This is a genomic window from Acidaminococcus sp., from assembly GCF_057597765.1.
Genome location: NZ_DBMBXK010000003.1, coordinates 55,965 through 113,635 on the forward strand (window position 1 = coordinate 55,965; position 57,671 = coordinate 113,635).

Here is a 57,671-nt window from a genome sequence, read left to right on the forward strand (position 1 = left end):
GCCGCCTCGTTCATGTAGGCGGTGCATACAATGACGCTGAGGTTTTCTTCCCGGACCATCTGCTTAATGATGATCCACAACTCGTCACGGCTGAGAGGGTCCACCCCTACGGTAGGTTCGTCCAGGATCAGCAGATCCGGAGAACGTACCAGGGTGCAGGCCAGTCCCAGTTTCTGCTTCATGCCCCCGGACAGCTTCCCGGCCAGCCGTCCGGTAAAGGGAGCCAGTCCGGTCATATCCAGCAGTTTGGCAAAACGGTCCTTCCGGGTATCCTGGGGGATCCCGTGAAGGTCCGCATACAGATCCAGGTTCTCCTGGATGGTCAGGTCTTCATAAAGGCCGAATTTCTGGGGCATGTAGCTGATCCGGGACTGGATTTCCTCCGCCCCGGCCACTGAATCCAGCCCCAGCACCTTCAGGCTCCCGCCGGTGGGGTCCATGAGCCCGCAGATCAGCCGCATGGTGGTGGTCTTCCCGGCCCCGTCCGGACCGATGAGGGCGGTCATTTTCCCTTTTTCCGCCCGGAAGTCGATGCCTTGGAGAGCATGGGTCTTTCCCTGCTTGTCATCAAAGAGTTTGTCCAGCTTTTCAGCCTGGACCACCCATTCAGTCATGGCTCTGCTCCGTGTCGATCTGCACCGTGGCGGGCATTCCCATCCGCAGCACATTGTCAGGATCGGTTACATAGACCCGGACTTCGTACAGCAGGGAGGTACGCAGTTCCGTGGTCTGGACCGTTTTGGGGGTGAATTCTGCCGTAGAGGAAATATAGCCAATCTGGCCTTCGATGGGATCCTTGGGATGGCTGTCCGTATAAATCTTCGCCTTCATCCCTTCATAGATCCGGCCCAGATCCTTTTCGCTTACATAGACCCGGACCCATTTCTTTTCATTGAGGGACAGCTTGAACACCGGTTTCTGAGGAGAAGCCATATCCCCCACTTCCAGCAGCCGGGACCGGATGACCCCGTCTGCCGGTGCCTTGAGTTCCGCCTGGCTCAGCAGGTAGTCCACGTGTTTGGCGTCTTCCTGGAGGGCTTTCAGCTGGGCTTCCCCGCTGGCCACATCTTCATCCCGGGGGCCAGCCTGGGCTTTTTCATATTCCTGCCGGGCCGCTTCCGCCTGGGCCGCCGTTACATCCACCTTGGTCCGGGCCGCATCCCGGTCCTGTTTGCTGACGGATTTTCCATTGGAAGAGGCAAAGGCGTTCTCCACCCGGGCCAGATCCTGCCGGGCCTGGTCCGCCTGGGCTGCCGCCTCATCGGCTTTGGCCCGGGCCGCTTCCAGATCTTCCGCCCGGGTGCCGTTGTGGAGTTTGTCCACCACGCTCTGCTGGGCAGCGATCTGGGCCTGGAGCTTGCTCTTCTTGATTTTCAGTTCATCGGTATCCAACCGGGCCAGTACCTGGCCCTTGGTGACCTTGTCTCCTTCTTCCACCATTTCTTCCGCGATCCGGTCGCTTTCCCGGAAGGCCACGGATACTTCCCGCACATCCACGTTCCCGTAGAGGGTCAGCTGCCGGGCCGCCTTCTGCACCTGATACCGGTGGTAGCCGTAGGAGCCCCCGCCGATGAGCAGGGCTGCCGCTGCCACCAGGGCCGCCAGTTTCTTTTTGTCCTGTAAAAGGTTTTCCCAAAATGCCATCATTTATCCTTCCCTTCTGCCCTGCTGATTTCCGCCTGTTCCGCATCAGAAAGAGGCTGCCAGCCGCCGCCCAGTGCCTTGTACAGGTGGATCAGGTCCGCCAGTTCCTGGCCCCGGCTGCGGTTTTCCTGCCGTTTCATGGTAAGCAGGGTCCGTTCGCTGTCCAATACCGGCTGATAATCGCTGAGTCCCGCCTGGAAACGGTTTTCCGCCAGGTCGAAAGCCCCCTGGGCATTGTCCACCCCGGCGGTGAGCTTGTCTTTCCGTTCCTTTTCCTGGACGATACCGGTCATGGCATCCTGGACTTCCCCGGCCGCCTTCAGCACCGTGTTTTCATACTGGGCCTGGTATTCTTTGGCCCGGGCATCCTGCAGCTTCACATTCTGCCGCAGCTGTCCCCCATGGAACAGGGGGAAGGTGAAGGAAGGCGCAATGGCAAAGGAGTGGGCGCCGGAACCGAACAGATTCCCGCCCCCCAGGGTGATGAGCCCCAGGAACCCGTCCAGGGTGAACCGGGGCTTCAGTTCCGCCCGTGCCTCTTTGGTCCGGGCGATCTGGGCTTCCAGCCGCTCTTCCGCCGCCCGGATATCCGGCCGCTGGCGCATCAGGTTGGCGGGAATGGCATGATACAGTTCCGGATCGATTTCCGGCAGATCTTCCGGTTCCAACAGGTCATTGAGCTGGCCCGGTTCCGTCCCGGTAAGGATGGACAGCCGGGTAAGGGTCTCCTGGATGGACTGCCGGGTCCGGGGGATCTCCGCCCGGGTATTCTGTTCCTGGGTCCGCATGGCTTCCAGAGGATAGCCGCTGATCAGCCCCGCATTGTAATTGGTCTGGAGCAGATCTGCTTTTTCCCCTTCCAGGGCTGCATGCCGTTCCAACAGGTCCAGATCCTGCTGGAGGGTCCGGAGAGATACATAGTTGAGGGCTGTTTCCGCACTGAGGGTCACCCAGGTGCTGTACAGGGCTGCATGCTGGGCTGCCAGGTTGTGGGCGGCGCTCTGCTTCTTGGCTTTCAGCCGGCCGAAGAAGTCCGGTTCCCAGGAAGCATCGATGCCCAGCCCGGCTACGGAAGAATTCCGGTTGGGCGGGTTGATCATCCCCGGATAGGGACTCATATCGCTGATTTTGTCGTTGACCCCCTGAGGGGCTTCATACCGTCCGTAGGTGCCTCCCACATTCAGCCAGGGCAGAGCTTCTCCCTTGCTGATCCCCAACTGGGCCCGTGCTTCTTCCACCCGGGCCTGGGCCGCCTGGAGATCCCGGTTGTTTTTCAGAGAAAGTTCGATCAGGGCGTCCAGTTTGGGGTCCTGGAAGGTCTTCCACCAGTCCGCCAGCTGTTCCTCACTGAGCCTGGCCTCCGGCGTGGCCTTGTCATAAGCTGCCGGTTGCTTCTGGGCCAGTTCTGTCCAGGAGGGCATCTTCACCGCCTTGGGCTGGGGATCCTTCTTCCCGGCCAGGGCCGGCTGCATCATCCCCGGTGCCAGGGTCAGGGACAGCCCCACCACCACAGGTTTCCACCATTTCATGGTCATCGCTCCCATCTGTACCAGTAAAATAATTATTCGTTTGATTAATTATACCCTCATTATAGCCCAAAACCGGTCCGGTGGCAAGATGGAGAAAAAAAATGGTTGCACAAAACAGAGGGATTTGTTATACTTCGTTTAGTTAGTAATTGCTAACTATTTTGGCTGGTATTTTTCGAAGTACAGCCATTTTTCTTTGGTTATTAATTAGTCATAGCTAACTTATTCAAGGAGGCTCCACTATGACCATCACCCTGGAAACAGAACTGGTGCGCCAGTGCGCGCCCACCCTGGCCGGTCTCAAAGCCGCCAGTCTGTTCCGCTTCGTTTTCCGTCCCGGAGACAGCCCTTTCGCCCAGATCGGGGAAATCCAGCGCAGCCTGGAACCCAAACAAACCCGTCTGGAAGTCCTGAGCTATGACTGCATCCGGAAAAGTGCCCTCCTGTATGTGTACCGCCCCCACCGGCTCAGCATCCTTCTCCAGGATCCGGAAAGCAGTTCCTTCCTGAAACGCCAGGGCTATGAGGGCTCCACCTGTCAGGAGATCCTGGACCAGATGGCCCTGCGCCTGGCACGGCGGGACCCCTTCCCTCATGAAATCGGCATCCTGCTGGACTATCCTCTGGAAGATGTGAAAGCCTACATGGCCTCCCCCCGGGACAAAGGCGTTTGTTCCGGGTGCTGGAAGGCCTACGGAAACCGGGAACGGGCCGCCTGTTATTTTGCCAAATGCCAGAAATGCACCCGGATCTACTGGCGCTGCTACTGCGCCGGCACTCCCCTCAGCAGGCTGGCGGTGGCTTAAATAAAATGTTTGTCAGCCGGCGTGGCCGGCGGAAAGGATGGATTACAATGAGCAAAATCGCAGTGGTATTCTGGAGCGGGACCGGCAACACAGAAACCATGGCCAAGGCCGTGGAGGACGGTGCCAAAGGCAAAGGAGCTGAAGTGGTGGAATACAATGCTTCCGCCTTTTCCGCCGGGGAAGTGGCCAATTTCGACGCCATCGCCTTCGGCTGCCCGGCCATGGGAGCGGAAGTCCTGGAAGAAGGGGAATTCCAGCCCATGTGGGATGAAGTGAAAGGCAGCCTGAAAGGCAAGAAAATCGCCCTGTTCGGCTCCTACGGCTGGGGCACCGGAGAATGGATGGACAGCTGGAAAGCCGACGCGGAAGCCGAAGGCGCCGTGCTGGCCGCTGATCCGGTAATCGCCAACAACGCCCCGGATGACGATGCCCTGAATCAGTGCAAAGGACTGGGCGATGCACTGGCGTAAAAAGAGGTGGTGCTGCACATTGCGTGCAACACCACCCTTAGCTGTAGAGCCGCATAGCGGCTCAAGTCTGGAGTCGGAAGTCTGGAGCCGAAGGTTAAATTTGTAGGCAAATTTTTTGAATGTGTAGAACCTTTGGACGAAATGATCTCTCAAATTGATTGCGATTCTGTTTCTACAGAATCAAAAGGATCCGTCCAGCTAGACGGATCCTGTCCTGAGGCTTCCGACTGCAGACTCCCGACTTCCGACTAAGGGGCTGTTGCGCATGCAACAGCCCCTTTCAATGAAACACCATTCCCAACACTTTCATTACACAGTACAAAATCCCGCTGGCGATCATGGGACCTACGGGGACGCCTTTGAAGAGGATGACGCCGATGATGGTGCCGATCAGCATGGCGGCCACCACCTGAGGATCCGCCCCCATCAGTTCCACCCCCCAGCGGCCCAATAAGGCCACCAGGGCACCGATGACCAGAGAGGCCATGCCCAGAGGTGTCTTGAACACTCCCAGGGTTTCCGCCAGACCGATTTTCCCGGTAGCGATGGGCACCATCAGCGCTGCCATCAGCAGCATGACCCCCCAGTTCACCCCGTGGCCGCCGAAATAGAGCAGTTTCTCCTCCGGCAGGAACAGCTTCAGCAAGACCAGGAGGCCGGCGGCATAAGATACCGTCAGATTATGGGCCAGATAGCCCAGGACAATCAGAAAGCCAAGGATCAGATAAGGCTGCATATACCTACTTCCCTTCCGTAATCAACAAATAAGAGGCTGGGCAGAACGCCACAGTCTCTTTATTTTACCCTACTTATCCTATTTCTTCAATTCCTCCTCCCACTCCAATACATACTGGACAAAATATTCCACACCCAGTCCCAGGGCTTTTTCGTCGATGTCGAAGTAGGGGCTGTGCTGAGGATACCGGCGGTCTTCTTCCGGGAAGCCGCCGCCCAACAGCAGCAGGCATTTGGGATTGTAGTACTTGGCGAAGTCTTCGCCTCCCATCTGGAGTTCCCAGTCCACCAGCTTGTCCGGGTCGAAGACTTTGGCGCAGGCCCTCCGGCCCGTATCCACACAGGCCTTGTCGTTGATCATGGGCGGAGGCCCGAAATGATACACCGTCCGCAGGGTGGCCCGGGTGGCAGTGCCCACGCCCTGGGCCACCCGTTCCAGGATCCCGGGATAGGCTTCCCGGAGTTCCTTGCTGAAGGTCCGGGCAGTGCCGGAGAGCTGGACTTCTCCCGGGATCACATTGCTGGTGGTGCCCCCCTGGAACCGGGTGACACTGAGTACCGCCGGTTCCAGAGGATTCACTTCCCGGCTCACCACGGACTGGAGGGCGGTAACGAATTCCGCTCCGGCCACAATGGGATCGATGGTCTGATGAGGCAGGGCCCCGTGGCCTCCCTTCCCTTCCACTGTTACATCAAAGGTATCCGCGGCACTCATGACAGGCCCATACCGGAGGGAAGCCCAGCCCGCAGGGATCTTGCTCCAGATATGGAGGGCGATCAGCCGGTCGCATTCCTTCACCAGAGGTTCTTCCTTCATGTAGGCGGCCCCGCTGTTGGCGATTTCTTCTTCTGCCGGCTGGAACAGGAACCGGACGGTCACCGTCAGCTGGTCCTTCAGGGCCGCCAGGATCCTGGCCGTCCCCAGCAGGATGGTAATGTGGGTATCATGGCCGCAGGCATGCATGGTCCCCGGGTTCCGGGATTTGTATTCCGCTTCTCTCAGTTCCGTAATGGGCAGGGCATCGATGTCCGCCCGGATCCCGATAATCCGGTCCGAAGCATGGGGCCCCTTCAAAGTAGCGATCACCCCGGAATGGCAGGATTCCACATAGGGGATCCCCAGTTCATCCAGATAGGCTTCAATGGCTTTCTGGGTCTGGAATTCCTTCCAGGACCGTTCCGGATTTTCGTGGAAATGGCGGCGCAGCCGGACCAGTTCCGGCTGGAGGGCTGCCACCTGTTCTTTTACATCCATGGCAAAGTCTCCTTTTCAGCAGGAAACCCCATCAGCCTGGGCCTCCGGGGTTTGTCTGCACCTGTTTATTTCTTGGCATTGGGGTCGAACCACAGACCCTTGTTGTTTTTCTTCATGTATTCCTGGAATTCCGCGGACTTGTAAGCGTCGGCAATATCCTTGGCCCACTGGGCGTCCTTGTTCTTGTCCTGGACAACCAGCTGGAGCAGCAGGTGCGGCAGGATATCTTCCTTCATCAGAGCGGTGGAAGGATCGATCTTGGCGTTGTAGATGATGGCACCGGTGATCACAATGTAGGAGAAGTCATTCCGGACAGCCGGGATGTTCAGAGATTTCATTTCGGTGAATTTCAGGTGATGGGGATTTTCAATGATATCCTGCTGGGTCACCGTGGACAGATCCTTCTTGGGATCCAGTTTGATCCAGCCGGCCTTCTGGAGCAGGGCATAGGCCCGGGAGGTGTTGGAGGCATCGTTGGGGACGGCCACCGTATCCCCGTCAGCCACCTGATCCAGGCTGCTCTTGGATCCGGCGAAGATTCCGGCCGGAACCGTGGGGATGGGGGTGATGGCCGCCAGATGGCCGTTCTGTTTCTTGTTGAAGTTTTCCATATAAGCGGTGTGCTGTTCCACGTTGAAGTCCACTTCCCCTTCGTTCAGGGCGATGTCCGCCTGGAGCAGGTCGGACATGTCCTTGCCCACAAACTTGTAGCCTTTCTTTTCCAGGATGGGCTTTACCCCTTTTTCAAACAGATCGGAATAAGGACCCTGGGATTTGCTGTACTTCAGTTCCTTTTTGGTGGAAGCCCCTTTGTCGGCGCTTTTGCCGGAATCGCTGCCGCAGCCTGCCACCAGGGCGGTGGTCATCACCGCTGCCAATCCGATTACCAGCCATTTTTTCAGTTTGCTTGTGTTCATGATGTTACCCCCTCAAAATTTGTTATCCATGATTTCTGGTTTTATACGCAAAGTGGTTGCCCACGGTCTGGATGATCTGGACGAAGACAATCAGTACCACCACCGTAAACAGCATCAGCGGCGTGTTCATCCGTTCATACCCGTAGGTCAGGGCCAGGTCCCCTACGCCCCCGGCCCCGATGGCACCGGCCATGGCCGTGGCGCCGATCAGCCCGATGGTGCCGGTGGTAATGGACAGGATCAAAGATCCCTTGGCCTCCGGCAGCAGGAAGTACCAGACGATTTCAAAATAGGAGGCCCCCATGGACTGGGCGGCTTCCACAATGCCCCGGTTCACATCCAGGATGGAGTTCTCGAACAGCCGGGTGAGATAGGGCGTGATGAAGACGATCAGCGGAATCAGCGCCGCGGTGGTGCCGATCCGGGTCCCCACAATGGCCTTGGTCAGGGGCATGATGAAAACCATCAGGATAATGAAAGGAACGCTCCGGATGATGTTGATGATGGTGTTCAGCACCAGATAAATGGGCCGGTTCTTCAGGATCCCGTTGTCGTTGGTCAGCACCAGGATCATGGCCAGGATAATGGCCAGTATGGAGCCCACCAGAAGGGAAACGAACACCATGTACAATGTCTGTTCCGCGCTCAGGATCAGCTGGGACGCGGGAACACCCAATTGGTCGATCATGACAGGCTCACCTCCTTCCACAGAATGCCCTGCTGGGTCAGGTATGCCTCACTCCGGGCAATTTTGTCTCCTTCATCCATGCACTGGAGGATGAACAGGCCCAGGGCGGTTTGCTGGAGTTCTGTCACCGTAGCGAAAACGATGTTGGTTTTCAGACCGAACCGGTCATTAAGTACGGAGATGTCTCCTTCCGAGGCCTGGCGGCCCAGGAAACGGAGTTTCAGCAGCTTGAAGGGACGGGGATCCTTTTTCAGATCTGCCTGGATGCTTTCCGGGATGGTGTCCGGGATGACCGTCCGGACGAACTTCCGGGTAATCTCCTGCTGGGGATTGCTGAATACTTCCAGCACGGACCCCTGTTCCACCACCCGGCCGTGTTCCATGACAGCCACCTTGTTGCACAGCTGCTGGATCACCTGGATCTGATGGGTGACGAACAGGATGGTGATCTTCAGTTCCTTGTTGATCCGCCGGAGCAACTGGAGGATCTGTTCCGTGGTTTCCGGATCCAGGGCGCTGGTGGCTTCATCGCAAAGGAGGATGCTGGGGTTGGTGGCCAGAGCCCGGGCAATGCCCACCCGCTGTTTCTGTCCCCCGGACAGCTGGATGGGATAGGACCCGGCCTTGTCTTCCAGTCCCACGAACTGGAGCAGGGTCTTTACCGTCCGGTCCAGCTGCACCGGCTCCGTGTGGTTCAGCCGCAGGGGAATGGCCACATTTTCGTAGACGGTCCGGGAATCCAGCAGATTGAACTGCTGGAAGATCATGCCGATCTTTTTCCGTACCTTCCGCAGCTCATTGTGGGACAACTGGTCTATGACCTGTCCTTCGATCTCCACATGGCCTTCCGTGGGAGTCTCCAGGGCATTCACCATCCGCAGCAGGGTGGATTTTCCTGCCCCGCTGAAACCGATGACTCCGAAGATATCTCCCTTTTCCACTTCCAGGTTCACATGCTGGAGAGCCTGTACAGCCCCGCTGCCGATCTTGAAAGTTTTGCTGATATCCTGAAACTTGATCAAATCCAACACCTCTTGGTCTGTGTAAACAAAAAGGGCCATCGTCTCAACAGAGACGATGGCCCGTGGTTCCACTCTGATTCACCGGCATCCAAAGGCCGGCCTTTGCAGCAGGGATAACGGCTGCTGACCCGGGGCGCTCTACTGGAAATTCGAGGCCCAGCTCACGGAGGCATTCCCCAAGGTTCCCGCCGCCCGGCTCTCAGCTGCCGCCGGACTCTCTGTGGGCCTTCCCCAAAGGTACTGGTTCCGCTCATTGCTTTTTTCAATATGATAATATCCTACTATGCAGGGGGTATTTTGTCAAGAGGAAATGTAATCTTTTTTCGAACAGTAAAAAAGGACTGCCCCAGAGGGACAGTCCTTTTGAAATACCAGCAGAAATTATTTCAGTTCTACGGTAGCGCCAGCTTCTTCCAGTTTGGCTTTCATGGCTTCAGCGTCAGCTTTGGCAACATGTTCTTTGATGGCGTTGGGAGCAGCATCAACGGCAGCTTTGGCTTCTTTCAGGCCCAGGCCGGTCAGTTCCCGAACAACTTTGATTACGTTGATCTTGCTGGCACCAGCATCTTTCAGAACAACGTCGAATTCGGTCTTTTCAGCAGCGGCAGCGCCGGCAGCAGGAGCAGCAGCTACGGCAACAGGAGCAGCAGCGCTAACACCGAACTTGTCTTCCATGGCTTTAACCAGGTCGGCCAGTTCCAGAACAGTCATATTTTCAATGGCTTCCATGATTTGATCTTTATCCATTTTTCATACCTCCAAAATTTTTAATGAAATGGGTAATGGTTTTCATCAGGCTGCAGAATCAGCCTGTTTTCCGATTAAGCAGATTCCTGCTCTTTCTTTTGCCGTACGGCTTCCAGGGTATACACAAAGTTGCGAATGGTCCCCTGCAGTACGTTGACCAGCCCGGAAATGGGGGCCTGCATGCTGCCAACCAGTTTGGCCAGCAGTTCGTCTCTGGAAGGCAGTTCTGCCAGAGCCTTGACTTCGTCCAGGGCGATTACTTTACCGTCCAGGATACCGGCTTTGATTTCCAGAGCTTTGTGGTCCTTGCTGAAATCGTTCAGGATCTTGGCAGGAGCCACAGGGTCTTCAGCGGAGAAGGCCACGGCGGTATTGTGTTCCAGATAGGAATCCAGTCCTTCAACACCAGCTTCTTTGGCGGCAATGCGGATAAAGGTGTTCTTGGCAACCATGTACTTCACACCGGCTTCACGCATTTTGCTTCTCAGTTCGGTATCTTCAGCCACGGTGAGACCGCAGTAGTCAACCAGAACAGCACCTTTGGAACTGGACAGCAGATCTTTCAGTTCTGCCACTTTACCAGCTTTTTCAGGTCTAATGTCATGCATCAGTAGTACACCTCCTTGCGTCAGTTTTTTATTAATCAATGAAAAGACCTCTCGGCGGGTCAGCCGGAGGTCATGTTTATCAACACTCCGACCTAGGCAGGTGGAAATCCGTTAGGCTTGCGCGCCTGCTGTCTTGGGTCCGATGGTCATTTTCTATTTGATTATTTGTTGCTGTCAGCTTTCAGTACGTCAACAGGAACGCCAGGGCCCATGGTGGTGCTCAGGGTTACGCTCTTGATGTACTGGCCTTTTGCGCCGGAGGGTTTTACTTTGATCAGGGTGGTGATCAGAGTCAGATAGTTTTCCAGCAGCTTGTCAGCGTCAAAGGAAACCTTGCCGATGGCAGTCTGTACGTTACCGGCTTTGTCGGTACGGTACTCGATTTTACCAGCTTTGATTTCGTTGACGGCACGGGTGACATCCATGGTCACAGTACCCACTTTGGGGTTAGGCATCAAGCCTTTGGGGCCCAGGATTTTACCCAGACGGCCTACAGTACCCATCATGTCAGGAGTGGCTACGCAGACGTCGAAGTCGGTCCAGCCGCCTTTGATCTTTTCCACGTATTCATCAGTGCCAACAAAGTCTGCGCCGGCAGCTTCGGCTTCTTTGGCCTTAGCGCCTCTGGCGAATACCAGCACAGTCTTGGATTTGCCGGTGCCGTTGGGGAGAACCAGAGCGCCGCGGACCTGCTGGTCAGCGTACTTGGGATCAACGCCCAGGCGGACGGAAACTTCCACCGTGCTGTCGAATTTGGTCACAGAAGTCTTTTTAACCAGATCAACTGCTTCCTTGGGGGAATATGCCTTGCCAGCTTCGATGAGCTTTGCGGCGTCGGTATATTTCTTACCAGCTTTACTCATTGTTTGTTCCTCCTTGTGGTCAAGCGGCTTTTGCCTCCCACAGTTTTTCAGACATTAGTCTTCTACAGTAATACCCATGCTCCGGGCAGTACCTTCGACCATGCGCATGGCAGCTTCAACAGAGCCAGCGTTTAGGTCTTTCATTTTGCTTTCAGCGATTTCCCGAACTTTGTCACGTTTAATGGTGGCAACTTTGTTCTTGTTGGGTTCACCAGAAGCCTTTTCGATGCCGCAGGCTTTCTTCAGCAGTACAGCTGCCGGAGGAGTCTTGGTAACGAAAGTAAAAGAACGATCTTCGAAAACGGTGATTTCAACAGGAATGATCAGGCCAACCTGTTTGGCAGTCCGTTCGTTGAAGTCTTTTACGAAGGCCATGATGTTGATACCAGCCTGGCCCAGTGCCGGACCTACGGGAGGTGCCGGAGTTGCCTTACCAGCAGGGACCTGCAGTTTGACCATCTTAACGACTTTCTTAGGCATAATTTACACCTCCTTACTTATTCAATAGCTTCCACTTGGGTGAATTTAACCTCAATGGGAGTCTCACGTCCGAACATTTCGACCATCACTTTGATCTTCTGCTGTTCGTCGTTGATCTCCGCTACCGTCCCTACCATATCGGTAAAGCCAGGGGCTTTGATGCGGACGGTATCATTCAAACCTACAGGGCATTCCATCCGGATTACAGGTTCTTCCACAGTCTTGCCGACTGCAGCAGTCTGTTCTCCTTCTTTGGGCATGGCCCCCAGGATGCGTTCTACTTCACGGTCAGATAAAGGAATGGGTTTTGTGCCGGTACCAACGAAGCCAGTTACACCAGGGGTGTTCCGCACAGCATACCAAGTCCGGTCGTCCACGATCATTTCGATCAGTACATAGCCTGGAAACACTTTCCGCGCCACGACCTTCTGCTTGTCATCCTTTGCGTCTACTTCATTCTGCATGGGAACCAGCACCTGGAAGATCTGCTCTTCCATACCCAGGGAATGGATTTTGCTTTCCAGATTCATCTTTACCTTATTCTCGTAACCAGAATAAGTATGAATGACATACCAGTGCTTTTGATTTTCCATGCTTACTGCACTCCCATCACTAAGCGAAACAGTACGGACAAGACAGCATCAATAGCCCAGATCAGGAAAGCTGCAAAGAGAGAGGAGAGGATCACCGTAATGGTGTACCCGATCAGTTCCCTCTTGGTGGGCCATGTTACCTTTTTCATTTCGGTTTTCACTTCTCGGAGAAAACCACCCACACCAGAGGTGCTCTTTACTTCCGGGGTGAATTGAGTTCCTGCCATAGTATCGCTCCACCTTATTTCGTTTCTTTATGCAACGTATGCTTTTTGCAGAACTTGCAATACTTTTTGATTTCGATACGTTCGGTATCGTTCTTTTTATTCTTCGTAGTCTGGTAGTTACGCTGTTTGCATTCGGTGCAAGCCAGGGTAATACCCACACGGTTTCCAGCTGCCATTCCTTAACACCTCACTTACATTCAAAACTCTTGATTCCCAAAAGCCGCCTATAAAGGTTATCATAGAACCGCCAGGATGTCAACAAAAAAGTGAGGCCGATGGATAGGTCGGCCTCAGTTTTACATCCGGTGATTCGATTAGCCTTCGATTTCAGTAACCACACCGGCACCAACGGTATGGCCGCCTTCGCGGATAGCGAAACGCAGACCTTGTTCGATGGCGATCGGGGTGATCAGTTCAACATCCATCACCACGTTGTCCCCAGGCATAACCATTTCGGTGCCTTCAGGCAGGTGAGCAACACCGGTAACGTCGGTGGTACGGAAGTAGAACTGCGGACGGTAGCCGTTGAAGAACGGAGTATGACGGCCGCCTTCTTCTTTGGTCAGTACGTAAACCTGGCCTTTGAATTTGGTATGAGGATGGATGGTGCCCGGTTTGGCCAGTACCTGACCTCTTTCGATTTCGGTACGGTCGATACCACGCAGCAGGCAGCCGATGTTGTCGCCGGCTTCAGCCTGATCCAGGGTCTTCCGGAACATTTCCAGACCGGTGGCTACGGACTGTTTCTTTTCGTCGGACAGACCAACGATTTCAACAGTGTCCCCAACTTTGATCACGCCACGTTCCACACGGCCGGTAGCTACGGTACCACGGCCAGTGATGGTGAACACGTCTTCGATAGGCATCAGGAACGGTTTGGCCAGGTCATGGACAGGAGTAGGAATGTATTCGTCAACAGCCTTCATCAGTTTCCGGATGTTGTCTTCCTGTTCTTTGTCCCCTTCCAGGGCTTTCAGAGCGGAACCCACAACGATGGGCACTTCGTCTCCAGGATAGCCGTACTGGCTCAGCAGGTCACGGACTTCCATTTCAACCAGTTCGATCAGTTCAGGATCGTCAACTTGGTCGGATTTGTTCAGGAACACTACGATGGCAGGTACGCCAACCTGGCGGGCCAGCAGGATGTGTTCACGGGTCTGAGGCATGGGGCCGTCAGCAGCGGAAACAACCAGGATGGCGCCGTCCATCTGAGCAGCACCGGTGATCATGTTCTTTACATAGTCAGCGTGCCCCGGGCAGTCAACGTGTGCATAGTGTCTGGTTTCGGTTTCATATTCAACGTGGGCGGTATTAATGGTAATACCACGTTCTCTTTCTTCCGGAGCCTTATCGATATCAGCATAGGCTTCGAAAGTGGCCTTGCAGCCCGGAGTTTCGGACAGCACCTTGGTGATGGCCGCAGTCAGGGTCGTCTTGCCGTGGTCAACGTGACCGATGGTCCCAATGTTCACATGGGGTTTGGTTCTTTCAAATTTCTCTTTAGCCATTAGAATACCTCCCAACGCTTTCTGAATATTTTTTTGGATTTTAAAATAGCCCCTTTACGGGGCTGTGTTGGTAATGGTAGCGGCGCACGGATTTGAACCGCGGACAGGCCGGGTATGAACCGACTGCTCTAGCCAACTGAGCTACGCCGCCATAATTGGAGCTGATGACCAGAATCGAACTGGTGACCTTATCCTTACCAAGGATACGCTCTACCATCTGAGCTACATCAGCATGTGGTTGCGGGGGCTGGACTTGAACCAACGACCTTCGGGTTATGAGCCCGACGAGCTACCAACTGCTCCACCCCGCGATGTTTGGTGGAGAGAGAAGGATTCGAACCTTCGAAGCCAGAGGCGGCAGATTTACAGTCTGCTCCCTTTAACCACTCGGGAATCTCTCCACATTTGTCTGTCACGAATATTTGGAGCTGGCAAAAGGAATTGAACCCTCAACCTACTGATTACAAGTCAGTTGCTCTACCTATTGAGCTATGCCAGCGCTTTTCGTTCGTAACAAGGATAAGTATAAAGGAACATGGGGTTTTTGTCAACAGGTTTTTCAAAAAAAGTGTAAGGAATTTTATAAACCGAAAAAAAGGGGGCTGCTGCACCGGCAGCCGCCCCTTTTCTCACAGATAAAAATACCAGACCGTCACCAGGGCCAGAAGGATCCGGTAGATCCCGAAGGCGGTAAGGGTGGACCGCTGGAGGAATTTCATGAACCAGACAATGGACAGGTACCCTACCACGAAGGCAGTGACGAACCCAATGGCCAGCACCGTCAGGTCTCCGGCGCTGAGACCGGCCAGATTCTTCAGCAGTTCAAACAGGCAGGCCGCCACCATAATGGGCAGGGCCATGATGAAGGTAAAGTCCGCCCCGGCCTTCCGGTTCACCCCCACCAGCAGGGCTCCTCCCATGGTGGAGCCGCTCCGGGAGAACCCGGGCCACAGGGACAGGAACTGGAAGAAGCCGATGTACAGGGCCTGCCGGATGCTGATGTGATCCACATCCTGGACCAGTTCCTTTTCATGGCCCTTGATCCGATGTTCCGCATAGATCATCAGCAAAGCCCCCAGCACCAGGCCGATGGCCACCGTAGCCGGAGAGAACAGGTATTTCTTGATGAAGGAGTGGACCAGGAAGGCGAAAGCCATGGTGGGCACGCAGCCGGCGGCAATATGCCAGCCGGTGAGCCCGTTTCCCAGCTGCCAGCCCTCTTTGGTCAGGAACTGGGCGAACCGTTCCTTGTAGAGCACCAGCACCGCCAGGATGGCCCCCAGCTGGATCACTACATCAAAGATCTTGGCCAGGTTCCCTTCGAAGCCGATCATATGGCCCACAATGATCATATGGCCGGTGGAAGATACGGGGATGAATTCCGTCAGGCCTTCCACAATGCCCAACAGCACCGCAATCAGATTTTCACTCACAATGCACACTCCTTCTTCTCTTCTTCGTCTGAGATTCCATTTCGTTTTAAGAACTTGTTCATTATATGGCATCCGGAGCAAAAAAAAAAGAGAAGACACGGATTTTTCCCCTGAGTTTAAGAAAAATTGTGCTTCTCTTTTTTGGTTGTTCAGAAAGTCATTCTTCCGGCTTTTCGTCCCCGAAAGAAATCCCCACTTCCCGGCCGGTCCGGACAATGTCCGAATCCACCGGCACCTGATGCGGTTTGGAGGCCGCCTGGGCAATGGGTACCCGGACGATCTGATTGGCCTGGAGGGAAACCATCACATTGTATTCCTCATCCAGACAGGCTTCCACAGCCGCTGCCCCGTACCGGGTGGAAAGCACCCGGTCGTAGGCGGTGGGAGAGCCTCCCCGCTGGAGGTAGCCCAGAACCGTGCACCGGGATTCGATGCCGGTTTTCTCTTCGATTTCCCGGGCCAGTTTTTCCCCGATGCCACCCAGCCGGATAGGTTCGAAACTTTCCTTCACCATCCGGGCAATGGTCAGCTGGCCCCCGATGGGTTTGGCCCCTTCCGCCACAGTGATGATGCTGAATTTCTTCCCATTCTGCTGGCGCCGGCGGATTTTCCGGATCACCGCATCCAGGTCATAGGGGATTTCCGGGATCAGGATCACATCCGCTCCCCCGGCTATCCCGGAATGGAGGGCGATCCAGCCTGCATACCGGCCCATGACTTCCAGCACCATCACCCGGTGATGGGATTCCGCCGTGGTATGGAGACGGTCCAGGGCTTCCGTGGCCATGGCCATGGCCGTATCGAAGCCGAAGGTCCGTTCCGTGCAGGGCAGATCGTTGTCGATGGTCTTGGGGACCCCCACTACGTTTACCCCGCAGAACCGGTGGAGATCATAGGCGATCTTCAGGCTGCCGTCCCCGCCGATGACGATGAGACAGCCGATGCCGTGGTCCTTCAGGTTCCGGACCACATCTTCCCGCCGGTCTTCATAGATCACATTGCCTTTTTCATCTTCTCCGGCGGCATAATGGAAGGGATTGTCCCGGTTGGTGGTTCCCAGGATGGTCCCGCCCCGGGGCAGGATCCCGGAAACATCCTCCAGGCCCATCAGCTTCATGTCGTTGCAGATCAGCCCGTGGAAGCCATTGGAAATGCCGTAGATCTCAAATCCATGATGGATGGCCGTCTTTACCACGGCCCGGATCACGGCGTTCAGGCCCGGGCAGTCACCTCCGCCGGTAAGGACCGCCAGGGTTCCCCTTTTCTTTTCCTGCATTGGACTTCACCCTTTCCTGGCTGTTATTCCACTTCCCACACCGTATAGTCCGCGGCGGAGATCCGGATGGATTCCGTGCCGTCGAACTTGTCATAGCACAGCAGCCCGTCGTTTACATAACCGGGCCAGGCCAGCACTACCGTATAGGCTTTCCCCAGGGCATCGATGACGCTCTTGGGATCAATGTGGAACACGGGAACGAACAGCGTCTGCACCCGGTCCAGCAGGATCACATCTCCCCGGTGGCCGGACAGTTCTTCCGTCAGCATTTCCGGAGCTTTTTCCTTCCGTTCACTGGGCAGCAGCTTCAGGAACTCTTCGGTGATCAAAAGCCGGGTATCCACATAATCCCAGCCTTTGGCTTCCGCCGCTTCCCGGAGCAGTTTGCTTTTGCCGCTGCCGGGTTTCCCGGTAACGACCAGGACCTTTTCATCCTTTGCCTGTACGGCTTCCACCTGTTTCAGAAATTCTTCCATTTGACTCATGTGTATCGCCCTCCCTTAGATGCATGGATTTTCCGCTGTTTATACCATGTTATTCGCCGTGAGAAAAGAGAATTCCTGCAAAAGAGTTTTTTTCTTCTTTTCACCGGCCAGCGAATTGTCAGATTGTTTCAATTCTATCAGTCTTGTTATGGCTGGTCCGGAGATGTTCCTTGGCTGCCATAATCAAAAGTCCCTTGTTCAGTGTCATCAGGTCCAGTTCATGGTTCCGGCTGGCCAGATATTTTTCCAGTTTCCGTTTTACCCGCTGAAGAGCGTTGTCAATGGATTTGGTGCTCCGCTGGAGTTCCCGGGCAATCTCCTGGTAGCTTTTGCTTTCCAGGTATTTGCATAGGGCCTGCCATTCCAGACTGCTGAGCATGGCACTGACGTTCCGCTCAATGTCATTGAAGGCTTCCTGGTCCACCAGCAGATTTTCCGGATCCACCCCGTGGCTTCCCCCCAGCATGTCCAACAGGGTCCGTTCCTTGCCTTCCTCAAACACCGGCTTGTCCAGGGACACATAACAGTTGAGAGGCCGGTGTTTCTGCCGGGTGGCGCTTTTGATGGCAGAAATGATCTGCCGGTTCACGCAGACTTCCGCAAAGACCTTGAAGGAAGCCTGCTTTCCCGGCCGGTAATCCCGTATGGCCTTGAAAAGGCCGATCATCCCTTCCTGGATGATGTCCTCCTTTTCCGCCCCCACCAGAAAATACCGGCTGGCCCGGATCCGGATGAATTCCTTGTACTTGTCCAGCAGATACTCCTGAGCCTGCCGGTCATCCCGGTCCTGGATCAGCTGGATCAGCTCTTCGTCGGACAGGGTGTCATAGACTTTCCGCAGTTCTTCCTGCAACAGTTCCCGCCCCCTCTGGTGTGTTTTGTGCTCCTTCCGAGGTTGAGACCGAGGGGCTGCATGCCGCCTGCCTCAGCCTCTGTGCTCTTTACTCTGCACCCTTCACGGCTTCTTCCGCCCTTCCAGGATCCGCTGCCGGACAATGTCATAGAGCAGGATCCCGCCTGCCACAGAGGCATTCAGGCTGGACACCTGCCCCAGCATGGGGATGCGGACGATGAAGTCACAGTTTTCTTTCACCAGACGGCCCAGGCCCTTGCCTTCCGCCCCCACCACCAGCACCATGGGGCCAGTAAGGTTGGCGTCGAAATACTGGGATTCCCCGTCCATATCCGCCCCGGCGATCCAGAAGCCCCGCTTTTTCAGCTGCTTCATGGTCTGGGCAATATTGCCGATCTGGATCACCGGCACATATTCAATGGCACCGGCAGAAATCTTGGCCACCACTCCGTTGAGAGGGCAGCTCCGGCGCTGGGGCAGCAGCACCCCGTGGACCCCGGCCGCATTGGCGGTCCGGATCAGGGCTCCCACATTCTGGGGATCCTGGAGTTCATCCAGGAGCAGCAGCAGGGGCACTTCTCCCCGGCTTTCCACCCGGGCCAGCACCGTATCCAGATCCTGGAAGGCCACCGGCGCCCCCTGGGCCGCCACCCCCTGGTGACGGACCCCGTCAGAAATCCGGTCCAGGGCTTCCCGGGTCACCTTTTCCACCGGGATTTTCCGTTCCTGAGCCAGTTCCAGGATCTCGCTGAGACTGCCCCCGTGGCTGCCTTCCTGGATCAGCACTTTGTTGAAGGGCCGGCCGCTGCGCAGGGCTTCCCGCACCGCATTCCGTCCCACAATGAAATCTTCCATGGTTCCTCCTGATACAAGGGAAGGGCTGCCGCAGCTGCGACAACCCCTTTCCCGTTGTCCCGGTCAGCGCCTTCCGCCTTTTGGCATCCGGTCCGCTGGTTCCGGCAGATTTTATTCTCCCTTGCTGACTTTTTCCGCAAAGTCGTAGCCGTACTGTTCTGCCGCTTCCAGTTCAGCAGGCAGCGGACGCCATTTCACATTGTACCCGGGCAGCAGTTCCATGCCGGACTCCTTGATCATGGCTTCCATATCCTTTTCCGCACCGCCGGCCCAGCCGTAGGTCCCGAAGGCAGCGGCCTTCTTGCCAGTGGGTTTCAGGCCCTTCAGGTAAGTAAGGAATCCGCCGATGGTGGGCATCATGCCGGAATTCTGGGTGGGAGAACCGATCAGGATCCCTTTGGCGGTGAGCAGGTCGCTGACGATATCCGCCTTCAGGCTGCTTTCATACCGGTACAGCTTCACCCGCATTCCCTGCTTTTCGATACCTTTGATCATGGCCCGGGCCATGGCGGCAGTGCCGCCCCACATGGTGTCGAATACCACCAGTACCCGGTCCACGGTTTCACCCTTGCCCCAGGATTCGTACCGGCTCAGAATGTCGTCGATGTGGGAACGCCAGATGCAGCCGTGGCAGCTGCAGATCATCTTGAGAGGCAGGCTCCGGACCAGTTTCACCGTATTGGGTACCAGTTTCCGGTAGGGCATCAGGATGTTGGCGAAGTATTTCTGGGCTTCGAAGAACATGTTTTCCACTTCGGTTTCGTCATCGAACAGCTTGCTGCAGCAGTAGTGCTGCCCGAAGGCATCGCTGGAGAACAGGATCTGTTCTTCCGGGCAGTAGGTGACCATGGAATCCGGCCAGTGGAGCATGGGAATGGGCTGGAAGGCCAGGGTCCGTTTGCCCAGGCTTACGGTATCCCCTTTTTTCACGATCTGGGTCTTGAAGATATCCCCGTAATGTTCCTTCAGTTCATTGGCCCCCTGGACCGTGATCAGGAAGGTGGCATTGGGGCAGGCCTGGGCCAGAGCCGGCAGGCTTCCGGAATGGTCCGGTTCCACATGGTTCACTACAATGTAGTCGATTTTTTCCGGATCCACAATGGTCCGGATGTTGCTCAGCTGTTCCCCGGCGAAGGGAGCCTTCACCCCGTCGATCAGGCAGATTTTTTCATCCATGATCAGGAAGGAGTTGTAGGTGACCCCCCGTGGAGTGGCAAAGCCGTGGAAATCATGGAGGGTCCAGTCCCGGATCCCCACTTCGTATATATCATTGACAATAGTACGAGCTTTCATGTTGAATCTCCTTTCAAAAATAACAGTTCCTTTTTCGCCCTATCATTATACTATTTTCTTCTTTCCATGACAATTTGAAAAGCGGAAGTCCCAGAGAGACTTCCGTTTTGTCAATGGTCAATGGTTCTGCTGCTCAGGCAGCAGAACCATTCTTCTTTTCCTCTTTCACATGCTCCATATACTTCCGGGTCTCGGACACCACCACACCGGACAGGCCCAGAAGGGCGATCAGGTTGGGGATGGCCATAAGGCCGTTTACGATATCTGCCAGGATCCAGATGGATTCCAGTTTCAGGAAGGCCCCGCAGCCCACCAGCAGGATGAAGCCCACCCGGTAGGGCATGATCCCTTTGACCCCCACCAGGTATTCCATGCACCGTTCTCCGTAGTAGTTCCAGCCCAGGATGGTGGTGAAGGCAAAGAGCACCAGCCCCACCATGAGCATGTAGCCCCCGAAGTGGGGATAAGCCTGGAGGAAGGCCGCATTGGTCAGTGCGGCTCCGTTCAGATCCGTTTTCCATAGACCGCTGATCACCACTACCAGACCGGTCATGGTGCAGATGATGATGGTGTCGATAAAGGTACCGGTCATGGAAACCATTCCCTGTTCCGCCGGCCATTTGGTCTTGGCAGCAGCGGCCACAATGGGAGCGCTCCCCAGGCCGGATTCGTTGGAGAATACCCCACGGGCCACCCCGTTCCGCATGGCGAACAGCACGCTGGCTCCCAGGAAGCCCCCTACTGCCGCCGTGGGATGGAAGGCATCATAGAACACTTCCGCAATGGCCCCCGGCACTTTGTCCGCAAAGATCACCAGGAAGCCCAGGGTAGAAGCCATGTAGATTACAGCCATGGCCGGCACCACCTTGGATGCGGTCTTGGCAATGCTCTGAAGGCCTCCCAGAGTAATGGCCGCCACCAGGATGGTGAGCACCACGGCGGTGTATTCCACCGGGATCCCGGCATTCAGCTGGGTGATCTGGACAATGGAGTTCACCTGGGCAAAGGTCCCGATGCCGAAATAGGCCACCAGTACCCCGAAGAAGGCGAAAGCAATGGCCAGAGGCCGGTAGGCCCGGCCCAGCCCGTTTTCAATGTAGTACATGGGGCCCCCGGAAATCTGTCCCTTGTCATCCACGGTCCGGTATTTCACTGCCAGGCAGCCTTCCGCATATTTGGTGGCCATGCCGAAGAAGGCGGCGATCCACATCCACAGGATGGCCCCCGGCCCCCCGGCTTTGATGGCCGTAGCCACCCCTACAATGTTCCCGGTGCCCACAGTGGCAGCCAGGGCGGTGCACAGGGCCTTGAAGGAATCGATGTCCCCTTCTCCCTGGTTTTCCGCGGAAAAGATCAGCTTCAGGGAACGGGGCAGACGGAAAATCTGCAGGAAACCCAGCCGGAAGCTGAGGAAAATCCCGGTCCCCACCAACAGGACCAGCAAGGGCGGTCCCCAGACAAAGCTGTCGATCTGATTCAGCAACGCAATACTCATAAACAAACTTCCCCCTTTTTCATTGAGCCCGCAGGCGCTCTTCCCACTTCTCCGCACTTTCCAGAGAAGCTGTATGTGTTTCTTTATCCAAAGCCAGCACCCGCTGGTGATAGCGGAGCAGCGTGCTTCTGTGTCCAACGCTGACCAGGGTGGTCCCAGGCAGCTTTTCTCCCAGGGTCCGGTACAGGGCCCCTTCCGTTTCCTCATCCAGGGCGGAAGTGGATTCATCCAGGAACAGCCACCGGGGCTGATAAAGCAGGGCCCGGGCAAAGGCCAGCCGCTGCTGTTCCCCGATGGAGAACACATGGGACCAGTCCCCTTCTTCCTGAAGATGGACTGCCAGATACCCGATCCGGCACTGTTCCAGGGCCTCCTTCAGGGTTTCGTCGGAAAATTCCCGGGTGCCGGGATACAGCACCGCATCCCGGAGAGTCCCCAAGGGCAGATAGGGCCGCTGGGGAATGAACATCAGCTGATCCTGGGGCGGCAGGGCTACCTTTCCCCGGGCAAAGGGCCAGATCCCCGCCAGGGCCCGGAGCAGAGTGCTTTTCCCGCTGCCGCTGATGCCCTTGATCAGCACATTGGTGCCCGGCTCCAGGGTCAGGTCCAGAGGTTTCAGGATGGGCTGTCCGTTGGGCAGGTCCACTTCCAGAGGCTCCAGACGGACAGCGCCGCCGGTGCTTTCCACCCGTTCCACATGGCTCTGGCTGCCGGCTTCCTGGACCCGGACCATGTCTTCCTCAAACCCCGTGAGCCGGTCCACCACCGCCTGCCATTCCGCCAGGGAAGCGTACATGTCCACAAAGTAGGACAGGGAATCCTGGACCCGGCCAAAGGCCGTGGCCACCTGCATCAGGCCCCCCAGGGTCAGTTCCCGGCGCAGGAACCGGGGAATGGCCACTACAAAAGGAAAGATGATGGCAATCTGGGAATAGCCGGAATTCAGCCACACCAGCTGTTTCTGCTTCAGGACGATTTTCCAGAAGTTGTCCAGCAGCAGGGCGAAGCGTTTCTTGAACACTTTCCCTTCCAGCTGTTCTCCCTGATAGAATGCCACGCTTTCCGCATTTTCCCGCATACGCATCATGCTGAACCGGAAATCCGCCTCCCGGCGTTGCTGGAAGAAGTTCAGGGCCACCAGCTTGTGGCCCACCCGGTGGGTGAGCCAGGTTCCTACAGAGGCGTAAGCCACCGCCACCCAGACCATATACCCGGCAATGTGCCAGGTACGGCCCAAAAAGGCGAAGGAAAAGGGACCGGACAGCTGCCACAGGATCACCACAAAGGAAACCAGAGTGCACAGGGCCTTCACGATCCCCACAAAGAACCCAAGGGTCTTGGTAACGAACAGATTCACGTCCTCACTGATCCGCTGGTCCGGGTTGTCCATTTCCTTCCCGAACATTTCCAACCGGTAATAGGTCCGGTGCTGGAGCCACCGGTCGATGTACCGGTTGGTGAGCCAGCGCCGCCAGTTCAGCACCAGCACCTGCTGGAGGTAGTAGGCGTAAACGGCCAGGATGATATAGATAAAAGCCAGCACAGTGAACCGCTTCAGCTGATGGAAGATTTCATCTGTCTGGTAGTTCTGGAGCGCTGTATAGAAGGCATTGTTCCACTGGTTCAGCAGCACCAGCATGGCCACCACCGCCAGGGTCAGCACCAGTATGGCCAGCAGTAAGGCGTAGGCTTTTTTCTTTTCTTCACTTTTCCAATAGCTGCGGGTCAGGTGCCAGACCTGACTGAGCAGTTTTTTCGTACCATTTGTTTGTTTCACGTGTCCTTCACCTTACACAATCAAGAATAAAAACTATTATATCCGTTCCAATGAAAAAAAGCAAAGATTTTTGGAGAAAAAAGGGGCTGCTGCATACGCAACAGCCCCTTTTCAATTGTCGATTGACTATTGACAGTAAAGGACTGCTGCAATGCAGCAGTCCTTTACCACGTTATTTCTTTTCTTCCGGAATCGGATCATCCACGGAACCTACAGGCACCTTGGGATGGAAGACCTTTTCGATGGTGAGGAACAGGACCGGCACCAGGAACAGGCTCAGGAAGGTGGAAGCCATCATGCCGCCGATGATGGCGGTACCGATGGAGGTACGGCTGCCGGCACCGGCGCCGCTGGCCCAGGCCAGAGGCACAGCCCCGATGACCGTGGAGAAGGCGGTCATCAGGATAGGACGGAGACGGACCGTAACCGTATCCACCAGAGCGGGCATGACAGCCCAGCCGTCGTCCACTCTCATCTTGGCGTATTCCACGATCAGGATGGCGTTCTTGGCGGACAGCCCGATCAGCACGATCAGCCCGATCTGCATGTAGATATCACTGGTGAGCCCCCGGAGGAACTGGAAGCCTACAGCGCCCATAACGGCGGAAGGCACCGCGAAGATGATGCCCAGAGGCAGGGTCCAGCTTTCATACAGGGCGGACAGACACAGGTACACGAACACCAGGGAGATCCCGAACATCATAAAGGAAGAGTTCCCGGCGGCTTTTTCGTCCCGGCTCTGGTCCGTCCACTGGTAGGTATACCCACTGGGCAGTTCGCTGTTCAGCACGCTTTCGATGGCGGCAATGGCCTGACCGGTGGACACGTTGGTGGCGGGAGACCCGGCGATCTTGGCCCCACGGGCCCCGTTGAACCGGGTGATAACTGGGGCAGCCGGAATTTCCTTGCTGGTTACCAAAGCGCTCAGAGGCACCAGGGACCCGGTGGTGCTGGCCACATACAGGTTGGAGAAGCTCTTTACATCCCCTCTGTATTTGGGATCAGCCTGGATGACCACTTTCCAGGTCTTGCCCAGCAGGTTGAAGTCGTTGACTTCGCTGCCGCCCAGGTTGGCCTGGAGGGCGGTGAATACGCTGGATACCGGCACGTTCAGGCTTTCCGCCTTGGCCCGGTCCACATCGAACTGGAGGGCCGGAGTATTATCGGTAAAGGTGGTGTAGATGGTGGCCAGTTCCGGACGCTGCCGAAGCTTGCCCAGGATGGTCTGCACATCTTTGGCCATGGTGTTGGTGTCATGGCCGGTGGTATCCATGATGTACAGGCTCAGGCTCCCGGTGTTGGACAGACCGGGGAGTACGGCCTGGTTGAAGGCCATGGAAGTGGCCGCCGGGTTCTGGGCCCCCATCATGTTCAGCTTTTTCAGGACGCTGAATACACTCGTATCCTCCGTGGTCCGGTTCTGGATATCATCCAGTTTTACCGGTATGATGGCCGCATTGGGCTTTCTGCCCATGGACAGTACATCGATGCCCACGATTTGCAGTACATGTTTCACCCCGGGGATCTTCCGGATCTCTTCCACCATTTCATTGGTGACTTTGGTGGTCCGGTTGGTGGAAGCCGCTTCCGGCAAAGAAGCCGTCATCATGGCAAAGCTCTGGTCTTCATCAGGCAGGTAGGAGGAAGGGATCAGCTTGAAGAACATGCCGATCAGCACAAAGACGATGGCCAGTCCCACCAGCCCCAGTTTGAAATGCCGGAGCAGCCGTTTCACGTTCTTTACGTATTTGCCGGTGGTCCGTTCCAACCACCGGTTGAAATAGCCGAACATTTTGCCCAGGAATCCTTTGCTGCCGTTGGGATCCTTGGGTTTGATCACCATGGCGCACACGGCAGGGCTCAAAGACATGGCCACTACCGCGGAGATACTCAGAGCCACCACGATACTCAGGGCGAACTGTTTGTACAGTACCCCGGTGATCCCGCTCAGGAAGGCTACGGGCAGGAACACGGCCAGCAGTACGAAGGCAGTGGCCACAATGGCTCCGGATACTTCCCGCATGGCGTTGTAGGTGGCTTCCTTGGGATCCATCCCCAGGGCATCCACATTGTGTTCCACGGCTTCCACCACTACGATGGCGTCGTCCACCACGATCCCGATGGCCAGCACCAGAGCGAACAGTGTCAGTGTATTGATGGTAAAGTCAAAAATAATGAAGGATCCGAAAGTCCCCAACAGAGAAACCGGGATGGCCAGGGTAGGAACCAGGGTGGCCCGCCAGCTTTGCAGGAACACCCAGGTGATCAGCACCACCAGTACCAGGGTTTCCACCAGGGTGACCACCACTTCCTTCAGGGATTCCCGTACATATTCGGTGTTGTCCTGTACGATGGTCAGTTTCAGATCCGGCGGGAAATTCTTTTCCGCCTCCGCCAGCACCTTCTTCACTTCCGCCACGGATTCCAGGGCGTTAGCGTCGGTGTTCAGGCTGATGGCGTAGTTCATGGCGTTCTTTCCGTCCAGTTTGGAGGTAACGCTGTCGTCACGGGGACCGAATTCCACCCGGGCCACATCTTTTACCCGGAGCAGATTCCCGCTGCTGTTCTTGATGATGATGTTGCCGAATTCATCCGCAGTGGAGAGACGGCCTTTCACACGGGCGGAATACTGGAATTCCTGATCTGCCTCATTGGGCCGGGCCCCGATGCTCCCAGCAGGTGCCTGGACGTTCTGGCTGGCAATGGCATTCTTTACATCTGCCGCCGTCACGCCCAGCTGGGCCATTTTCATGGGATCCAGCCATACCCGCATGGACAGTTCCGGTCCATATTCGCTGACTTCAGATACCCCTTTCACACGCTTCAGGGCATCCACGAACTGGGTGGCCCCATAGGTTTTCATGAACAGGGTGTCATAGGTGCCGTTGGGGGAAGTCAGGGCGAAATACATGATGGTTTCCGCCGATTCCTTCTTGGTGGTGACCCCGTAGGTGCTTACTTCACTGGGCAGAGAAGCAGAAGCCTGGGCTACCCGGTTCTGCACCTTGACGGAGTCCATATCCGGATCCGTCCCCAGTTCGAACTTTACGTCCAGGGTGTAGTTGCCCTGGTTGTCACTGGTGGAGTTCATATCCACCATGCTGTCCACCCCGTTGACCTGCTTTTCAATGGCCTGGGCCACAGACTGTTCCACAACCTCCGCACTGGCCCCCACATAGTTGGTCTGCACACTGATCCGGGGATTGGAGATCTGGGGATACTGGGCAATAGGCAGGTTGTAGGCGGAAATGATTCCCACCAGGGTGATGATGATGGCTATGACGCAGGCAAATACAGGGTGATCAATGAAATACTTTGCCACTCTACTTTACCTCCTTACTTCCCGCTGGTCTGGGTCGTGTCGGTGGTATCCAGATCCGCTTCCGTCATGGGGGAAGCGTTGACTTTGGCGCCTTCCTTCAGCTTCTGGACCCCTTCCACCACAACGGTTTCCGTACCGTCCAGACCGCTCTTCACCAGCCACAGTTTCCCGATCCGGGCACCCAGCTGTACTTCCTTCATGCTGACGGTGTTGTCACTATTGATCACATAGACGAAATGTTTGTACATTACGTCGGTGACAGCCCGCTGAGGAACCAGGATGGCATTGGGCACCAGGGACCCCACTACGGAAATGTTGGCGAACATACCGGGCAGCAACACCCCGTTGGGGTTCTGGAATTCTGCCTTCAGAGTCAGGGTACCGGTGGTATCGCTGACACCCCGGTCCACCTGGGTCACGGATCCTTTTTCCGGATAGGTGGTGCCGTCACTGAGCTTCATGGTCACGTTCTGGAGCTTGGTGCCGTTGTTGGTGTTCCCTTTCATGATATCCAGGTAATCCGCCTGGGATACAGAGAACCGCACCCGCATGGGATCACTGCCGGAAATGGTGGTGAGCACCGTGGAGTTGGCCGTTACGAAAGACCCTTCCGCCAGAGGATTGGTATCGATCTTCCCGGAGAAGGGAGCCACGATCTGGGTATCGCTTACATCCACCTGGGAAGAAGCCAGGATGGCAGACTGGGCATCCACGGCAGCCTGGGCCTGAGCCAGCTGAGTGTTGTACTGGTCCGCGGTCTGTTTGCTTACAGCCCCCTGTTCATACAGAGTCTGGTACCGGGCGGCATCCCGCTGGGCATTGGCCAGAGTGGCCTGGGCATTGGCCAAATTGGCCTGGGCATTCAGCACGGAGTTCTGATAGTTCCGGGGGTCAATTACATAGAGCAGCTGACCGGCTTCCACATAATCCCCGCCGTTCACCAGTTTCTGGACAATGGTACCGGTGACCTTGCTCTTGATCTGCACGTCATTGGCCGCTTCCACGAAGCCGGTGTAATCATAGGTAATGGGGGTATCCCGCTTGATGACCTTCATGGACTTTACAGCCACGTCTCCCGCCGCCGGTGTGGTCTTGCTGCCGCAGCCGGCAACGCCTACCAGCAGAAGGAGAGCCATCCCGATGGATATCGCTTTTTTCTTTCCTAACATGGACAATCCTCCTAAAATCCTGCCCTTGCGGGCATGTACTGCAATCGTGAAACAGTTATAGAAAACCTTGTATATTATATCGTATGCAATTTCCAGATTCAAACCTGTTATTTAGAGGTTTTTTCTTTATTTTCTACGTTTTTTACTTCTTTTTTCACGTTTTCTTCATTTGACTGGCTAGTCAAAAATACTTCCCCGGGACGGTTTTTCGTCAGGAACGGCAGGACCTTTTCCGCCTCCAGATCGTATTCCTTCTGGTCCCCGTACAAAAGGCCCAGAGCCTCTCCATCGAAGTAATAGCCAGTCACGTCTTCCGGCTTCAGCAGCAGTCCGCCGGCGGCTGTTTCCTTTTCCACCATCCGCCAGAATTTTCCCCAGGGCCGGATCATGTCCTTCAGGGCCACTTCCTCTCCGGTATCCATATTGAAGTTCCAGCACCGGGTAATGGCCTGGCTCTTGTCCCGTTCCGTCAGGAGCCCCAGGACCATAATGCTGGCATAGTGCCGGCCGCTGTATTTCACATCATAATCCAGGTTCAGCCGGGTGCCGATGGACACGTTCTTCAGCTGATTCCGGACAAAGGATTCGATGCCATGGTTCAGTTTCCAGGCCAGTTTCCCATCCAGCTTCTGGAAGTGGGGATATTCCACCGCCCCGTTTTCCGCCGGCACCTTCAGGGAAACGATTTCGTAGCCGCTTTCCCCGGTGACCTTGTCTCCGCTGGTATAGGTGGGTTTGGTGTACAGCTCCGCCTGGAACCCCACGTTCCTGGGTTCCCAGCCTCCGGCCCGGTATTCCCACACAGTCCGTACATAGCCCAGGGGTTCCGCGTTCAGCACCCCCAGCACCTTCTGGATAGTGATCACTTCATCCACCCCGTCCCCGTTCACGTCCAGGGCACTGAGCTGACTCAGGTTCTGGATATAGGGCCGCAGGCCGGATTCTTTCAGGCTGCCGTCCTCATTGTACACGTTCAGGTTCCGGTAGGCGTCCTTCTCCCCGGAAAGATCCAGCACCATGTCCTGTTTCAGATCCGGGAAGGACAGGCTGGCCCGGTAATCCGGCAGATAAGTGCCCACCATGGACACCCCCCGGTTCTCTTCCTGGCCGAACACCTCCTGGAGCTTCCCGTCGATCACATCCAGGATCCGGTAGGAGACCATCCCGCCGGAGCCGCCGCTGGGCGCAGCAATGATCACGTCCGGATACCCGTCTCCAGTCACATCCGCAAGGGTCAGGTAGGCATTGTAGCCTCCCAGGTTCTGAGGCCGGTAGTAGTATTTCACCCGGTTGGCCCCGGCAGCGCCGGTTTCCCGGACGATCAGGTACATATCCCCCATGTAGCTGGATTTATCCACCAGGGGATTCCCCATAAGATCCACCACTTCCTCCACGCCATCTCCGTCAATATCCCCGATGGCTTCGCTGAGCAGCTGACCCCGCTGGAGGGAAAAGTCCACTTCCCGGGTCCGGCGCAGATCATCGGCTTTTTGGACCGGATTGACACTGTCCTTCCCGGCTGCTTCCATCCCCGGCTTTTGGGTTCCGGTCTTGGCCGGTCCCTTTTTGTCAGCCAGAGCCGTTTCTCCGGAGCCGGCAGCCGGTTCCGTTCCGTCTGTCTGAGCAAAAGTCCACAGGTCATGCACCGGTGCTGCTGCATCTGCCAGTACCGGCAGGCAGAGACTTCCTGCCAGGGCCAGGCTGAGTATGATTTTTTTCCCGATTGGTTGTTCCATGGTCCACCCACACTTACCCTTTCCATCATGTTTTATAGTTCATTATACTATAGGTTTCCCCTTTTCGTCTGCTTTCTCTGAAAAGATTCTGTATCCGGTGGATGGATAAGTTTTCACGAATTACCAAATATTAAGAAAGTTCTTTACAGTCCGTAAGAAATTGATTATACTATCCCCATGTTTCTTTTTATAGAACCGAAGGGGGAGCTTGTACAATGATCGAATACAATCCGATTACACCGGATGTGCTGGAAGCACTCCGTGAAATTTCTGGAAAACGGGTGATCACCGGCGAAGACATCAACCCGGACTACACCCATGATGATATGCCCATTTACGGCATCGGCATGCCGGAAGCCACCATCGATGTGGAAAGCACCGAAGAAATCGCCGCCATCATGAAGCTGTGCAACGAACATCACATCCCGGTCACCGTCCGGGGCGCCGGCACCGGCCTGGCAGGCGGAGCCACTCCGGTCCAGCGGGGCCTGGTGCTGTGCACCTCCCGGATGAACCAGATCCTGGGCTATGACGAAAAGAACATGAACGTGCGGGTACAGCCCGGGGTCCTGCTGGACACCCTGTCCAAGGACGCCCTGGCCCACGGGATGTTCTATCCCCCGGATCCGGGCGAAAAATTCGCCACCCTGGGAGGCAACGTGTCCACCAACGCCGGAGGCATGCGGGCCGTAAAATACGGCACCACCCGGGATTACGTCCAGGCCATGACCGTGGTCCTGCCCACCGGGAAAGTGATCCATCTGGGGGCTCCCGTCTCCAAGACCTCTTCCGGCTACAGCCTGCTGAACCTGATCATCGGCTCTGAAGGCACTCTGGGGATCATTACTGAACTGACCCTGAAACTGATCGCCCCGCCCAAATGCCATGTAACCCTGATCGTTCCCTTTGCGGAACTGGCTGACGGCATCGGTGCCGTGCCGGCCATCAAACATTCCGGCCTGGATCCCCAGACCCTGGAATTCTTCGAAAAGGAAATCCTGGAATCTTCCGAAGCCTACATGGGCAAAAGCGTCTTCCCGAAAGAAGTGGAAGGCCAGGAAGTGGGTGCCTATCTCCTGGTGACCCTGGATTCCAACGACCGGGACCTGCTGGACAAACAGGTGGAAGAAGCGGCAGAAATGCTCCTGGAAGCCGGCGCCCTGGACGTGCTGGTGGCGGATACCCCCATGTTCCTGGAAAAGACCTGGGCAGCCCGTTCCTCCTTCCTGGAAGGCATCGAAGAACAGTTCAAGCTGCTGGATGAATGTGACGTGGTGGTCCCTGTATCCAAGATCCCGGATTTTGTCCTGTACATCAAGGAAATCCAGGGAGACTTCCCCTTCGAAGTGAAGATGTTCGGCCATGCCGGGGACGGCAACCTGCACATCTACACCTGTGCCAACGACATGGATCTGATGGAATTCAAGAAATCCGTGGAACAGTTCATGCATCTGCTGTACGCCAAATGCACGGAACTGGGCGGCCAGATTTCCGGGGAACACGGCATCGGCTTCGGCAAGGTCCAGTTCCTGGCAGAAAACCTGGGCGACACCACCATTTCCCTGATGCAGGGCATCAAGGAAGTCTTCGACCCCAACCTGATCCTGAACCCCAACAAAGTCTGCTTCTGATACTGCAGATGAAAGGCAGCCGCAGCCCGGCTGCCTTCCTTCTTCCAGTGACTAGTGACAAGAGACCAGTGACCGGGGGTGTGAATTTTTTCACACCCCCTTTTTTGTGCATAAAATGGAGGCTGTTGCTTCTGCAACAGCCTCCAGAGGGATGGTTATGGGATTTCTCAGAAGAACTTCAGATCCACTTTGTCTTCTACCGCATCCAGGATACCGCCTTCCTGGACCAGGTTGGTGATCTTTTCCAGTTCTTTGAACATTTCGATGTCCTTGTCGTAGGCGATGAAGTCGTTGGTCTTCCGGACGGCATCATAGGCAGCCTGGGTACCGGCACCCAGTTTGAAGCCTTCCCCTTCCCGCAGGTCGATGGCCTGGCAGGCGGCCAGGATTTCCGTTGCCACCACCCGGCGTGCGTTGAAGGCGATTTCTCCGGCTTTCCGTGCGGCATGGGCACCCATGCTGACCAGGTCTTCCTGGTTTTCGCAGGAAGGAATGGAGTCCACAGAAGCAGGATGGGCCAGGACCTTGTTTTCGCTGACCAGAGCGGCTGCCGCATACTGGGTGATCATGAAGCCGGAGTTCAGGCCGGAATGTTTCACCAGGAAGGAGGGGAATCCGCTCAGGGAGTTGTTGATCAGCCGTTCCAGACGGCGTTCAGAAACGTTGGCGATTTCGGAGATCCCGATGCCCAGGAAGTCGAAGGGCAGAGCCATGGGTTCGCCGTGGAAGTTCCCGCCGGAGATCACATCTCCATCCGGCAGGACGATGGGGTTGTCGGTGGCCGCATTGATTTCAATGTCCACTTTGTCCTTCACAAAGCCCAGAGCATCTTTGCTGGCCCCGTGGATCTGGGGTACGCAGCGCAGGCAGTAAGCATCCTGTACCTTCAGCTGGCCCTGATGGGTCACATAGGTACTGCCGGCCAGCAGGTTCCGCATGTTGTAGGCGGTATCCAGCTGCCCTCTGTGGGGGCGGATCACATGGAGCCGTTCGTCATAGGCATCGATGATGCCCCGCTGGGCTTCTACGGACAGGGCGGCGGCAATGTCGCTCTGTTTCAGCAGGGACATGCCTTCCCACAGGGCAAACACGCCCATGGCGGTCAGGATCGGAGTGCCGTTGATGAGGGCCAGCCCTTCCTTGGCTTCCAGATGGATAATGGGAATGCCGGCTCTTTCCATGGCTTCCTTGCCGGGCATTACCGTGCCCTGGTATTCCGCATCACCCAGCCCCAGCATGGGCAGAACCATGTGGGCCAGAGGCGCCAAGTCACCGGAAGCCCCCAGGGAACCTTTTTCCGGAATGTAAGGATGGACACCTTTATTGATCATATCCACCAGGGTCTGCAGGGTGGACAGCCGGATGCCGGAATAGCCTTTCACCAGGGCGTTGGCCCGGATGGTCATGGCAGCCCGGGTCACTTCCCGGCTGAGAGGTTTCCCATAGCCGCAGGAATGGGTACGGATCAGGTTTTCCTGGAGCTGGGCACAGTCATCTTTGGAGATGTGGACCCGGCACAGGGAGCCGAACCCGGTGGTAACCCCGTAAACCACACGGTCACTGTTGACGATATCATCGATAAGAGCCCGGGAAGCCTTGATCCGGTCCACAGCATCAGGATCGAAGCTCAGCTTGGCATTGTACCGGCTGACGGCGATCAGCTGTTCCAGGGTCAGGTCATTCCCGTTCAGTACGACTTCTTTAATGGCTTTTACATCTTTCAGCATGTGATTTTCCTCCTTACAAGTGAATTCCATAGAAAGGGGCTGCCTGGCAGCCCCTGATTGTTATCCAGTCAGCCCAGGATCATGGCGCCGATCAGGCCGCCGATGAACAGGGTCACATCGAAGAAAATGAAGGTGGGTACGCAGGTATCCCAGATATGGTTGTGCTGTCCGTCCGCGTTAAGCCCCGAGGTGGGTCCCAAAGTGGAGTCGGAAGCAGGAGAACCGGCATCCCCCAGTGCTGCGGCGATCCCGATCAGCAGGATGATGGCGGGAATGCCAAAGCCCAGTTTCAGGCCCATGGGGATGTAGATGGAAGCCACCACAGGGATGGTCCCGAAGGAAGTGCCGATGCCCATGGTGATCAGCAGGCCCACGGCCAGCATCAGGAAGGCGCCGCTGAATTTGGTGTTGATTACAGCCGTGGTGGCCATAACCAGGGATTCCACAGAATGGGTTTCCCGGAGCACGTTGGCATAACCGGCAGCCACCAGCATAACGAAGGCGATGAAGCCCATCATCTTGACGCCGCCATCCACCATTTCATCCATCTTGTTCCATTTGATGGAACCAGTAACCAGCATCACCAGCAGGCCGCACATGGCGCCGATGGGCAGGGATTTGAAGTACAGCTGGGCCACAAAGGCGGCTACGGCACCGGCCAGGGCTTTCCAGCAGTCCGCGTTCATTTCCGTTTCCCCGGCTTTTTCATCCTGGCCCATAATGGGCAGGTCCTTGTATTCCCGGTCACGGCTGTAGAAAATGGTGGAAAGGATCAGGCCCACCAACATAGAGGCACCGCCGATCCACATAACGGAAGAAATGTCACTGATGGAAACCATTACGTTGTTGGCCACCATCTGATCCTTGATGATGGTCATGAACAGCAGCCCGAACCCTACAGGAAGGGATACGTACGGGGCTTTCAGTCCGAAGGTCAGTGCGCAGGCAACCGCTCTCCGGTCCAGTTTCATATGGTTCATTACCACCAGCAGAGGGGGAATCAGGATAGGGATGAATGCAATATGTACCGGGATCAGATTCTGGGAGAAGCAGGCCACGAAAGCGATCAGGAATACAAAGGCTGTTTTTTTCGTCCCTACCACCTTGGTGATTTTCCGTGCTGCAATGTCTGCCAGGCCGGACCGTCCGATGGCCACTGCCAGGGTCCCCAGCAGGATGTAGCTGAGAGCGGTTTCCGAGTTGCCGCCCATCCCGCCGATCAGGATGCTCACCGTTTTGTCAATGGCCAGGCCGCCGGTGGCTCCGGCTACAATGGCTGCCACCAGGATGGCGAACAGGACGTTCATCTTGAGCAGGCACAAGACGGACATGACAATTACGGAGACGACGATGGGGTTGGTTAAGATTTCCATACATTGATCACTCCTTTTCTATTCACTTTTCCGTTTGCGGGGATTCCTGCGCAATCCCCTTTGTCTTACGGATTTATTGTACTGTAAAAAAGTCAGAAGAATGTCAAATATTTTTCACTCGGGACACGATTTTGAATTTTCTTTTTATTGTATACAGTATACTTTGTCGTTTTTTATTCCAGTATTTCGCTAAAGCAGAAGACGTTTTATGGACAAAAAGAAGGTGCTGCAGGCAACGTGCAGCACCTTCTTTTTAGACCTTCTTTTTACACCAGCTTCTTCCCCATTCCTTCTTCCGCCCAACGAAGGATGCTTCCGTCGTGGATCTTTTCCTTCAGGAACTCGATATGGGGATACAGGTACATGTCCTCTTTCATTTCCGGCACTGTTTGGGCGATTTCCGCCAGCACCTGCCGGCTGGCGCTGCTCCGCCGGAGGCTTCCGTCCACAAAGGGCTGGGCCTCGTAGACGGACAGCAGCTCAATGGCCAGGATGTATTCCAGTTTCTCCGCCACTTTCAGGGATTTCAGGGACGCATTGTATCCCATGGCCACATAATCTTCCTGGTTCCCGCAGGTAGGCGTGTTGTCAATCACCGCAGGAGTACACAGAATCCGCATCTGGTTCAGCAGCCCCGCCTGGGTGTACTGGGGAATCATCACCCCAGAATTGAGCCCCGGATTCTGGATCAGGAACCAGGGGTACCCGGACAGATTTCCGTCAATGAGCCGGTTGTTCCGCCGTTCGGACATTTTGGCCATCATGGTGGCCGCCATACAGGACGAATCCATGGCGATCCCCACATAGGCGGAATCCGCATTGCAGGCGGAGATTACGTCCTCGTTCCCGGGCTCCGGCCACAGGATGGGATTGTCGCAGCAGGCATTCATTTCGATTTCCAGGGTTCTCCTGGCATCTTCCAGGGTTTTCCGGGCCGCCCCGTGGAGCTGGGGGATGCACCGGAGAGATAAAGCGTCCTGGACCCGTTTTCCCCGGGCGGCGGCGATCACCTGGGAATCTGCCAGCAGGTTCCGGACGTTTTCCGCCGCTTTGGCCTGGTCCGGATGGGGCCGGACGGCCATGACCCGGGGATCGAAGGCATTCATCACTCCCTGGAGAATCTCCAGGCTCATGGCCCCCACCACATCGGCGGTCCGGGCCGCCTGGAGCAGGTCATAAAGACCGATGGCTCCCAGGGCCGTGGGGGAAGTGGTCCCGGACACCAGGGCCAGCCCTTCCTTGGAAGCCAGGGTAAGGGGCTCCAGTCCCGCCTGTGCCAGGGCGTCCCGGCCTTCCAACAGTTTCCCCTGATACCAGGCTTTTCCCCGTCCGGTGATCACCAGGGCCATGTGGGCCTCCGGGCTCAGGTATCCTACACTGCCGTCCCCGGGAGCCCAGGGCGTGAGTCCCCGGTTCAGGAACTGCCGGATCTGTTCCAGCACTTCCAGACGGACCCCGCTGTATCCCTGGCCCAGATTCTGGAGCATCATCAAAAGGGTTCCCCGGACCGCTTCTTCCGGCAGAGGTTTCCCTACGGACACGGAATGGGACAGGATGATGTTCTCCTGGAGCCGGGCAGTTTCTTCCCTGCTGATGGCTTTGGTGCACAGGGCCCCGAAACCGGTGGTGACCCCGTACATGACTTTTTCTTCTTCCACCCATTTTTCCACCAGGCCCCGGGACCGGTTTACCCGTTCACAATACCCGGGAGAAAATTCCACCGGTGCATGGAACCGGGCCACGGCCATGAAATCTTCCAGATTGATTTTCGGTCCAAGGATAATTGTCTCAGCCATGGTGTCACTTCCCTTCCGGTGTCTCGATCAGGTCTTCACTGTCCACAATGTCCTTTTTGGTTTCTTTTTCCATAAAGAACACCTTCACTGCAGCTGCCACCTGAAGGATGAAAATGGCCAGCACCACAAAGCCGCCGCAGGCCGCCAGGAATTTCACCCCGTCGACTCCCTGTTCCCCGCCGCCGAAGGCCACCATGATGGCGGCAATGGCACCGATGGAGACCCCCCAGACCACTTTCTGCCAGAGAGCCGGTTCTTCATCATGACTGGCTCCTTTGGTGCACAGAGCTGCAATGGTGGTGGACATGGTGTCCGCAGTGGTGGAGAAAGCGGCGATCAGGGTAATGATGATCACCGGGATCAGCACGCCCCCAAAAGGAATGGCCTGGAGGAAGGTCCAGATCCCGGATACCGCGCCCCCGACCTTGATGGCCTGGACAATATCCACCCGGCCGTCCATCTGCCACTGGAGGGCTGTGCCGCCCCAGACGGAGAACCACACCAGACCGAACACTGCCGGCAGGATCCAGTTGATCAGCAGGAACTGTTTGATGGTGCGCCCGTAAGCGATCATGGCAAAGAAAATCCCCATGAGGGGTGCATAGGCGATCCAGATGGCCCAGTCATACATGGTCCACCAGGTGACCAGAGCTTTCCCTTCCGCCAGGTAGGGATCCAGGGCCCAGGTCCAGAACCGGTCCAGCCAGTAGCCCATCCCCACATTGGTGATGTTCAGGATGTACACGGTGGGCCCGATGATGATTAAAAGGATCAGCAGGGCATAGAAGATCTTGGTGGTCAGGTTGGCCAGCCATTTGATCCCTTTGTCGATGCCCATGACGGAGGCAACTGTAAAGGTGGCGGTGATGACGGCCGTCAGGATGAACCAGACCACCGGCCCCTGTTTGATTCCGTAGGCAGCCGTAAGCCCGGTGCCCACCAGAGCCAGCCCGGCACCCAGGGAAGCCGCCAGCCCCAGGGCGATGGCCAGCACCGACAGAGTGTCAATGGCTGCCCGCCAGAAGCCTTTGGTCACCCGTTCCCCGAAGAGAGGAGTCAGGGACGCGGCTACGGACAGTTCCTTCTTCCGGTTGTAATACATGTAGGCAATGATCACACCGCTTAGGGCATACATGGCATAAGGAATAAAAGTCCAGTTGTAGAAACACCGTGCCATGGCGAAGAAAGAGGCTTCCGGCGTAAAGGGAGCAATGCCCGTTTCCTTCAGTTCCCCGTAGATGCTGCCGTAATAGATCAACGGTTCATTGACCCCGTAGGTGATCAGCCCGGTGGCAATGCCTCCGGTCAGGGTCATGGCAAACCAGGCACCGAAGGAGAATTTGGCTTTGGCGTTGGGTCCGCCGAACCGGATCTTCCCCAGAGGAGAAAAGGCCAGCAGGGTGATCAGGATCAGGGTGCCCAGGGCCACCCACTGATACAGCCAGCCAAAGGTTTCCAGGGACCAGCCGAATATGGCCTGGGTCACCTTTGTCAGCCAGGCGTTGTTCACCACCCCCAGGATGGCGGCTCCGCCGATGATCAGGAAACAGGGGACGAAGACATCCCAGCGGATGCCCTTTTTGTCGGTTGTCTGCGCATTCATTGCAATCCCTCCCAGATTCTGCAGTTGTGGCTGCGTTTGTTGATTTCTGTCTTTTTATTATGCAAATTGGATACCAGTTCCTCTGTTTTCCGGAAAAATCTCCTATGTATACTGCATACTTTTTCTTCTCACCCTGTTTTATTTCATTTACAACAAATTTCTGCCTTTCTGAAGCAGATTTCTCTTGCCTTTGCCCTGGGAAACAGGCATAATGAAAAGAGAAATGCAAAATCATTCTGCATCTGCAAAATTTTTCTGCGCATAAAAGGAGGGCATGATGACATCTTATATCCATTTTCTGGAAAAAGCCCTGGACCTTTTGGATGAAGCAGTCTACATTTATTCTCCTCTGGGGAAAGCCATTTTCATGAACCGGAAGGCCCGGCAGATGATGGGTGTGCCGGAAAACAGTCCGTATCGGGGAGAAGCTCTGCTGTCCGTGGTCAATGTGACTTCAGAAGAAAGCACCACCCTGTCCTGCATCCGGGAACAGAAAGAGATCCGGAACCGGCTCTGCCGGTACAAAACCATGGACGGAAAGGAACACTACACTTTCAACACCGCCCATCCGGTCTTTGAGAACAGGACTTTGACGGCGGCCATCGACTTTGAAGAAGACGTGTTTCTCTTGGACAAACGGCGGCAGCTGCTGGAACAGCTCCAGAACCGGGCCCAGAACCTGGCCCTGGCTCAGGGACAGGAAAAGAAAAAGCGCAGCTATGACCTGGAGGATTTCATTGGAGAAGCTCCATCCGTGCAGGAACTGAAAAAGACGGTCCGAAAGGTGGCTCCCCAGGACAGCAACATCATGATCTACGGAGAGACGGGCACCGGCAAGGAAATCCTGGCTCAAAGCATCCACCAGCTGAGCCGCCGGAAAGACAAGCCCCTGGTGGTGCTCAACTGCGCCGCCGTTCCCGAAAGCCTCATTGAAAGCATCCTGTTCGGTACCGTAGCCGGGGCCTATACCGGTTCCACCAACCGGAAAGGTCTGCTGGAAACCGCCCATGAAGGGACCCTGTTCCTGGACGAACTGAATTCCATGAGTCCGGCCATGCAGGCCAAGCTTCTCCGGGTACTCCAGGAAGGTGTTTTCCGCCGGGTGGGAGAGACCCGGGAACGGGAAGTGGATGTGCGGGTGATCTCCACCTGCAACAAGGACCCCTTCCAGCTGGTCCGGGCCGGCCGGCTTCGGGAAGACCTGTTTTACCGGCTGGCCACCATGGTGCTCCAGATTCCCCCGCTCCGGGATCGGATCGATGATCTGGAAGCCCTGTGCCATTTCTACCTCCGCCGCTGCGCCAGCCGCTATGCCTATCCCCTTACCCATATTGCCCCCAAAGCCCTGTGGCAGCTGCAGCAGTACAGCTGGCCGGGAAATGTCCGGGAGCTGTTCCATGTACTGGACTATGCCATGAACCTGGCGGAAGGCAACGAGCTCACCGATGACCTGCTTCCGGACTTTATCCGTGCCCCCTGGACGGCCCCCTCCCTCAGGGAGACCAGCCGGAAGAGATCCGCCCTGCCCCGGTCCGGGCGCCAGGACCCGCCTCCGGATATGCCGGGCCGTACCCTGGCGGAAAAAATGGCCAGCTACGAAATGTACCTATTGGAGGAAACCCTCCACCGGAACCAAGGGAACATTACCCGCAGCGCCAAAGAGCTGGGTATCCAGCGTCAAAATCTCCAGTACCGGATTAGGAAATACGGGATCGAGGTGTAAAAAAGGGGGGTGTTGCACGTTTCGTGCAATACCCCCTTAGCTGTAGAGCCGCATAGCGGCTCAAGTCTGGAGTCGGAAGTCTGGAGCCGAAGGTTAAATTTGCAGGCAAATTTTTTGAATGTGTAGAACCTTTGGACGAAATGATTTCTCAGATTCATTGCGATTCTGGTTCTACAGAATCAAAAGGATCCGTCCAGCCAGACGGATCCTGTCCTGAGGCTTCCGACTTCAGACTCCCGACTTCCGACTAAGGGGCTGTTGCTCTTGCAACAGCCCCTTTTCTTACAGCTTCACCTTGCCCAGCAGTGCCTGTTCTCTGGCATCCACATCGGCTTCGATTTCAGCCATTCTCTTTTTCAGATCTTCCACGAACAGAGCATCCTTGATGCTGCCCAGGTTGATCTTTACGTTCAGGAAGGCTCCCCGTACGGCAGCCCGTGCATTCATGGCCGCCACTGCCCCATCGGTGATGGCGTTCTGGTTGCCTTTGGTAATCACGGTTTCCGCCAGAGCAAACAGCTCGTTGGCTTTCTGGCCCACCTTGAAGGGCACCAGGGCTGCGCCCTTGGTGGCTTCCTGGATGGCCGCGCTCCGGGCTTTCTTGGCTTCGTCCGTATCCTTCGGCAGCTTGAAGGCTGCCATGATTTTATTGAAAGCGTTGCTGTCCTCATCAATGAGGGCCAGGAAATCATCTTTCAGGGCCGTGGCTTTGGCCGCCACATCCTTCATGTCCCCTTCCACAGCCGCATACTTTTCCTTGCCCAGGGTCAGGTTGGCCACCATCGCGATCAGGGCGGCGGAAGAAGAAGCGTTCAGGGCTGCAATGCTGCCCCCTCCGGGAGCCGGAGAAGACGAGGCCGTTTCATTGATGAATCCTTCCACTGTCAGTTTGCGTAATTCCATAGGATCCTTTCCTCCCTGCTCAGAACAGGCCGTAGATCTTGCCGTTGTTGTCGATGTCCATCTTCAGGGCCGCCGGTTTCTTGGGCAGGCCGGGCATTACCATGATGTTGCTGGTCTGGCAGACAATGAACCCTGCCCCGTTGGATACCCGCACATCCTGGACATTGATCTTGAACCCTTTGGGAGCGCCCAGGAGAGCCGGATTGTCACTGAGGGAATACTGGGTCTTGGCCACGCACACCGGCAGTTTGTCCAGTCCCCAGTCTTCCAGCTGTTTGATCTGTTTCTTGGCATTGGGGGTAAAGGTCACTCCGTCACCGCCATAGATCTTGGTCACAATGGCCTTCAGCTTGTTGGGGATGGTATCGTTCACATCGTACAGTTCCACTTTTTCCGGAGCCTGTTCTTCCAGCATGGCCACCAGTTTGTTGGCCATGTCGATGCCGCCTTCGCCGCCTTTTTCCCAGCATTCGTTCAGGCTGACTTCCACTCCGTAGCTGGCGCATTTCTGGAGCAGCATGTCGATTTCCGCCGGAGTATCCGTGGCGAACTTGTTGATGGCCACCAGGACCGGCAGCCCGAAGGTCCGCATGTTTTCCACCTGTTTGGCCAGGTTGGAGAACCCGTCGCTGACAGCCTGGACATTTTCCTGGCTCAGATCAGCCTTGGCGACGCCCCCGTGCATCTTCAGGGCACGGATGGTGGCAACCAGCACCACTGCATCCGGATAGATGTTGCCGTAATGGCATTTGATGTCCATGAATTTTTCAGCACCCAGGTCAGCACCGAAGCCGGCTTCCGTAATGGCAATGTCGCCCAGTTTCAGGGCCATCTTGGTGGCCAGGAGGGAGTTGCACCCGTGGGCGATGTTGGCAAAAGGCCCCCCGTGGATAATGGCCGGAGTGTGTTCCAGGGTCTGGACCAGGTTCGGTTTGATGGCATCCTTCATGAGCATGGCCATGGCCCCTTCGCAGCCCAGCTGGTGTACATGGACCGGATTCCCGTCCAGGTCGCAGCCGATGACGATCCGGCCGAACCGGGCTTTCAGGTCTTCCAGGTCTTTGGCCAGGCACAGGATGGCCATGATTTCAGAAGCCACGGTAATGGTGAAGGCATCCTGACGGGGGAACCCGCAGACTTTGCCCCCCAGGCCCACCACCACGTTCCGCAGGGCACGGTCGTTCATGTCCATGACCCGGCGCCAGGTGATCTGACGGGCATCCAGCCGCAGTTCGTTGCCGTGATGGATGTGGTTGTCGATCATAGCGGACAGCAGGTTGTTGGCTGCAGTAATGGCATGCATGTCTCCGGTGAAATGGAGGTTGATGTCATCCATGGGAACCACCTGGGCATAACCGCCGCCGGCAGCCCCGCCCTTGATCCCGAACACAGGTCCCAGGGACGGTTCACGAAGGGCCACCACAGCCTTTTTGCCCACCCGGTTCAGAGCCTGGGCCAGGCCGATGCTGGTGGTGGATTTTCCTTCCCCGGCAGGGGTAGGGGTAATGGCAGTGACCAGCACCAGTTTCCCGTTGGGTTTGTTTTCCAGACGTTTCAGCACATCCAGAGAAATTTTTCCTTTGTAATGACCGTACTGTTCCAGTTCTTCCGGCAGGATCCCCACTTTGTCAGCAATCTTGCTGATGGGTTCCATCACATTCTTTTGCGCAATCTCGATATCGCTCAGCATCGAATTTCCTCCTTGTGGACCGACTTGTTACTCTTCCAGTTCCAGCAGCCGTTTTTCCAGGATTTCGTCCAGGTTGAAGTTTTCAATCTGCAGATAATATTCTGCAGCCATCAGCAGGGCCTTCATGGGAACGGTCCCGATGACTTCGCTGCCCACCACATTGACGCCGTACCGGCGGGCTTCCATCTTGATCATTTCAAAAGCCTGGTACACAGCGGATTTTTCGTAGTTCACCAAGTTCATGGAAACCTGTACCTGGTTCCGTTCTTCCAGTTTCACGCCCATGGCCTTTACATAGTGGAGACCGCCGCCGATGTTCCGGACTTTCCGGGCAATGGCATCGGCTACCGCTTTGTCGCTGCAGTCCAGGTTCACGTTGAAGGCCACCAGAGGCACCCGGGCGCCTACAGCGGAACAGCCGGATTTTTCGTTCATGACGGCAGGGCCGTAATCCGGTTTCCATTCCGGATCCTTGATCTTTTCAAAGAAGCCTTCGTACTGGCCTTTCCGTACTGCAGCCAGGTTCCGGCGGGCTTCCTTGGTGCAGGCATCTTCATACAGATACACAGGGATGCCCATTTCCCCATAAGCCTTGCCCACAGCATTGGCAATGGCCACGCATTCGTCCATGGTCACGCCCATCACCGGAGTGAAGGGAACCACGTCCACGGCACCGAACCGGGGATGAGCCCCATGGTGGGTCCGCATATCGATCAGCTGGATGGCAACTTTGGCCATGTTGATGGCTGCTTCCGTAACCGCTTCAGGAGAACCGATGATGGTGACGACAGAACGGTTGTGGTCAGCATCGCTGGAGTAATCCAGGATCTTCAGCCCTTTGATCTTGCGGGCTTCGTCAACGATCTTTTCAACCTTTTCCTTATCCCGGCCTTCACTGAAATTCGGAACAAATTCAACCAATTTTTTCGCCATAATGGCACCTCCATCAGACAGTTATAGTTTGGTAACAGCTGAAAGGCATCTTTATGCCCCTGTTTGCTATTATAGTATGAATTCTTCGCCTAAAAAACGTCTGAAATCAATTTTTTCCGATATTTTTATTTTTTGACACTTTCTGGACGTTCTTTCCCTAGGATGAAACTGGAAAAGACTCTTGCAATGAGGTGATACTATGGACATTCTGAAACTGTCCCGGGCTCAGGCCGCAACCACCCGCTGGTCCGGAGGCACCACCACGGAATTTTACATCGACCCTCCCGGCAGCGCCTATGCCCGGAGAGATTTCGCCGTCCGGATCAGTTCCGCCACGGTGGATCTGGAAGCGTCGGATTTTACCCTGCTGCCCGATTACAACCGGATCATCCTGCCCCTGAAGGGTGGTTTTACCCTTACCTTCCCGGAAGACGGAAACCGGCAGGTGACCCTGGGGCCCCTGGAACAGGCTTCTTTTGACGGAGCCTGGCATACCCACTCCGTAGGGAAAGCGGTGGATTTCAACGTGATGGCCCGGAAAGGGCTCTCAGCCAGCTGCGAAAAGATCGCCGGGAGCCGTCCGCTCCCCCCTGCTCCCCGGCGTTTCGTCTACGTTCCCTTCTGGACGGAAGCCCAGCTGAAAGGCGCCACTCTGGACGGGAAGCCCCTGGAACCGGACACCCTGTATGTCCTGCCCCCGGAAGGGACCTGTGAGCTGGTCCTGCCGGAAGGGGTGGCCGTGTTGTATATTGTGGTGAAGTAAAAAGAGGTGCTGCCTGTGCAAAAACGCATACAGGCAGCACCTCCTTTTTGTCAGCGGTCATCGGCCGTTTATGCATCCTGCCCTGATCCTTATTCAAAGGTTTCGTGACAGTACATGGCATCGAACTGGGCCCTGATTTTTTCCGGCATCCATTCACTGGAAAACATGGGATGGCTGATGGCCAGCTGACGGACTTCCTGCTTTACCTGTTCCAGCACCTCTTCATTGTCTTTGTTCTTCAACACCTTTCCCAGCAGCCGGCCGATTTCATACATCTCCTCTTCCTTTGCACCCCGGGTAGTCATGGTGGGAGAACCGATGCGCAGCCCACTGCCAAGACTGGGAGGCAGCGTATCATAGGGGATCATGTTCTTGTTGGTGATGATTCCCACACTGGCCAGCAGTGTCTCCGCCAGCTGTCCATTGGCAATGACCGGCGTCACATCCAGCATGACCATGTGGGTATCCGTCCCGCCGGTAATCAGCCGCATCCCTTCATCCGCACAGCCTTTGGCCAGGGCCTTGGCATTTTTCACCACCTGATGGGCATAGGTCCGGAATTCCGGCTGCATCAGTTCCAAAAACAGCACGCCTCTGGCGGCCAGCATATCCCCTTTGGGCCCGCCCTGGATACGGGGAAAGACCCCTCTGTCGATTTTCTTCCCCAGAGCCTCTTTGCACAGGATCACTCCACAGCCCCGGGGCCCCCGGAGCGTTTTCTGGGTAGAGAATGTCACCACATCCGCATAGGGTACGGGACTGGGAATGGCACCGCCTGCAATGAGCCCGATATCGTGAGCACAGTCAACCCAGAAATAGGCCCCCACTTCGTCACAGATGGACCGGAATCCTGCATAGTCGATCATACGGGGATAAGAAGAAGCCCCGGTAACAATCAGTTTGGGATGATATTCCAACGCCATCTGGCGAACCTGATCCATATCGATCCGTTCTGTTTCCCGGTTGACGCCATAATGAAGGGCATTGAACTCCCGCCCACTGTAATGGAATTTGGCTCCATGGCTTAAATGGCCTCCATTATCCAGAGTCAATCCCAAAAAAGTATCTCCTCTTTCCAGAAGACCGGTCAGTACAGCACAATTGGCAATCGTCGCATTGCCAGACTGGATATTGGCATGTTCTGCCCCAAAGACTTTTTTGACTCTTTCCAAGGCCAGCAGTTCCGCCTGATCCGCCAGTTCACAGCCTCCCACGAACCGTTTTCCCGGATACCCTTCCGTATTTTTGTTGGTGAATACGGATCCTTCCAGGCAGGTGGACAACGGAGATGCCACATTCTCAGAGGCGATCAGGCCAATGGTTTCGAACTGCCTTTTTTCTTCTCTATGCAGCAGACTGGCCATTTCAGGATCGAAAATATCCAGCAGTTTTACAGCATCTTGTTTTACAGGTTTCATTTCAGGACTCCTTTCCAGCATGAGAGGTTGAGAACACAAGAAAAAAGAAGAACAATACAGCTGAAATCCAACAGCTGCCTGTTCTTCCCCAAGACAGTACTGAGAGGTCATCCCAGTCCCATTAAAAAAGAATCTGCAGAAGAGTGCTTATTTCGCCTGTGGGTACACCAGCAGAAAATGATTCTGGGCATCCTTGAAGGCGGTAATAACGGCTTTTTGTGACAGTGCCAGGAACCGTTTCTTCAAGATCAACGTAACGGCTTCCCCATCTGTCAGCAGATTGCGCCCTATCAGGATGTCTTTCAGGAACTCCACCGTATCCTGCATCACCATATTGGCACTGGCATTGAGGATCATCCCGGTGTGTCCATCGATGATCAGGCTCAGGCTGAACGTACCATACATGGCATTGATGGCGTCTTCCCGGGTAACTTTGGCCACCCCGGTCACAAAGACCGAATCTTCCGGATAGATACATTCTCTCATAGCTCTGCCCTCTTTTCAGGTACAAAAAAAGCCGACAAAAAGAAAACTCTTTTGTCAGCCTCCCATATGTCGGTTCCAGAAGGTTATCCTGCAACCCATATACTCGACGATTTAGGTGAATCATAGCATGGTCCGGCTGTTCTGTCAAGAATATTTTGGAAAATCGATTTTTCAGAAAATACCACTTGCAGGATTCCTGTTTGCTGTGGTATAGTATAACAAATTTCAAACCCCTTATAGACAGGGTACTGAATCTCCTTCATTACCCTCTGTTTAAAAGGCCTGACCAACTGCACTGCAGCTGCCGTCAGGCTTTTTTATTTCCTGTCAGGCCAAGGAGGAATATCCAATGTCCAGATTACTGATTGGTAAAACCGTAAGCGCAGCCCTGCTGCCCTCTCTGCAGAACCAGGCTTCCCTGCTGAAAGAAAAAGGTGTGGAACCGGTCCTGGCCCTGATCCGGATTGGAAACCGGCTCAGTGATGTACGGTATCAGACCAGCATCCAGAAACGCTGCAGCAGCATCGGCATCACCTGCCGTCCCCAGATCCTTCCGGAAAACTGCCGACAGCAGGATCTGCTCCGTCTGATCCGCCAGGTCAATCAGGATATGTCCATTCACGGATGCCTGATTTTTCGTCCTTTCCCACCGGCTTTTGATGATGCTCTGATCCGGGCTTCTCTTGCCCCTGAAAAAGACGTGGACGGAATCACGGATGCATCTCTGGCCGGGCTTTTTACCGGAGCTCCCACCGGATATTCCCCCTGCACCGCCGCTGCCTGTATGGAAATCCTGGATCATTACGATATCCCTGTCAAAGGCAGGGATGTGGTGGTAATCGGATCCAGCCTGGTCATCGGCCGGCCTGTTGCCATGGAATTTCTGAAACGGGAAGCCACCGTCACCATCTGCCACATCCGGACAAAAGATGTGGGGAAGTACTGCCGGTCCGCTGACATCATCGTTTCCGCCGCCGGCTGCCGGAACCTGGTTACCGCCTCCATGGTCCGTCCAGGACAGACCCTCATCGATGTGGGCATCAACCCTGCAGAAAACGGGGGAATCTGCGGCGATGTGGATTTTTCCAACGTATCCCCTATTGTGGACGCCATCACCCCGGTTCCCGGCGGCGTCGGTTCCGTCACTACAGCCATACTGGCCCGGCATGTACTGGAAGCAGCTGAAAAAGCATCCAGACCGTTCCTGGTCCTTGGCCGCCCATCCCCTGAAAATGGATAAAAGAATGACGGCAGCAAAAAGACACTGTCCTTCCATCTCTTGAAAAGGAGGTATTACCATGACTATATCCCTGAATCTTTATCATACCATGGCTTTGGCCGTTATCGTATTCTATCTGGGATCCGTCCTGAAAAAGAGAATTGCATTTTTCCAGACATACTGTATTCCCAGTCCGGTAATCGGAGGAATTGTTTTTGCACTTCTCCAGTTTTCCCTTTTTGAACTCAACCTGCTGAATCTGACTCTGGACACCAGTCTTCAAAGTGTTTTCATGAATCTCTTTTTTACCAGTGTGGGGTTTTCCGCCAGCATTTCCATGGTTAAAAAAGGAGGTAAGACACTGATTGTCTTTATGGCGGTTGTAGCTGTTCTGATAGTTCTCCAGAATACGGCCGGTGCCCTGCTGTGTCACTTCTTCGGTCTTCCGCCTCTGCTGGGATTGGCGTTGGGTTCTCTGCCCCTGACAGGAGGCCATGGAACTTCTGCTGCTTTCGCTCCTCTGCTGGAAGACATGGGCATCAGCAATGCTTTAACAGTTGCCATTGCTGCAGCCACCTATGGCCTGATTGCAGGAAATCTCATTGGCAATCCGGTTGCCAGAAAACGCATTGTTTCTCTTCACCTGACAACCAGTTCTTCAGGTTTCAAGAACGAAGAAGCCAAAGCAGAACTGGAGAAAAACACGCATTTTCGACAAACGCTGGATCCAGAACGAGGGACCTGGGCCCTTGCTCTTTTATTCCTGGCCTCTGGAGCAGGCACCTTTATCACGTACTTTTTCAACCAGATCCACCTGACCATGGCCTCTTATGTAGGCTCCATGATTATCGGGATCCTGATCCGCAATATCAGTGACAGCCAGGGGCAGAATATTCCCGTCCCGGAAATCAGCACCATAGGTTCCATCTGTCTGAATTTCTTCCTGGCCCTGGCCATGATGGGGCTGAAACTCCAACAGCTGGCAGGGCTGGCTCTGCCCATGCTGGTGATTCTCCTGATCCAGACAGGCATTTGTGCCGCATTCTGTTATTTTATCACCTTTTCCTGCTGCGGACGGGATTATGATGCAGCTGTCCTGTCCTCCGGCCACTGCGGATTTGGTATGGGGGCCACCCCCAATGCCATGGCCAATATGGATTCCCTGACAAAGGTCTATGGCCCCTCAGAAAAGGCTTATCTGATCATTCCCATCTGCGGAGGATTCTTTACGGATATCGTAAACTCGCTGATCATCACCCTGTTCATGAATCTGCTGTAAGACAGATGTCCTCTCTTTTCGCCTTTGTATCCGTCAAACTTGCGGGCCGCCCGGCGTGCGGCCCCTACGGGTTCAGGATTACAACATTCCAATAATTTCCATTTTATTTCTTTAATTCAATTTCAATTCAATTCAACTCATTTTTTGAGTTGATATCATTGATTCAATTCATTTATTGAGTTAAAATGAATTGAATCCCTTTTGATATTTGTTTAATGAGTTGAATTAAGTTGAATTCTTTTATTGAAACAGGCAGGTGTTACGATGCAGACAGACAATTTACCAAAAAAAGAATCACTGTCTATTGAATTTAAGAGCGACCGGGGGAATAGCGGAAAAGGGTATCCTGTCAATGATTTGATCGATGAAATCGTTGGAATGACCAATACGGAAGGCGGCACTCTTTATCTGGGTATAGAGGATGATGGCCGTATCACCGGAATCATATCTGCTCATCAGGATCCGATCAGATTGGCAGCTTTAATTGCCAACAAGACCCGCCCCTCTCTTTCTGTCCGTACCGAAGTGATTTATGCACAAAATTTACCCATTATGGCAATCCATATTCCCAAAAGCTATTCTATTGTTGCTTCTGCTTCTGGTAAAATTTTAAAAAGAAGATTGAAAATCGATGGAACCCCGGAAGTCATTCCCATGTATCCTTATGAGATCTATACTCGGCTCTCTGATTTGCGGAAGCTTGACTTTTCAGCACAGCCCATTAAGGACGGATCCCTGGAAGACTTGGATCCAAATCAACTTATCAGGTTACGGGAAACCATCCAGAACCAGAATGGGGAGCAGTCTTTACTCACCTTAACTGATGAAGAACTGGCACAGGCCTTGCAGTTTACAGCACGCGTAGGAGAAAAGGTCTATCCAACATTAACTGGTCTGCTCTTGATCGGTAAAGAAAACAGTTTACGAAAACTTGTTCCAACGGCAAAAGCGGATTTTCAAGTACTCCAAGGAACCAACGTCGTTATCAACGAATCTTACTGTAAACCAATTATCGAATTGGTTGAATTATTCTCCGAATATATGAAGCCCTGGAATCCGGAAAAGGAATTTGACTATGGCCTTTTTAGAATACCCATTCCAGAATTTTCTAAGCCAGCTTTTCGTGAAGGTTTAATCAACGCATTCGCGCATCGGGATTATTCTGTACTGGGATCAGTCCATGTGCAACTGACAGATGAAGGATTAACTATAAGCAGTCCGGGAGGATTCATTGATGGTATTTCTTTGGATAATTTATTGACGGCTGAACCTTATGGGCGGAACCCCACCTTATCAGATGCCTTAAAAAGAATTGGTCTGGCTGAAAGGACGGGACGCGGTATAGATCGTATTTTTGAAGGTTCCATTACTTTTGGCCGACCTTGGCCAGATTATTCTGCATCCACTACAAAAAATGTGGTTCTCTTCATTCCACGTGCCAAAGCCGATCTGCCTTTTATCCGAATGGTCATGGATGAGCAAAAAAGTATCGGACATCCTCTTTCCATCAATACGTTACTGGTACTTTCAGCTCTTTACAGTGAACGGAAAATGAGCAGCAAAGATTTATCTGAAAAGACCCATATCCAACTTTCCAGACTTAAACCAATGATGGAAATGTTGATTGAACGCGGTTTGGTGGAAGAAATAGGCAGAGGACATAACCGCATGTTTATGTTGGGATGCAGCCCTTACACAAAGACAGGCAAAGCAAAAGAATATACCAGACAGCGCGGCATTGATTCAGTCCGCTTCCCAGAAATGGTTCTGACCCTTGCAAAACGTCAGAATGGCAGCATCACAAAAAACGATGTAGTAGAGTTGCTGCATATTACGAAAACTCAAGCTTATACCATTCTACAAACATTATGTAAAGAAAAGAAATTGAAGATTATTGGAAAAGGGAGATATTCGTATTATAAAATCGTACAGTAGGGGAAAACACAAAAGTTCAGAACCGCCCTACAGCTTTTTTCCAATAGAATCAATGTGCCTATTCAAAAAATCTGCCTGCAGATTTTATCATCCGGCCGTTGACCGTTAACCGTTTGCCGCTGACAAAAAAAGCCTGCTGCCCGTGTGGAAGACATCCACGGACAGCAAGCTTTTTTTATTCTCCTATTTTCTCCACCACCCACATAAGTCCTGCCACAATTATCAGGAACAGGACCAGGGCCCGGCCCCGGTCTTTGATGTCGAAACGGGTCTTGGGACGGCGGAGGAATGCTTGGAACCCTCTCCATTTCTGCCGGAGGGTGGGCTTGGGTGCCTTATTCATAGCGCAAGGCGTCGATGGGATCCAGGAGGGCTGCCTTCTTGGCCGGATAGAGGCCGAAGAACAGGCCGATGCCCACGGAGAACACCACAGAGATAATAGTGGCTGCAATGGAAATCACAATGGGCCAGCCAATGATCTTGGCAGCAATCACCGAAATCACCGTCCCCAGGATCATGCCAGTGGTGCCCCCGGTGACCCCGATCACCATGGATTCCACCAGGAACTGGAGCAGGATGTCGTGATAGGTGGCCCCCAGGGCTTTTCGGATGCCGATTTCCCGGGTCCGTTCCGTAACGGACACCAGCATGATGTTCATGATACCGATGCCCCCCACCAGGAGGCTGATTCCGGCCACAATGGCCAGCAGCAGGGTAATGGACCCGGTGGTCTCCTGGGCGGTCTTGATGATTTCCGTCAGATCCCGGACGGAAAAATCGTCATCCATTCCCGTCTTGATCTTGTGCCGGGTCCGGAGGAGCGTCACCACATCGGACTGGACCTGGGACACTGTGTTTTCATTTTCACACTGGATGGTGATGTTCCGGATATAGGTGAACCCCATGAGCCGCTGCATGGCTGTGGTCAGGGGAACGAACACAATGTCATCCTGGTCCTGTCCCATAGCCGACTGTCCCTTGGAAGCCAGCACCCCGATCACCGTAAAGGGAGCCTTGTTGATCCGCATGATCTGCCCCACAGCATTCCCGTCCGGGAACAGGGTATCCGCCACGGTCTTCCCGATGACGCACACCCGTTCCCGTCCGTTCATATCCCGTTGGCTGTACATCCGGCCCTGATCGATGGAATAGTTCCGGATGGACAGGATGTTGGGTGTGACACCCTGGACCTGGGAGGTCCAGTTCTGGTTCCCGGCCACCAGCTGATAGCTGGCCTGCACCCCCGGGGCCACATACTTGATGCCATCCACGTTCTTTTCGATGGCCTTGGCATCTTCGTAGGTCAGTTTGGCCCCGCTGCCGCTGGCGATCCGCTGGCCATTGGCCGTCCGGCCGCCGCTCATAACGATCAGCAGGTTGCTGCCCATGCTGGTGATGTTTTCCTTGACCTTCTGCTGCATCCCCAGTCCCAGGGATACCATGGCGATGACGGCGCCCACCCCGATGATGATCCCCAGCATAGTCAGGAAGGTCCGGATCTTGTTGGCCAGCATCCCTTCAAAGGCCATTTTCACACATTCTCTAAACAACCACCTGACCTCCTCCCTCTTTCTCTTCCGTCAGCCGGCCGTCCCGCATCACCAGGATCCGCTGGGTCATGGCCGCCAGTTCCGGTTCGTGAGTAACCATGATCACTGTTTTCCCCTCCTGGTTCAGCTTCTCGAAGATGTCGATGATCTCCAGGGTGGATTTGGTGTCCAGGTTCCCGGTGGGTTCGTCGGCCATGATGATGGCCGGATTGTTGATGAGGGCCCGGGCAATGGCCACCCGCTGCCGCTGGCCCCCGGACATTTCGTTGGGTTTGTGATACATCCGGGACCCCAGCCCCACATTGTTCAAGGCCTGTTCCGCCCTTTTGGTCCGCTCTTCCAGGTTCACCCCGGCGTAAATCAGGGGCAGGGCCACATTTTCCACCGCCGTCAGCCGGTTCAGCAGGTTGAAGCTCTGGAACACGAATCCAATCCGCCGGTTCCGGGTCCGGGCCAGTTCATCGTCAGTGTAGTTGGCGATGTTCTTTCCCTCCAGATAATATTCCCCGGAAGTGGGCCGGTCCAGACAGCCCAGGATGTTCATCATGGTGGATTTTCCGCTGCCGGAAGGCCCCACAATGGAAGTGAATTTGCCCTGTTCGAAATCCACTGTTACATGGTTCAGGGCATAGACGATGGTATCCCCCATCTGATAGCTTTTTACAATGTCTTTCAGTTCAATGACGTTCATGGCTGTCCTCCCGTCTCTTAGATCGGAGGCCCCATCCGTCTGTTGTTGGTGCCGCCGGTGGCCTTGGTGGTCTTCACCACCAGTTCATCCCCAGGCTGGAGATCCCCCTGGACCGCCACCCGGTCTTCCCCGGTAAGCAGCACCTGAACCGGCACCTTCCGGCTGGTGTTGGTGGCCTTGTCATAGACCAGCACATACTTTTCCCCATTCTCCGTATGGAGGCACTTGTTGGAAACAGTCAGGGCATCCTGGATTTCATCCACGATCACATTGGCCCGGGCGGTCATGGTGGGCAGCAGCTTCCCTTCCGAATTTTCCACATCCACATAGCAGGTGTAGTAGTTTACGTTGTTGGTGGTGGTGGCGCTGCGGCCGATCAGGCTGATGGTTCCCTTGAAGGTTTCATTGGGATAGGCGTCCACGGTGAACTCCACTGTCTGCCCCTGTTTGATCTGGCCGATATCCGATTCATCCACCATCAGGTAGATCTGCATTTTGTCCAGGTTGGCCACACTCATCAGTACCTGAGGCGTGGAAATACCGGAGGATACGGTCTGCCCCACAGGAGTGGGTTTACCGATCACATACCCGTCAATGGGAGTGCTGATCACCGTATCATTCACATTGGACGTAGCCTGTTCATATTCTGCTTTGGCCACCCGATAATTGGCTTCTGCCGTATCGAATACGCTTTGGGCAATGGCCCCCTGTTCCAGCAGTGCCTGGTCCCGTTCGTAGGTGGCCTGTTTGTCCGCCAGAGCAGCCCGCTTCATTTCCTGGGTGGCCTTTAAAGAGGTGTCATCCAGTTTCACCAGAGCCTGGCCCGCGGTCACATGCTGGTTTTCCGTTACATAGACCTGGACGATACGGCCGGTGATCTTGGAGTTGATATCCACGTTGTCCAGAGCTTTCAGGGCCCCGGTGGCGGAAATGGTCTTCCGCAGATCCCCCCGCTGCACGGCATCGGTCCGGGTGGCCGCCACGGCCTCCTGGGTCTTTTTGACCTGGTAGTACTTGTAGCCGCCGGCCCCGCCGGCAATCAGGACTGCCAGGACTATCAGCAGCACTTTATGCTTCTGCACGATGTTCACGCTGTTTTCCCTCCATCATCCTCCTGCTCCTGCAGGAAAAAAAGCACGGATGTACAGAGAATGGCTCTCCATACATCCGTTCCCTCATTCTCTTATGGATACTGCTATTGTATAAAAGATTTATGAATCTCCCATGAACAGTCTGTAAACAACTCAGAAATTCTTACTGTCTATGCATGGTCGTTTCGGTCATTTCCGGACCTGGCCATTGCCGTTGACCAGATATTTGGTGGTGGTCAGTTCCGGCAGGCCCATGGGCCCTCTGGCATGGAGCTTCTGGGTGCTGATGCCGATTTCCGCCCCGAAGCCGAATTCGAACCCGTCAGTGAACCGGGTGGAGGCGTTCACATACACCGCTGCCGCATCCACCAGCTGCTGGAACTTCCGGGCATTTTCGTAGTTGTCCGTGACAATGGCTTCCGAATGGCCGGTGCCGTACCGGCGGATGTGGGCCACGGCCTCTTCCAGGCTGTCCACCACCTTCACGGAAAGCCGCAGGTCACCGTATTCCGTGGCCCAGTCCTCGTCCGTGGCAGGCTGCACGTCTCCGCTGTAGCCCTGGGTCCGGGCATCCCCCAGGATGGTCACATGGGCCTTTTTGTAAGCCTCCAGCATGGCCGGCAGGAAAGCGTCCGCAATGTCCTTGTGGACCAGCAGTGTTTCCATGGCATTACAGGTGGAAGGCCGGTTCACTTTGGCGTTCATGGCGATTTCCACCGCCATGGGCACATTGGCATAGGCATCCACATAGGTGTGGCACACCCCGGCACCTGTTTCGATCACCGGTACAGAGGCATTGTGGACCACGTTTTTGATCAGTCCGGCCCCGCCCCGGGGAATCACCACATCCACCAGACCTTCCAGATGGATCAGTTCATCCACCGCAGCCCGGTCCGGCACATTGACGAACTGAACCGATCCCTGGGGCAGTCCCGCCTTTTCCCCGTAGGCAATCAGCACATCGCTGACGGCCTTGTTGGAATGGAGGGCTTCCCTGCCCCCCTTCAGGATCACAGCATTGCCGCTTTTCACGCACAGGGCAATGGCGTCGGCGGTCACATTGGGCCGGGCTTCATAGATGATCCCGATCACCCCCAGAGGCACGGAAATCTTGGTGATGGTCAGTCCGTTGGCCAGATTGGCCCCGCTGAGGATCCGCCCCACCGGATCCGGCAGCCCGGCCACCTGCCGGATGCCTTTGGCCATCTGGGCCAGCCGGTCATGGGTCAACAGCAGCCGGTCCAGGAGAGAGTCCCGGAGCCCGGATTTCCGGCCTTCTTCCATATCCACGGCATTGGCTTCCAGGATGGCCTTTTCTTCCGCCAAGAGCCCGTCCGCCATACTTTCCAGGATCGCATTCTTTACCCGGGTATTCAGGATGCCCAGTTCCAGAGAAGCCTTTTTGGCGGCTTCTCCCTGAGTCCGCACCATTCCCACTTCATACATGGTTTCCGCCCCCTCTTACAATACCACCAGGTTGTCCCGGTGGATGACTTCATCATAATGTTTGTAGCCGATCTTTTCTTCGATCTGGCTGGTCTTGCAGCCTTTGATCAGATTCAGGTCTTCCGCGTTGTAGTTGGTCATACCCCGGGCCAGTTCATGGCCTTCCTGATCCCGGACACTCACCGTGTCCCCGCTGTCGAAGCTGCCTTCCACAGCGGTAATGCCCACCGGCAGGATGCTGCAGCTCCCCTTTTGACGCAGGGCTTTGGCCAGCCCCTCATCCACAATGATCTTTCCGCTGATCTTGGACCCGAAAGCCAGCCACTGGTTCCGGAACCGGAGATGGTTTTCCCGAGGGACGAACAGAGTCCCCACTGGTTCTCCTCTCATGATCCGACGAAGGATTTCCAGATCCTCTCCGTTGGCAATGATCAGGGCAATGCCGGCGCTCATGGCATTCTTGGCCGCCTGGAGCTTGGTGAGCATGCCGCCGGTGGCATTCTTGGATCCGGCTCCTCCGGCAGTGGCTTCGATTTCCGGCGTCACTTCCTCCACCACAGAAACCAGTTTGGCCTCAGGATGGGTCTTGGGATTGGCGGTATAGAGTCCGTCAATGTCCGACAGCAGGATGTCCAGATCCGCATCCGCCAGGCTGGCCACCAGGGCGGACAGGTTGTCGTTGTCCCCGATCTTGAATTCATCGATGGCCACCACGTCGTTTTCGTTGATGATGGGGATCACCCCCCAGGAAATCATCTCCTGGAGCGCATTCCGGGCATTGGCATAGCTGTGCCGGTTCACCATGTCCGACTTGGTCAGCAGTACCTGAGCCACCACCTGGCCGTATTCCCCGAAAAGCCGTTCGTAAATATGCATCAGTATGCCCTGGCCCACAGCGGCACAGGCCTGTTTCCCGGGAATGGTGGAAGGCTTGGCGTCCAGGCCCATCCGGCCCACCCCGGCTGCTCCGGCCCCGGAAGACACCAGGATCATTTCTTTCCCCTGGTTCTGGAGGTCCGTCATGATCCGGGCCAGTTTCTCGATTTTTTCATAGTTGATCTTGCCGTTGGGATAAGTAATGGTACTGGTCCCGACTTTCACCACCACACGTTTGACTTCTGCCATCTTGGCGCGATCCATGGAATCAACCCCTTTGTGCATACAGACAGAACCTGCTTTTCAGGCCCCGCTTCCCCTTACTGCTCTTCATAATCGAAGACCATGTCTCCGATTTTCACCGACTGGCCTTCCTGGATGCCCTTTTCCTTCAGGGCCTTTTCAATCCCCAGTCTCCGCCAGATCAGCTGGAACCGGTACACCGCTTCCTCGTTGTCGAAATTGGTCATGGCCACCAGCCGTTCGATGTTCTTCCCTTTCACTTCGAAATCCGCATCTTCCGTATCCCGCAGGATGGTAAAGGAATCCGGATCCGCTTCTTCCACTTTGCCGATGTCGATGACTTCCTCTTCCGCCGGAGCCTTCTGGAGCATCTCATAGGCCTTCCACATGATTTCCCGGAGCCCCTGACCGGTGGCGGCAGAGGCTTTCATAATGGGATACCCCTGGGCCGTCACATAGGCTTCCAGCTTTTTGAAGTTCTCTTCCGCATCGGGCAGGTCCATTTTGTTGGCCACCACCAGCATGGGCCGTTTGGCCAGCTTTTCGCTGTAGAGGACCAGCTCTTCATTGATCTTCTTGAAATCCTCCACCGGATCCCGGCCTTCGCAGCCGCTTACATCCACCACATGGAGGATCACCCGGGTCCGTTCGATATGCCGGAGGAAGTCATGGCCAAGGCCCACACCCTGGGACGCCCCTTCAATGAGCCCCGGCAAGTCCGCCAGTACGAAGCTGGTTTCCGCATCCAGCCGGACCACTCCCAGCACGGGAGTCAGGGTGGTGAAGTGATAGGCCGCCACTTCCGGACGGGCAGCGGATACCCGGGCCACAATGGAGGATTTCCCCACGCTGGGATACCCGACCATCCCCACATCCGCCAGCATCTTCAGTTCCAGCCGGAGCCAGCCCTTGGTCCCCGGTTCGCCTTTTTCCGCAAAAGTGACCCCCTGCTTGGTGCTGGTCACATAGCAGGCATTCCCTTTGCCGCCCCGGCCGCCCCGGGCAGCCACAAACTGGTCTCCCGGATGGGCCAGATCCGCCAGGGCCACCCCGGTGGCATCGTCATAGACCACGGTCCCCAGAGGCACTTTCACTTCCACATTGGGTGCCTTGGCCCCGGTGCAGTTCTTGGCCGCCCCGTTGCCGCCCCGCTGGGCCACAAACTTCCGCTTGTAGCGGAAATCCACCAGGGTATTCAGATCCTTGTCCGCCACCAGCACCACGGAACCGCCCCGGCCTCCGTTGCCTCCGTCCGGGCCCCCGCAGGCCACATATTTCTCTCTCCGGAAACTGGAAGCACCGTCGCCACCGGATCCGGCTTCCACATAAATTCTTGCTTTATCCGTAAACAGCATGTTACACCTTTGCCTTTCTTTCTGTAAAAACAGTAATTGATTAATATCTTATTATATAATATCAGGGCAGAAATGCCTAGAGGGTCCCGGCTTTCCTCCCGGATATCTCCGATTTTCTTCCGTTTTTTCAAAAACACCTTGACAGATTTTCCCC

At 55.3% G+C, this 57,671-nt stretch carries 51 protein-coding genes, 5 tRNA genes and 1 other annotated feature (1 of these 57 only partly in view); of the genes, 8 read left to right on the forward strand and 48 right to left on the reverse strand.

Annotated elements, in window-relative coordinates; all coding sequences use genetic code 11:
• The 3 genes in view from ACZOF8_RS02505 to ACZOF8_RS02515 are tightly spaced (each overlapping or abutting the next) and all read right to left on the reverse strand, a layout consistent with a single transcriptional unit that may run on beyond the window.
• Positions 1 to 614, reverse strand: partial view of an ATP-binding cassette domain-containing protein gene (locus tag ACZOF8_RS02505; RefSeq protein ID WP_154487637.1) — the 5' end (the start) only. 1,138 nt of this gene lie to the left of the window's left edge; only the first 614 of its 1,752 coding nucleotides appear in the window; its start codon is at positions 612 to 614; its stop codon lies beyond the left edge, outside the window.
• Complete coding sequence (locus tag ACZOF8_RS02510; protein WP_154487635.1) at positions 607 to 1,647, reverse strand: HlyD family secretion protein; 1,041 nt, start codon at positions 1,645 to 1,647, stop codon at positions 607 to 609. Before ACZOF8_RS02510 ends, ACZOF8_RS02505 begins: the two co-directional genes overlap by 8 nt.
• Entirely contained in the window at positions 1,644 to 3,173 is a 1,530-nt protein-coding gene (locus ACZOF8_RS02515) for an efflux transporter outer membrane subunit (RefSeq protein WP_195839599.1), read from the reverse strand. The genes ACZOF8_RS02510 and ACZOF8_RS02515 overlap by 4 nt, the downstream gene beginning before the upstream one ends.
• 242 nt (positions 3,174 to 3,415) lie before the next feature.
• Here ACZOF8_RS02515 and ACZOF8_RS02520 point away from each other — a divergent pair, with 242 nt between their 5' ends.
• Entirely contained in the window at positions 3,416 to 3,979 is a 564-nt protein-coding gene (locus tag ACZOF8_RS02520) for a DUF3793 family protein (protein ID WP_487426525.1), read from the forward strand.
• A gap of 47 nt (positions 3,980 to 4,026) precedes the next feature.
• Entirely contained in the window at positions 4,027 to 4,449 is a 423-nt protein-coding gene (locus tag ACZOF8_RS02525) for a flavodoxin (protein ID WP_154487631.1), read from the forward strand.
• Between the two features lie 280 nt (positions 4,450 to 4,729).
• On the opposite strand, the gene ACZOF8_RS02530 is transcribed toward ACZOF8_RS02525, so the two are convergent.
• From ACZOF8_RS02530 to ACZOF8_RS02670, 29 genes are all read right to left on the reverse strand, one after another.
• Complete coding sequence (locus ACZOF8_RS02530; RefSeq protein ID WP_022487503.1) at positions 4,730 to 5,185, reverse strand: DUF441 domain-containing protein; 456 nt, start codon at positions 5,183 to 5,185, stop codon at positions 4,730 to 4,732.
• 78 nt (positions 5,186 to 5,263) lie between these two features.
• A complete protein-coding gene (locus ACZOF8_RS02535; RefSeq protein ID WP_154487629.1) occupies positions 5,264 to 6,439 on the reverse strand; it encodes a M20 metallopeptidase family protein in 1,176 nt (391 codons plus the stop codon).
• Between the two features lie 65 nt (positions 6,440 to 6,504).
• The gene (locus ACZOF8_RS02540) at positions 6,505 to 7,356 is read right to left on the reverse strand and encodes a MetQ/NlpA family ABC transporter substrate-binding protein (RefSeq protein WP_154487627.1); all 852 of its coding nucleotides are present in this window, start codon (positions 7,354 to 7,356) and stop codon (positions 6,505 to 6,507) included.
• Between the two features lie 22 nt (positions 7,357 to 7,378).
• Positions 7,379 to 8,044: a methionine ABC transporter permease gene (locus ACZOF8_RS02545; protein ID WP_022487506.1), complete on the reverse strand. Its 666-nt coding sequence runs from the start codon at positions 8,042 to 8,044 to the stop codon at positions 7,379 to 7,381.
• On the reverse strand, positions 8,041 to 9,066 hold the full coding sequence (locus tag ACZOF8_RS02550; RefSeq protein ID WP_154487625.1) for a methionine ABC transporter ATP-binding protein: 1,026 nt from the start codon (positions 9,064 to 9,066) through the stop codon (positions 8,041 to 8,043). The genes ACZOF8_RS02545 and ACZOF8_RS02550 overlap by 4 nt, the downstream gene beginning before the upstream one ends.
• Positions 9,067 to 9,111: 45 nt before the next feature.
• Positions 9,112 to 9,329 (reverse strand) — a binding site (T-box leader).
• Between the two features lie 118 nt (positions 9,330 to 9,447).
• Positions 9,448 to 9,813 (reverse strand): 50S ribosomal protein L7/L12, encoded by a 366-nt coding sequence (gene rplL / locus ACZOF8_RS02555; protein WP_012937659.1) that lies wholly within the window; start codon positions 9,811 to 9,813, stop codon positions 9,448 to 9,450.
• Positions 9,814 to 9,887: 74 nt separating this feature from the next.
• On the reverse strand, positions 9,888 to 10,421 hold the full coding sequence (rplJ, locus tag ACZOF8_RS02560; RefSeq protein ID WP_022487508.1) for a 50S ribosomal protein L10: 534 nt from the start codon (positions 10,419 to 10,421) through the stop codon (positions 9,888 to 9,890).
• A gap of 161 nt (positions 10,422 to 10,582) precedes the next feature.
• Complete coding sequence (gene rplA, locus ACZOF8_RS02565; RefSeq protein WP_154487623.1) at positions 10,583 to 11,284, reverse strand: 50S ribosomal protein L1; 702 nt, start codon at positions 11,282 to 11,284, stop codon at positions 10,583 to 10,585.
• Between the two features lie 54 nt (positions 11,285 to 11,338).
• Positions 11,339 to 11,764 carry a 50S ribosomal protein L11 gene (gene rplK, locus ACZOF8_RS02570; RefSeq protein WP_012937656.1) on the reverse strand — a complete coding sequence of 142 codons (426 nt, stop codon included), beginning with the start codon at positions 11,762 to 11,764 and terminating at the stop codon, positions 11,339 to 11,341.
• A 17-nt stretch (positions 11,765 to 11,781) separates the two neighbouring features.
• On the reverse strand, positions 11,782 to 12,357 hold the full coding sequence (nusG, locus tag ACZOF8_RS02575; protein ID WP_022487510.1) for a transcription termination/antitermination protein NusG: 576 nt from the start codon (positions 12,355 to 12,357) through the stop codon (positions 11,782 to 11,784).
• A 2-nt stretch (positions 12,358 to 12,359) separates the two neighbouring features.
• Complete coding sequence (gene secE, locus ACZOF8_RS02580) at positions 12,360 to 12,506, reverse strand: preprotein translocase subunit SecE (RefSeq protein WP_419196782.1); 147 nt, start codon at positions 12,504 to 12,506, stop codon at positions 12,360 to 12,362.
• A 92-nt stretch (positions 12,507 to 12,598) separates the two neighbouring features.
• Entirely contained in the window at positions 12,599 to 12,760 is a 162-nt protein-coding gene (rpmG, locus tag ACZOF8_RS02585; protein WP_022487512.1) for a 50S ribosomal protein L33, read from the reverse strand.
• Positions 12,761 to 12,898: 138 nt separating this feature from the next.
• On the reverse strand, positions 12,899 to 14,092 hold the full coding sequence (gene tuf, locus ACZOF8_RS02590) for an elongation factor Tu (protein WP_154487621.1): 1,194 nt from the start codon (positions 14,090 to 14,092) through the stop codon (positions 12,899 to 12,901).
• A gap of 74 nt (positions 14,093 to 14,166) precedes the next feature.
• A tRNA-Met gene (locus ACZOF8_RS02595) sits at positions 14,167 to 14,243 on the reverse strand.
• A gap of 5 nt (positions 14,244 to 14,248) precedes the next feature.
• A tRNA-Thr gene (locus ACZOF8_RS02600) sits at positions 14,249 to 14,324 on the reverse strand.
• Between the two features lie 3 nt (positions 14,325 to 14,327).
• A tRNA-Met gene (locus ACZOF8_RS02605) sits at positions 14,328 to 14,403 on the reverse strand.
• A 5-nt stretch (positions 14,404 to 14,408) separates the two neighbouring features.
• Positions 14,409 to 14,493: transfer RNA gene (locus ACZOF8_RS02610), tRNA-Tyr, on the reverse strand.
• 22 nt (positions 14,494 to 14,515) lie between these two features.
• Positions 14,516 to 14,591 (reverse strand) — tRNA-Thr (locus tag ACZOF8_RS02615).
• Positions 14,592 to 14,721: 130 nt separating this feature from the next.
• Positions 14,722 to 15,525: an undecaprenyl-diphosphate phosphatase gene (locus ACZOF8_RS02620; protein WP_308664058.1), complete on the reverse strand. Its 804-nt coding sequence runs from the start codon at positions 15,523 to 15,525 to the stop codon at positions 14,722 to 14,724.
• 157 nt (positions 15,526 to 15,682) lie between these two features.
• Positions 15,683 to 16,801 (reverse strand): 6-phosphofructokinase, encoded by a 1,119-nt coding sequence (locus tag ACZOF8_RS02625; RefSeq protein ID WP_022486796.1) that lies wholly within the window; start codon positions 16,799 to 16,801, stop codon positions 15,683 to 15,685.
• A 23-nt stretch (positions 16,802 to 16,824) separates the two neighbouring features.
• On the reverse strand, positions 16,825 to 17,286 hold the full coding sequence (gene brxF / locus ACZOF8_RS02630) for a BREX-3 system P-loop-containing protein BrxF (RefSeq protein ID WP_022486795.1): 462 nt from the start codon (positions 17,284 to 17,286) through the stop codon (positions 16,825 to 16,827).
• A gap of 118 nt (positions 17,287 to 17,404) precedes the next feature.
• On the reverse strand, positions 17,405 to 18,139 hold the full coding sequence (sigH, locus tag ACZOF8_RS02635; RefSeq protein WP_154487619.1) for an RNA polymerase sporulation sigma factor SigH: 735 nt from the start codon (positions 18,137 to 18,139) through the stop codon (positions 17,405 to 17,407).
• Positions 18,140 to 18,241: 102 nt separating this feature from the next.
• Complete coding sequence (rlmB, locus tag ACZOF8_RS02640; RefSeq protein ID WP_022486793.1) at positions 18,242 to 18,994, reverse strand: 23S rRNA (guanosine(2251)-2'-O)-methyltransferase RlmB; 753 nt, start codon at positions 18,992 to 18,994, stop codon at positions 18,242 to 18,244.
• A 111-nt stretch (positions 18,995 to 19,105) separates the two neighbouring features.
• On the reverse strand, positions 19,106 to 20,287 hold the full coding sequence (locus tag ACZOF8_RS02645; RefSeq protein WP_154487617.1) for an FprA family A-type flavoprotein: 1,182 nt from the start codon (positions 20,285 to 20,287) through the stop codon (positions 19,106 to 19,108).
• A gap of 133 nt (positions 20,288 to 20,420) precedes the next feature.
• Entirely contained in the window at positions 20,421 to 21,782 is a 1,362-nt protein-coding gene (locus tag ACZOF8_RS02650; protein ID WP_022486791.1) for an alanine/glycine:cation symporter family protein, read from the reverse strand.
• 19 nt (positions 21,783 to 21,801) lie between these two features.
• The gene (locus tag ACZOF8_RS02655) at positions 21,802 to 23,559 is read right to left on the reverse strand and encodes an ABC transporter ATP-binding protein/permease (protein ID WP_288310788.1); all 1,758 of its coding nucleotides are present in this window, start codon (positions 23,557 to 23,559) and stop codon (positions 21,802 to 21,804) included.
• 172 nt (positions 23,560 to 23,731) lie between these two features.
• The gene (locus ACZOF8_RS02660) at positions 23,732 to 26,881 is read right to left on the reverse strand and encodes an efflux RND transporter permease subunit (protein WP_487426526.1); all 3,150 of its coding nucleotides are present in this window, start codon (positions 26,879 to 26,881) and stop codon (positions 23,732 to 23,734) included.
• Between the two features lie 14 nt (positions 26,882 to 26,895).
• Positions 26,896 to 28,050 (reverse strand): efflux RND transporter periplasmic adaptor subunit, encoded by a 1,155-nt coding sequence (locus ACZOF8_RS02665; protein ID WP_308664055.1) that lies wholly within the window; start codon positions 28,048 to 28,050, stop codon positions 26,896 to 26,898.
• A gap of 107 nt (positions 28,051 to 28,157) precedes the next feature.
• On the reverse strand, positions 28,158 to 29,786 hold the full coding sequence (locus ACZOF8_RS02670) for an FG-GAP repeat protein (RefSeq protein WP_288310785.1): 1,629 nt from the start codon (positions 29,784 to 29,786) through the stop codon (positions 28,158 to 28,160).
• A 215-nt stretch (positions 29,787 to 30,001) separates the two neighbouring features.
• On the opposite strand from ACZOF8_RS02670, the gene ACZOF8_RS02675 reads away from it, so the two are divergent.
• Positions 30,002 to 31,417: an FAD-binding oxidoreductase gene (locus ACZOF8_RS02675; protein WP_022486786.1), complete on the forward strand. Its 1,416-nt coding sequence runs from the start codon at positions 30,002 to 30,004 to the stop codon at positions 31,415 to 31,417.
• Between the two features lie 167 nt (positions 31,418 to 31,584).
• Here the strand turns inward: ACZOF8_RS02675 and hutH are convergent, their stop codons facing one another.
• From hutH to ACZOF8_RS02695, 4 genes are all read right to left on the reverse strand, one after another.
• On the reverse strand, positions 31,585 to 33,144 hold the full coding sequence (gene hutH / locus ACZOF8_RS02680) for a histidine ammonia-lyase (RefSeq protein WP_154487613.1): 1,560 nt from the start codon (positions 33,142 to 33,144) through the stop codon (positions 31,585 to 31,587).
• Between the two features lie 68 nt (positions 33,145 to 33,212).
• A complete protein-coding gene (locus tag ACZOF8_RS02685) occupies positions 33,213 to 34,517 on the reverse strand; it encodes a Na+/H+ antiporter family protein (protein ID WP_288310782.1) in 1,305 nt (434 codons plus the stop codon).
• Positions 34,518 to 34,783: 266 nt separating this feature from the next.
• Positions 34,784 to 36,313, reverse strand: coding sequence for an HAL/PAL/TAL family ammonia-lyase (locus ACZOF8_RS02690; RefSeq protein ID WP_487426527.1), 1,530 nt, complete (start codon positions 36,311 to 36,313; stop codon positions 34,784 to 34,786).
• Positions 36,314 to 36,317: 4 nt separating this feature from the next.
• On the reverse strand, positions 36,318 to 37,916 hold the full coding sequence (locus tag ACZOF8_RS02695) for a BCCT family transporter (RefSeq protein ID WP_487426528.1): 1,599 nt from the start codon (positions 37,914 to 37,916) through the stop codon (positions 36,318 to 36,320).
• Positions 37,917 to 38,190: 274 nt separating this feature from the next.
• On the opposite strand from ACZOF8_RS02695, the gene ACZOF8_RS02700 reads away from it, so the two are divergent.
• A complete protein-coding gene (locus tag ACZOF8_RS02700; RefSeq protein ID WP_487426529.1) occupies positions 38,191 to 39,639 on the forward strand; it encodes a sigma-54 interaction domain-containing protein in 1,449 nt (482 codons plus the stop codon).
• A 282-nt stretch (positions 39,640 to 39,921) separates the two neighbouring features.
• Here ACZOF8_RS02700 and ACZOF8_RS02705 read toward each other — a convergent pair whose 3' ends face one another.
• Genes ACZOF8_RS02705 through ftcD form a run of 3 tightly spaced genes read right to left on the reverse strand, consistent with a single transcriptional unit; the run spans position 39,922 to position 43,165 of the window.
• Positions 39,922 to 40,542: a cyclodeaminase/cyclohydrolase family protein gene (locus ACZOF8_RS02705; protein ID WP_022486779.1), complete on the reverse strand. Its 621-nt coding sequence runs from the start codon at positions 40,540 to 40,542 to the stop codon at positions 39,922 to 39,924.
• A gap of 19 nt (positions 40,543 to 40,561) precedes the next feature.
• Positions 40,562 to 42,232, reverse strand: coding sequence for a formate--tetrahydrofolate ligase (locus ACZOF8_RS02710; protein WP_106787907.1), 1,671 nt, complete (start codon positions 42,230 to 42,232; stop codon positions 40,562 to 40,564).
• Between the two features lie 27 nt (positions 42,233 to 42,259).
• Positions 42,260 to 43,165 (reverse strand): glutamate formimidoyltransferase, encoded by a 906-nt coding sequence (gene ftcD / locus ACZOF8_RS02715; protein WP_022486777.1) that lies wholly within the window; start codon positions 43,163 to 43,165, stop codon positions 42,260 to 42,262.
• Between the two features lie 199 nt (positions 43,166 to 43,364).
• Between ftcD and ACZOF8_RS02720 the strand changes: the two genes are divergently transcribed.
• A complete protein-coding gene (locus ACZOF8_RS02720) occupies positions 43,365 to 43,928 on the forward strand; it encodes a HutD/Ves family protein (protein WP_487426530.1) in 564 nt (187 codons plus the stop codon).
• Positions 43,929 to 44,017: 89 nt separating this feature from the next.
• On the opposite strand, the gene glyA is transcribed toward ACZOF8_RS02720, so the two are convergent.
• Positions 44,018 to 45,346 carry a serine hydroxymethyltransferase gene (glyA, locus tag ACZOF8_RS02725; protein WP_487426531.1) on the reverse strand — a complete coding sequence of 443 codons (1,329 nt, stop codon included), beginning with the start codon at positions 45,344 to 45,346 and terminating at the stop codon, positions 44,018 to 44,020.
• Positions 45,347 to 45,493: 147 nt separating this feature from the next.
• The gene (locus ACZOF8_RS02730) at positions 45,494 to 45,832 is read right to left on the reverse strand and encodes a DUF3870 domain-containing protein (RefSeq protein ID WP_106787911.1); all 339 of its coding nucleotides are present in this window, start codon (positions 45,830 to 45,832) and stop codon (positions 45,494 to 45,496) included.
• 349 nt (positions 45,833 to 46,181) lie between these two features.
• Between ACZOF8_RS02730 and ACZOF8_RS02735 the strand changes: the two genes are divergently transcribed.
• The 3 genes from ACZOF8_RS02735 to ACZOF8_RS02745 all read left to right on the forward strand — a co-directional run bounded on the left by ACZOF8_RS02735 (position 46,182) and on the right by ACZOF8_RS02745 (position 50,265).
• Positions 46,182 to 47,072, forward strand: coding sequence for a bifunctional 5,10-methylenetetrahydrofolate dehydrogenase/5,10-methenyltetrahydrofolate cyclohydrolase (locus ACZOF8_RS02735; protein WP_022486773.1), 891 nt, complete (start codon positions 46,182 to 46,184; stop codon positions 47,070 to 47,072).
• A gap of 58 nt (positions 47,073 to 47,130) precedes the next feature.
• The gene (gene gltS, locus ACZOF8_RS02740; protein ID WP_022486772.1) at positions 47,131 to 48,330 is read left to right on the forward strand and encodes a sodium/glutamate symporter; all 1,200 of its coding nucleotides are present in this window, start codon (positions 47,131 to 47,133) and stop codon (positions 48,328 to 48,330) included.
• 264 nt (positions 48,331 to 48,594) lie between these two features.
• Positions 48,595 to 50,265 (forward strand): RNA-binding domain-containing protein, encoded by a 1,671-nt coding sequence (locus tag ACZOF8_RS02745; RefSeq protein WP_022486771.1) that lies wholly within the window; start codon positions 48,595 to 48,597, stop codon positions 50,263 to 50,265.
• Positions 50,266 to 50,440: 175 nt separating this feature from the next.
• Here the strand turns inward: ACZOF8_RS02745 and ACZOF8_RS02750 are convergent, their stop codons facing one another.
• The 7 genes from ACZOF8_RS02750 to obgE form a co-directional block, all read right to left on the reverse strand.
• On the reverse strand, positions 50,441 to 50,608 hold the full coding sequence (locus ACZOF8_RS02750; protein ID WP_288174262.1) for a hypothetical protein: 168 nt from the start codon (positions 50,606 to 50,608) through the stop codon (positions 50,441 to 50,443).
• Positions 50,601 to 51,815, reverse strand: coding sequence for an ABC transporter permease (locus ACZOF8_RS02755; protein ID WP_487426532.1), 1,215 nt, complete (start codon positions 51,813 to 51,815; stop codon positions 50,601 to 50,603). The genes ACZOF8_RS02750 and ACZOF8_RS02755 overlap by 8 nt, the downstream gene beginning before the upstream one ends.
• A complete protein-coding gene (locus ACZOF8_RS02760) occupies positions 51,808 to 52,506 on the reverse strand; it encodes an ABC transporter ATP-binding protein (RefSeq protein WP_441368799.1) in 699 nt (232 codons plus the stop codon). The genes ACZOF8_RS02755 and ACZOF8_RS02760 overlap by 8 nt, the downstream gene beginning before the upstream one ends.
• A gap of 17 nt (positions 52,507 to 52,523) precedes the next feature.
• The gene (locus ACZOF8_RS02765) at positions 52,524 to 53,597 is read right to left on the reverse strand and encodes an efflux RND transporter periplasmic adaptor subunit (RefSeq protein ID WP_302573729.1); all 1,074 of its coding nucleotides are present in this window, start codon (positions 53,595 to 53,597) and stop codon (positions 52,524 to 52,526) included.
• Positions 53,598 to 53,786: 189 nt separating this feature from the next.
• Complete coding sequence (locus ACZOF8_RS02770) at positions 53,787 to 55,043, reverse strand: glutamate-5-semialdehyde dehydrogenase (protein ID WP_154487601.1); 1,257 nt, start codon at positions 55,041 to 55,043, stop codon at positions 53,787 to 53,789.
• 15 nt (positions 55,044 to 55,058) lie between these two features.
• A complete protein-coding gene (gene proB / locus ACZOF8_RS02775) occupies positions 55,059 to 56,183 on the reverse strand; it encodes a glutamate 5-kinase (protein ID WP_154487599.1) in 1,125 nt (374 codons plus the stop codon).
• Between the two features lie 56 nt (positions 56,184 to 56,239).
• Positions 56,240 to 57,517, reverse strand: coding sequence for a GTPase ObgE (gene obgE / locus ACZOF8_RS02780; protein WP_022486765.1), 1,278 nt, complete (start codon positions 57,515 to 57,517; stop codon positions 56,240 to 56,242).
• Positions 57,518 to 57,671 lie beyond the last annotated feature (154 nt).

Coding starts and splice junctions, on each gene's coding strand:
- ACZOF8_RS02510 (WP_154487635.1), bottom strand. CDS start 1,647: ATGATGGCATTTTGGGAAAACCTTTTACAGGACAAAAAGAAACTGGCG.
- ACZOF8_RS02515 (WP_195839599.1), bottom strand. CDS start 3,173: ATGAAATGGTGGAAACCTGTGGTGGTGGGGCTGTCCCTGACCCTGGCA.
- ACZOF8_RS02520 (WP_487426525.1), top strand. CDS start 3,416: ATGACCATCACCCTGGAAACAGAACTGGTGCGCCAGTGCGCGCCCACC.
- ACZOF8_RS02525 (WP_154487631.1), top strand. CDS start 4,027: ATGAGCAAAATCGCAGTGGTATTCTGGAGCGGGACCGGCAACACAGAA.
- ACZOF8_RS02530 (WP_022487503.1), bottom strand. CDS start 5,185: ATGCAGCCTTATCTGATCCTTGGCTTTCTGATTGTCCTGGGCTATCTG.
- ACZOF8_RS02535 (WP_154487629.1), bottom strand. CDS start 6,439: ATGGATGTAAAAGAACAGGTGGCAGCCCTCCAGCCGGAACTGGTCCGG.
- ACZOF8_RS02540 (WP_154487627.1), bottom strand. CDS start 7,356: ATGAACACAAGCAAACTGAAAAAATGGCTGGTAATCGGATTGGCAGCG.
- ACZOF8_RS02545 (WP_022487506.1), bottom strand. CDS start 8,044: ATGATCGACCAATTGGGTGTTCCCGCGTCCCAGCTGATCCTGAGCGCG.
- rplL (WP_012937659.1), bottom strand. CDS start 9,813: ATGGATAAAGATCAAATCATGGAAGCCATTGAAAATATGACTGTTCTG.
- rplJ (WP_022487508.1), bottom strand. CDS start 10,421: ATGCATGACATTAGACCTGAAAAAGCTGGTAAAGTGGCAGAACTGAAA.
- rplA (WP_154487623.1), bottom strand. CDS start 11,284: ATGAGTAAAGCTGGTAAGAAATATACCGACGCCGCAAAGCTCATCGAA.
- rplK (WP_012937656.1), bottom strand. CDS start 11,764: ATGCCTAAGAAAGTCGTTAAGATGGTCAAACTGCAGGTCCCTGCTGGT.
- nusG (WP_022487510.1), bottom strand. CDS start 12,357: ATGGAAAATCAAAAGCACTGGTATGTCATTCATACTTATTCTGGTTAC.
- secE (WP_419196782.1), bottom strand. CDS start 12,506: ATGAAAAAGGTAACATGGCCCACCAAGAGGGAACTGATCGGGTACACC.
- rpmG (WP_022487512.1), bottom strand. CDS start 12,760: ATGGCAGCTGGAAACCGTGTGGGTATTACCCTGGCTTGCACCGAATGC.
- tuf (WP_154487621.1), bottom strand. CDS start 14,092: ATGGCTAAAGAGAAATTTGAAAGAACCAAACCCCATGTGAACATTGGG.
- ACZOF8_RS02625 (WP_022486796.1), bottom strand. CDS start 16,801: ATGCAGGAAAAGAAAAGGGGAACCCTGGCGGTCCTTACCGGCGGAGGT.
- brxF (WP_022486795.1), bottom strand. CDS start 17,286: ATGAGTCAAATGGAAGAATTTCTGAAACAGGTGGAAGCCGTACAGGCA.
- rlmB (WP_022486793.1), bottom strand. CDS start 18,994: ATGGAAGATTTCATTGTGGGACGGAATGCGGTGCGGGAAGCCCTGCGC.
- ACZOF8_RS02645 (WP_154487617.1), bottom strand. CDS start 20,287: ATGAAAGCTCGTACTATTGTCAATGATATATACGAAGTGGGGATCCGG.
- ACZOF8_RS02650 (WP_022486791.1), bottom strand. CDS start 21,782: ATGAGTATTGCGTTGCTGAATCAGATCGACAGCTTTGTCTGGGGACCG.
- ACZOF8_RS02665 (WP_308664055.1), bottom strand. CDS start 28,050: ATGTTAGGAAAGAAAAAAGCGATATCCATCGGGATGGCTCTCCTTCTG.
- ACZOF8_RS02670 (WP_288310785.1), bottom strand. CDS start 29,786: ATGGAACAACCAATCGGGAAAAAAATCATACTCAGCCTGGCCCTGGCA.
- ACZOF8_RS02675 (WP_022486786.1), top strand. CDS start 30,002: ATGATCGAATACAATCCGATTACACCGGATGTGCTGGAAGCACTCCGT.
- hutH (WP_154487613.1), bottom strand. CDS start 33,144: ATGCTGAAAGATGTAAAAGCCATTAAAGAAGTCGTACTGAACGGGAAT.
- ACZOF8_RS02685 (WP_288310782.1), bottom strand. CDS start 34,517: ATGGAAATCTTAACCAACCCCATCGTCGTCTCCGTAATTGTCATGTCC.
- ACZOF8_RS02690 (WP_487426527.1), bottom strand. CDS start 36,313: ATGGCTGAGACAATTATCCTTGGACCGAAAATCAATCTGGAAGATTTC.
- ACZOF8_RS02695 (WP_487426528.1), bottom strand. CDS start 37,916: ATGAATGCGCAGACAACCGACAAAAAGGGCATCCGCTGGGATGTCTTC.
- ACZOF8_RS02700 (WP_487426529.1), top strand. CDS start 38,191: ATGATGACATCTTATATCCATTTTCTGGAAAAAGCCCTGGACCTTTTG.
- ACZOF8_RS02705 (WP_022486779.1), bottom strand. CDS start 40,542: ATGGAATTACGCAAACTGACAGTGGAAGGATTCATCAATGAAACGGCC.
- ACZOF8_RS02710 (WP_106787907.1), bottom strand. CDS start 42,232: ATGCTGAGCGATATCGAGATTGCGCAAAAGAATGTGATGGAACCCATC.
- ftcD (WP_022486777.1), bottom strand. CDS start 43,165: ATGGCGAAAAAATTGGTTGAATTTGTTCCGAATTTCAGTGAAGGCCGG.
- ACZOF8_RS02720 (WP_487426530.1), top strand. CDS start 43,365: ATGGACATTCTGAAACTGTCCCGGGCTCAGGCCGCAACCACCCGCTGG.
- glyA (WP_487426531.1), bottom strand. CDS start 45,346: ATGAAACCTGTAAAACAAGATGCTGTAAAACTGCTGGATATTTTCGAT.
- ACZOF8_RS02730 (WP_106787911.1), bottom strand. CDS start 45,832: ATGAGAGAATGTATCTATCCGGAAGATTCGGTCTTTGTGACCGGGGTG.
- ACZOF8_RS02735 (WP_022486773.1), top strand. CDS start 46,182: ATGTCCAGATTACTGATTGGTAAAACCGTAAGCGCAGCCCTGCTGCCC.
- gltS (WP_022486772.1), top strand. CDS start 47,131: ATGACTATATCCCTGAATCTTTATCATACCATGGCTTTGGCCGTTATC.
- ACZOF8_RS02745 (WP_022486771.1), top strand. CDS start 48,595: ATGCAGACAGACAATTTACCAAAAAAAGAATCACTGTCTATTGAATTT.
- ACZOF8_RS02750 (WP_288174262.1), bottom strand. CDS start 50,608: ATGAATAAGGCACCCAAGCCCACCCTCCGGCAGAAATGGAGAGGGTTC.
- ACZOF8_RS02760 (WP_441368799.1), bottom strand. CDS start 52,506: ATGAACGTCATTGAACTGAAAGACATTGTAAAAAGCTATCAGATGGGG.
- ACZOF8_RS02770 (WP_154487601.1), bottom strand. CDS start 55,043: ATGTATGAAGTGGGAATGGTGCGGACTCAGGGAGAAGCCGCCAAAAAG.
- proB (WP_154487599.1), bottom strand. CDS start 56,183: ATGGATCGCGCCAAGATGGCAGAAGTCAAACGTGTGGTGGTGAAAGTC.
- obgE (WP_022486765.1), bottom strand. CDS start 57,517: ATGCTGTTTACGGATAAAGCAAGAATTTATGTGGAAGCCGGATCCGGT.